Below are 57,423 nucleotides of genomic sequence, written 5' to 3' on the forward strand. Positions count from 1 at the left end.
ACGGTTTTCGGATGCCCTTCACCGCGAACTAAAGCCAGACGGTATCACCGTTACAGCTCTGTGCCCTGGCATGTCTGACACAGGGTTTGCTGAGACTGCTCAGCAAAAGCTCACCCCCATGCTCAAAAGCGCCATGATGAAGCCTGCACCCGTTGTTAAAGCCGGTATTCGTGCTCTTGAAGCCGGAAAGATGAGTGTCGTGCCGGGAATGGGTAATAAAGCAATCACCTTCTTAACCTGGGCAACGCCACGCTGGATACATCAGGGGATGATGGAGCGGGTGATGGGTGTATAAAATCTGAATTCAGAGCGTGTCATAGCGTAAGCGCGTAATTTATGGCCTGAGCATGTTAAAAATTATCTTGACATGAACCTTGAGGTAAACTCTGAGCTATACTGCAATATCTTTTTATAATTTAAATGTTCTCAATATACCTTCGCAATCTGATCAGAATACGGTTAATTCCATGCTGGTGGTCAGTATGACCACCTTAAACGGAATGAAAATTAACTTTAGTAATCTAAAGCAGGCTGGATTGTTCATCTCAGATATTTAATGAATTCTACAGAATTCAATGAAGTATAAAAACATGAATTCACGGCATTTAAATGGGTACTTACTTATATATTCAAAATAATGCAAGTTGAAAGATAAACGAGATATCTCCCCTCTTTTCAGACAAGGCTTTCCTTAAAATAAGCCGCCGACAGGCGGCCTGTCACTTTTTGCGAGATCAACCAGCGCCTTAACATTTATTGCGAAAAACCCATCATTATTCCAGCCATAAAAGGACAACTCCCCTTTTAGCTTCAGAAAAAAACCAAGTTAAAGATGCCACTCTCTGCCAGAATGTTTTTACTGAGAGAATGGCAAAAGTGCTGTCTAATATCTCAAAATATCGGCAATTCAGTTATGCTTGTCACATTGCATGTGCCTGATCAATTAAATCCGACTGTATGAATTGCGAGCTCTCAGGCTATCTCCTTTTAAACGCCTTCGGTTGAATTGTTGTTAAGATAAATAATACATGATTCAGGTTAATGAGTAAGCCTCTGGATGCTTCTTCCGGATAGTCTTCTTTCCGTGCGCCATCTTTCAGGATGTGATTTGTGAAGACCTCTCAGAAGGAGTGATGATAAAATCAACTTCTTCAACAAATGCAATTAATTTTTATCAGAGAATGCTTGATAGTTTTCAGGGGTAATAAGCTGGTAAGGTATCCAGTTAAGCGTCTGAACCTTTTGCTTGTCCAGCAGCGCCTTAGTCACCCTAACTGCCCCCGTGGCCTGTCCTCTTGCATCCTGGAAAATGGTCAGTGCCATTTTGCCGTTTTTGATAAATTGCTGACCATCAGGGGTTCCATCAATGCCAGCCACAAGAATCTTCTCGTTTTTCGCCTGGCTTAACGCCATGATCGCACCGATTGCCATCTCGTCGTTATTTGCCGCTATGGCGTCAATCGGTCGCTGGTTCAACAGCCAGCCTGAAACCACATCTACCGCTTCGTTGCGCTGCCATTTTGCCGTCTGCTTCTCAATGACTTTCATATCTTTATATTTGCCGATAACCGCCTCCACTGCGCGGGTGCGCTCACGGGCTTCCTCATTCGAAAGGGCCCCCATCAAAATAGCCACGTTGCCTTTGTAATTCATCTTCTTCGCCAACGCCTCCATCTGCATTTCACCGCCCAGTGCCGAATCGGACCCAACATAGGCCATATTGGCGGGCAGCTTAACTTCCGGCTTGCGGTTAACAAAAACCAGCGGAATGCCAGCGCTTTTGGCCGCGTTGATCATTGGTAAGACACCCTGCGTATCTACCGGATTTAAGATAATGGCGTCGACCCCTTGATTGATAAAATCATCTACCTGCTGCACCTGCAACGCGACATCGCCTTTAGCATCAACAAACTGCCCGTTGAGCTGGCTCGCGTTAAGTTCCTGCTGCATCTGAGTGCGCAGGATTGAAACAAAGTTGAGATCAAAGTTAGCGAGCGCCACGCCAACGGTAAAGGTTTTCGCGCTGACACTCACGCTGATTACTAGCGAGCAGAGACAGAGAAAAAGGTTTCTGATGTTCATAATGTATTCCTGTAGGGTTGAGATCGTTCTTGTTTTCAGTGAAGTTGTTTAGCGTCGGGTAACAGGCAAATACCCGACGGAAAAGGTTTACACCGTAAAGTGCTCGCGGAACTGCTGCAGCGCGATAGCACTGTCGCCGCTGGCCCAGCCCTCCATCGCGACCGTGCCGCAATAGTTCATCTCCTGCAGCGTCCGTGCAATGGCGCGATAGTTGATTTCACCGGTGCCCGGCTGCTGGCGGCCCGGCACATCAGCAACCTGGATCTCGCCAATCGCCGCACCGCAGCGGCGCAGCAGTTCAATCAGATTGCCTTCGCCAATTTGCGCATGATAGAGGTCCAGATTCATCTTCAGCGCCGGGCTGTTAACCGCTTCAACCAGCGCCAGTGTATCGGCTGCGAGTGCAAATGGCGTTCCGGGATGATCGACTGGGAGATTAAGGTTTTCGAGGGTGAACACCCGCCCGGCCCGTTCGCCGAGCTGTGCCACCCGCCGCAGTGTATCCGCCGCTTTCAGCCACATGGCACCGGTCACCGTGCTGACGGGTTTGACCGGCAAACCGCGTTCGTCCAGGCCAGTGCCATGCAGATTAAGTACCGGACAGTTCAGCCGTGCCGCTACCGCCAGTGAAGTTTCCGCGCTCTGCAGCAGCGCCTGAATTTCCGCCTCGTCGGTCAGATTACCGCTCAGATAACCGGTCATAGAGGTAAAGCGCGCGCCGGTTGCCGCCAGCGCATCAATATCTTTGTTGGCCCAACCCCAGATTTCGACGCCAAAACCGAGTGCGTGAATACGTTGCACGCGCTCAATAAACGGCAAATCGGTAAACACCATTTCCGCGCAGACAGAGAGTTGATAACCGGCCATCAGCGACCTCCCAGCTTAACGGGCTGATTGCGCTGCACGGATTTAATACAGGCCAGCGCGATCTCCAGCGCATTACGCGCGTCTTCGCCGGTGGCGCGGGGCGTTTCACTGTTGTGGATGCAGCGGGCAAATTCGGTCATTTCCGCGACATAGGCTTCGCGCAGCAAATCTGAATCCAGCCGTGATGTCTCAACCGCAATACCGCTGGCGGTATAACGCATGCAATTATTGACGTTGATATGTCCCGCCTGCAGCATGCCTTTGCTGCCAAATACCTCACCACGCACGTCATAGCCATACACTGCCTGAAAGTTCGCCTCAGCAATGGCGATAGCGCCGTTATCAAAGCGGATCGTTACCACCGAGGTATCCAGTAGCCCTTTATCTTTATAGTCCGGACGTACCAGCGCGTCGGCCAGTGCGTACACCTCAACCGGCTTCGCGCCGTGGTTAAAGTGCAGCAGGGTATCGAAATCATGGATCAGCGTTTCAAGAAAGATGGTCCATTGCGGAATTTTTGCCGGATCGTGCAGGCCAGGATCGCGCGTCACCGAACGGCTGAGTTGCGTGGTGCCGTTATCGCCGTTTTTAACCGAGGCGATAGCTGCGGCAAAACCGGAATCAAAGCGGCGATTAAAGCCCACCTGTAACACTACGCCTGCCTGTTTTGCTGCCGCGATTGCGCGATCGGCCTCCTCCAGCGTGACCGCCATTGGTTTTTCACAGAACACGTGTTTACCGGCATTAGCTGCAGCAATCACCCACTCAGCATGCGTGCGCGCCGGTGCAGCAATCGCGATGGCATCAATTTCCTCATCCTGCAGCAGCGCATGCAAATCGCTGTACGCTTTGCTGATGCCCAGCCGGGCAGCGAGCTTTTCCGCTGCGCCTGGGAAGGGGTCGGCCACCGCCGCCAGCGTGGCACCGGGCACGCGACAGGCAAGATTTTCAGCATGGAAGCTGCCCATACGGCCGGCGCCGATTAAACCTACACGCACTGTTTTCTGGTTCATAAAAACTCCTTGTTATTTCACTTTCGCCCATACGGACGAGGAAGGGTGTTGATCAGATCGCTGCGCCTCAGCGGCGAAACGACGGGATTTGGAGAGCATCAGCGGCTCAATATGTTCAAGCGAAACGCCCCGGGTTTCCGGCAGAAAGCGGCGCACAAACCAGAACGCGACCAAGCAGCCCAACGCACACAGCATCAGCGGGAAGGCACCGTGAAAGTGTTCTATCAGCACGCGGCTACGGTTCATCATCGGGAAGCTCTGAGTAACGATAAAATTGGCCAGGTACATCGAGGCAAAAGCGAAGCCCATGGCGACGGCACGTATACGGTTGGGAAAGATTTCAGAAATCAGCAGCCATGCGCCGAGGCTCCACGACAGTCCGAAGATCAGCACGAATGCCACCAGTCCGATGACCGGCAGCACACCATCTGTCTGAGCGATAAAGGCCCATGCAGTAAACACCAGGCAGAGCGCACAACCCAGCGCTCCCCAGCGCAGCAGCGGCGTGCGACCGAGGCGATCAATCGTGCTCAGGCAGACCGCCACACCTGCCAGCAGCGCAAGGCCGAGGAAAATACTCTGAAACAACGAAGCCTGAGTACTGCCGGTGATGTTTTGCAGCAGCGACGGCGCGTAATAGAGCAGGATGTTGATTCCGGAGATTTGCTGCAACACGGCAATAGCACAACCGATTAACAGGATATAGCGGGCCCGTGCATCGCGCAGAATACCGCGCTGTTGGGTATGAGAACCGCCAGGCTCTGTGGAACTCAGAATCTCATGCAGCAGGCGTTCGGCATGCTGCGCATTCGACAGGCGAGTCAGGACCTGGCGGGCGCGCTCGGTTTTGCCGTTCAGCGCCAGCCAGCGCGGTGATTCCGGCATAAACGGCACCAGCAGCAGGAACAGAGCGCACGGCACCACGCCAGATGCCAGCATCCAGCGCCAGCCTTCGCTGACAATCCACTGGTGGGACATACCACGCGCGATCAGGTAGTTGACGATATACACCGCCACCTGTCCACCGACCATCAGTATCTGCTGCAGTCCCAGCATGCGCCCGCGCCAGTCTTTTGGTGAGACTTCAGCGATATACAACGGTGTAATCGCCGATGCCATACCCACCGCCAGCCCGCCCACTAAACGCCAGATGACAAAGTCTGTCAGGGTATTAGCCAGCGCAGAGCCTAAGGCAGAAATAACAAACAGCCCGGCAGTAATAATCAGTGTTGATTTCCGGCCAATCCGATCGGAGATATAGCCCACGCCCCAGGCACCCGCGATGCAGCCAAGAATCACATTTGAAACGGCCCAGCCGTTTTCCCACGGGGTGAGTGACAGATGTTCCGTCAGCGGATCGATCACTCCGGATATGACAGACGCATCATAGCCAAGGATGACGCCGCTCAGAGAGGCAATGGCGCAGACAAACAGGATCAGGCGTAAATTATGTTTCCGCATAACAACTTATTTCCCTTTTATAAGAGGTTCATAAAGCTGTTTTGCTTATTGCAAAGGAGATGCCAACTCAAATAAGGCAAAATTTGTGATCGCTAACACGGCGAGCGATCACAAAGCGGCAACAAAATTTACATGTCAACTTGGCATGTCCATAAAATGGACATTTCAATTTTGCCTGAGTAATTGATGATGCGGACAGTGCCATTAAAAGAAGAGAGTGATGCGATTTTCAGCCTGCCGAAGAGGGACGAAGTAGTCAGCTGGGATGCTTTACTGTGGCAGTGTTGGTACCACTTCCAGCAGGGTGAACAACCACACTCGCTGCGCCGAAGCATTTTGCAGTCGTGGCAGCGCTCGAAGCAACGTGGAATTGATCCTCAACGTTTCGTGTACACGTCGCCGCCAGAAGAGGAACTGCTCGCCATTCTTGAACACAATGCCGAATTGATTCAGGTTGCGCGGAGCATCATGGAAAATTTGCTCGCCTATAATCCTGACGGTCATATCAACCTCACCGATGCTCAGGGTGTGACACTGCATTTTTGCGGCGCGGATTTAACGCCGGTCGGCAGCATCCTGCGTGAGGATGTGCTGGGAACGAACTGCACCGCGCGCTGCCTGATTGAACAGCGGCTGGTGTTTGTGCTGAGTGGTGAAAACTGGAAAATCGATCTGCGCAGGCGCGATCGCCAATGTGCAGCCGCGCCGGTTCGCGATGCCAGTGGCCAGTTGATTGGCGTGCTGACCCTGACCGCCACGCCTGATAATTTCAACGCACATACGCTTGGGACAGTACAGGCAGCAGCGGAAGCGGTAGGGCAGCAATTAACACTGCGGCGTTTGCTGGCTGAACAGCAGTCCATTCTTGAGACGCTGAATGAAGGGGTCATCGTCTGTGATAAACAGGGTCGCATCAAAACGATTAACCGCTACGCGCGTCAAATTTTCAGTGGACTTGATCCACAGGATACGCAGATTGACGAGCTACTGCGACCGCAGGGCGCATCACTGATGATGATGCCGTTTTGTAATGACCGCGAATTGCAGTTTACGCCGGAAGGTTTTACTCCGCTCTCATGTTTAATCTCAATCATGCCGGCACCAGATGGCGGACGTGTTCTGTCGCTGCGTGAAAATCAGCGAATTCGCGCTATAACACGGCGGGTGATGGGCGTAAGCGCCAGCTATACCTTTGAAATGATTCACGGCAACGCACCGCCGATGCAACTGGCAATTCAGAAAGCGCGCGCCAGCAGTCGCAGCGATAGTACAGTACTGTTGAACGGCGAAAGCGGGACCGGTAAAGAACTTTTTGCTCAAGCCATTCACAATGCCAGTCCGCGTAAGCAGGAAGCATTCATTGCCCTCAACTGTGGTGCCCTGCCGCGTGATCTGGTTCAAAGCGAGTTGTTTGGTTATGCAGATGGCGCATTCACCGGTTCACGGCGCGGCGGATCGGCGGGCAAATTTGAGCTGGCAGATGGTGGAACACTGTTTCTGGATGAGATTGGCGAAATGCCACTTGAAGCGCAGACCAGTCTGCTGCGCGTACTGCAGGAGAGTGAAGTGTTGCGCATCGGCGCGGCCCTCCCGGTGAAAGTGAATGTGCGCATTATCGCCGCTACCCATTGTGACCTGCTTGACGCTGTGGAAAAAGGGGCGTTTCGTCGCGATCTTTACTACCGGTTAAATGTCATTTCTCTGGAGATCCCACCGCTGCGTGATCGTCGTGAAGACATTCCTGAGCTGGTCAATACCTTCATACAGGCGCTCTGCACGCGCCTGAAGCGTATTCCGCCTGTGGTCACGCCAGACGCGATGGCGTGTTTGCAAGCCTGGGAATGGCCGGGTAACGTACGTGAGCTGGAAAATGTGATTGAGCGTGTTATTAACCTGACCGAAGGATTAAATGTCGGGCTTGTCGATTTGCCAGAATCGCTTCAGGAAGACCTGTCCAGCGAAGTGTCAAGGGATATTCGGAACTCACTTCAGGATCTTGAAAGAATGCATATCTTACAGGTTTTGAGTGCACAGCACGGGAATTTGCGTCAGTCGGCACAGCTACTGGGGATTTCTAGAACGGCTTTATACAATAAGCTTAATGCATGGAAAATCGATTATCGCGCTTTAAGAAAAAATTCTTCCTGACTGTTACGGTTGACCGCCCCACCCAAAGCGAGGATGGACGTGATAAACAATAGCTTACGACTTTGTGACTGATTTAAGAGTCGGCCGGTTCTCAAACGGAGCCCCGTATTTAATGTAAGGACGCGGCAGGTTAAAGTGGCCCCAGCAATAAATCAGGATGCTATTTATTCATCAATCAACCTGACTGCGCTCTCTTCATAAAGTGGACAAAGTGACGGCGAATGCAAAATCAATGACTTAAGTTCCAGTTGAGCATTAGCAAAATGAGAGGCAATCCCGCTGCCTGGGGTTTTACACTTTTTGGGTAAAACCTTATTCAGACAAAACTATCGACTTCTGAGCAGTTAACCGGCCCGATGCTGGCTGAGCGCCGGGGAAGTATCGGACATCTACAATCGTCATAAAGACGAATTTACCGAAAGCATGACTATGATGACCAAAGTGAGGATGGATGGGATAAACAACAGCTTACGTGAAGTCGAAGTGCGTTTGTTCTCACCTCGTGGTGCTCATCTTGTTGGAATGGTGGCACGTACGAAAATCGCTAAGGATTTACGTATCTGGCTGCTAAACCTGGCAGAAAAAGAGTCCGGTATTGAGTTAGGGCAACTCCCTGTTAACGAACTTGCCAGCCTCACGGGGCAGAAACTTCACGATGCGATAGTAGTGTTTAACCAGAAATCGTTCACCTTACGGGGGCAGCGCGGCAGTGGACTCATGGCGCAGCGTAAGCGCGATATCAAATGAGTGAAAGAAGCGACGCGTTTGGCTCTTAGTCTTACACAGATGGTCATTCCGGATCTGGGCGAGTTTTCTCCGGAGGAGACATCATGAATCTGACGCCAGCTCAGTTTCTAGAGAAACACATCATCTCAGAGCTCACCAGGCAGGGCTTCGCCAGTAACGTCGCAAATATCGGCGCACGTGGGCGCTGAAATTTTACCGTCGCGCTGGCTCGTGCGGAGGAAAAAATAAGATGTTCGACGAATGTCTGAGCGTGGCGAAAGCGTGGGCGGTTAAAAGTCAGGGCAAAAAGAAAAATGATCCCCCGCTGCGCGCTGAACCTGCGGGTCCTCCCGACGGGGTGCCCTGTCCACGAGGCGGCGGCCCCGCGGAAAACGGCTGATTTTTGCATTTTCATGGTGGCGGCGGCAGGTCAATTAAATTATTGATAATTAAGGTTAATATTCAAAATCACCTGTACACTTTTTTCCTGGGGGTGTCATTAGACCAGTTCTTAAAGTCATGAAATTAATGAATAAAAATGGTTTCCACCTGCCAGACTGAGCTAACTGGTCAAATTAAAACCACTTGTGGTGCCTTTCTCTGATGCATTTTTTTAAATCGCCGAGGACATGGGGATTTTATAACACCACCATAAGTTGACAGGTGAAGTCGAAGAATTACAGGGCGTCAGCGCCCTTGGGCTGCTCCGGACGCAGAGTTTCAGGTGAAGCGCGAGGATGAGAACATCTCCCTGATACTGACCTGCACCAAGATGAAGGATGCCGAGGAGCCGAAGCGCCGAAGCGCCGGGCGTACGACCTGCAGCCGGTCAGGCTGTTTAAGGACGAAGAGGGCGAGGAAATCCATTCGCTGGCCGTGCGGGATGTCGCCCGGGAGGCTGGTGAGCGCGAACCAGAAACTGGCCGGCGTGCCAAACATTACAGGAAATCATATGGCTCTCTGGCAGGCTATTCGCAGTCGTATTGCCAGCCAGGAGGAATGTACAAAAATGATTGTACGCGACGACCTTAAAGCAATGGGAATTAATACCAAACACTTTACCCGCTGGTTGCAGAAGCTGACTGATGAAGATCTGGTTATCCAGAACGGTGATCACCTTACGCTCCATTCACATCATAAAAGTGGGTAAAAAAATGGGGAGGTGGTGGGAAAGGTGGGGAGCGTGCCCCGGATTCCCCACCTTTTCCCTGTATATATCCGGAAAGTGGGGAGAGCCCCTGAAACCCGCACCAGTACTGGTGTTGAGCAGGGTTTTGAAAAAAACAGGTGGGGAGCAAGTGGGGAACTGTAAAAGGGGGTAGCAAGTGGGGAGAAGCAAGAGAGGTTTAAATGGCCGTGTTTACACACTGCTGGCCTGACGTTAAGGCTCATTCAGGAAAGCTCAGTAAGAATGTCCTGCTTCGTGCCAGAAGCGGATCTGTTTGAATAGCCCAGTAGGATATACCCGTAGGTCTGTAAACTTCTCAGCCTGATTTGTTGTCATTGTCATACCGCACGAATTACTTATTCATCGCTCTTTAGCCAACAAAAAGTTTACTATATGCTTTTATCTAGTGCACTAGATAATCAACAACCAGATAACGAGTTGGCATATGAATAAGCAGTCACGGCAGGAAATAGGGACACAACTTTCTTTTGCGTTATATGGTGCGGCAAGCCGAATGAATCGGTTACATAAGCCGTTCCTGGACCCGCTGGGACTTACCTTCCCACAATATCTGGTCATGCTGGAGTTGTTTAATGGCACCCCATGCACCGTGGGTGATATCGGGAATAAGCTCGGCATGGATACCGGCACCATTACCCCTCTTCTCAAACGGCTTGAAGCTGCCGGACGCATAGTTCGCATGCGGGATCGCGCTGACGAAAGGCGAGTTCTCATTACCCTTACGGATGACGGGCTCGCTTTGCAAAGCGAACTGTGGAGCGTGACCGAAAAAATCAAATCAGCCTGTCAGTTATCGGATGCGAAGCTCGAGGAGTTACGAGATACCCTCAATAACTTTGCTCATCCCGCTGATAACTGATCATCCTCCACTCAGACAAAAGGTACTGGTATGAAAATAGGCATTATTGGCGCTGGAAACATTGGTGCGACCCTGGCACATAAGCTCTCTGTGCAGGGCCATGAGGTAAAACTGGCGAACTCAAGGGGACCGGAAACAATTGCAGAGTTGGCGCGAAGAGTCGGGGCACTGGCGGTTGAGCGTCAGGAAGCCGTACGAGATGTGGATGTCATTATCCTCTCTACGCCCTTTAACAAGCATGCTGAACTGGCTGAACTCTTGCGTGATGTTCCGGAAAGCGTGATCGCCATTGATACGTCTAATTATTATCCCTTCCGCGACGGGGACATTGAAGCGATCCGTGAAGGCAAACCTGAAAGCGTGTACGCCAGTGAAATAGTCAAACGACCTCTTGTCAAAGCCTAGAACGCTGTTCTGGCCGAGACGCTTAAAGAGAAAGGGCTGATTGCCGGTTCACCCTCCCGTATTGCTATTCCGGTTGCCGGCGACAGTACTGTAGCTAAATCTGTTGCACTTGAACTGGTCAGTCAAACCGGTTTCGATGCAGTTGATGCCGGTACGCTTAGCGAATCATGGCGGCAACAGCCCGGCACTCCAGCCTACTGTACTGAGCTAAAAACCGGGGAGCTTGAAGCAGCCCTCAAGGCAGCGGATAAAACTCGCGCTCCACTAAACAGAGATGCGTTGATCAAGGAGTTTATGTCTGCAGGCGAACAACTCACTCATGATGCCATCGTTAAACGTAACCGTACAGTAACGGCCTGAGTCAAAGAGGGGAAGTTATGATTAATGAGGAAAAGTACCGGATTGCTGTTCTGGGAACCGGTCATATCGGTAAAACGCTTGCTCGCAGTCTCGCCTCTGCCGGCCATTCCGTTAAGGTCGCAAATTCTCGTGGGCCTGAAACGATAGCCCCCGAAGTGCTTGAAACGGGCGCTGAAGCAGCCGATACAGCCAGTGCAACACAGGATGCACAGGTTGTCATCCTGTCCATACCTATGAAAAAGGTTGCGAATATCGCGCCTCTGATCCGGACATTACCCAGGCATGTCATCGTTGCTGATACGTCGAACTATTATCCACATCGTGACGGCAACATCGAAGGGTTCTCAGATGGTCAGGTCGAAAGCGCGTGGGTAGCTCACCTCCTGAACCGTCCAATGGTGAAAGCCTGGAATGCAATAGGTTCCGATTCTCTTGCTACAAAAGGTAAAGCAGAGGGTACGGCAGGACGTATTTCAATTCCGGTGGCAGGAAATATCGAAGAGCACAAGAAAATGGTTATGCGTCTTGTCAGTGATACGGGGTTCGACGCCTTCGATGCAGGTAAAGTTGAGGAATCATGGCGTCAACAGCCGGGTGCACCTTGCTACTGTACTGACCTCACATTTGATGAAATAAAGTCAGCGATCGCCGCAACGGAAAAAACACGGCTGCCTGCGCGTCGGGATATTGCTGTTCAGGCAATTCAGGAGCGAATGGGTGATAAGCAATCCAATCCGACTGCAGATTATATTGTTCGATTACACCGGGCTCTTTTTATGTAATCCGTAAGCCATATTTCATTTATCGATGCATGAGCCAAAATGCATACGTCTGCTCTTCGCTCATAGCGGACAGCAGATATTGCTGCTCCAAAAGGTGACAGCTGTGCAGGCAAGCTGGTGGCTCACCACTCAGGGAAAGACGAGGTTAAAGAGGCGCGGGACCCCAGTTCGTTCCGCGCGACACTGGACGCTGAGTTTCAGGTGAAGCGCGAGAATGAGAACATCGCCTTAATACTGACCTGCACCAAAATGAAGGATGCTGAGGAGCCGAAGCGCCGGGCATACGACTTGCCGACGGTCGGGCTGTTTACGGACGAAGAGGGAGAGGAAATCCACTCGCTAACCATACGGAATGTGGCCCGTGAGGCTGAGGAAAGCGATCCGGATTTAACTGCCGTGCCAAATCTCAGTGATAATCATCTGGTAATATGGCATTCAGTAAGAAGCCGCAATGAGCGGGGTGAGGCCTGCACGAAGGCCATCATTATTGATGATTTGAAGGCTATGGGCATCGATACTCGCAAGCATTTTTCCCGCTGACCGAGCAAGCTGACAAAGGCAGGGCTCGTTTCTCTAGATGGCGAAAATATTGTCATTCACTCTCAGAGGAATGTGGGGGAATGAGTGGGGGCCAGGTGGGGGCGACACCCCTTTCGTCCCCACTTTCCCCTGTATACACGCGGAAAGTGGGGGCCGGAAAAGGAAATGGTTGTCAGGAGAACCTGAATGTGGCCAGGTTAAAGCCTTCGAAGTGAAAGGACTACTATGCTGGTTCGTTGTGTGAAAACTAAGGGTATGGTGTGAAAAATTTGCTGTCTGACTACTGCAAAATCGCAAATCAAACGTCTGACCCGATAGCGCTGGGACTATTACAGTCAGTCGTGATGGCTGCGGTTCTGAGGCAACGGGAACTAAAAGGTGCAGACTGGCATCCGATCATATTCTGGAGTCTTTTAGTGGCTTCTACACTGGGCATGGTGTTGACAGCATTCAGCACAGGTAATGCCATCCTGTCACATCCAGGCCTGGGAAAGTTTGAAAGGCTACTGCTGCTGGTAGTTTTCGAGCTGGTCTTAATCGGTGTCCTTCTTTCCGCTGTTAACACCGTAAAATCTTTATAGCCTGGTCCATTATTACGGTCAGAGATGCTCTTTTATTATCTTATTAACGTGCGATCAGTCTCAGCCGTATGCCGCCGTACTCCACGCCTGTTCTGGCTGTCAACAATAACGCCATGACCTTCAGCGATCGCAGCGGGGGCATATCGCGGCGCCGGGTCATTTTTAACTTTTCACGGGTCATCCCGGAAGACGCGTGAAGGAGCATCCGCTGACTATCTCTGAGCTAGTCAGTTATTGGCATTCAAGCATGTTAAAGAGGGTGTATGGATGACGATGAGCACGAAGAAGCAGGTTAACCAGTACTTTAACGGCGCGCCCACAAGCCGCCTGATAGTCACCGTAGAGAATGAGCTGGTGGATAAAGTGGATAGCATGATTAAACGCCGTGGTGGCGATTACAGTCATCCCTGTTATGGGAACCGGGCAGAGTTTCGTGCGTCAGGCCATAGCTGAGAAACTGGCTCGTGATATCGCCTGAGTTCGCGCTGAGGTTCGCGGCTATAGTTCGCATTGCCTGCCCTACCCCATGGATACCTGACAAAAGTTAACTTTGAGATGAGTTAGATGGACAACAGAGCTTCACTACTCCACCAGCTGAGAGCTCACCACCAGCGCCAAAGAGAACGCTTTGACCGCTGGCGGGCGTCAGGGTACCGACATGATTTAAAGCCCATTCATGAGCCGATGCCCGAAGAATTACGGCATATCCCATGCGCAGCCAAAACCCGAGCCGGAATGCCATGCAAGCGGACAGACATCAGTAGTAATGGACGCTGCAAATATCACGGCGGTCATAGTACGGGCGCATTGACGGCAGAGGGTAAAGCACGCCAGATGGAAGGCTACCGGCGCTGGCAAAGGGAGCAGGAAAAAGCGGCATAAGCTTTGGGCGCTTTGCGTCCAGCATATTCGTATTAAATAGATATCATCTTTTTAGCTGAGGCAGCCCGGAATAACTGACCAAATAAGGCAGGCTCGATAGTTCTATCACGGTAGAAATCGTATTGCGGCTCGTTATCAATGGAACAAAACGAGAACTTACCTTCGGTGGACAGATAGCATTTGAGGATGGAAATTTCTTGTTCATCTTTGACGGTAAAAAACTCAATTTCCGCAACCAAATCTTTACCTGCAAAAGCCAACCTATTGCGACTTAAGCAATCAAATTTCAGGCTGGGGATGGCTATAGCCACTCTGTTGTCATCCAGTTTGACAGAGATATGTTCATGCATCCCGCGCTCTCTCTCATAATAACTTAAAAGCGATTGGTGAAGATCTCCAGCGCGCCCTTCGAGCAAGGCAGCGTAGGTTCTCAGAGGGGCCGTAACATCAGCGATTGTTTCAATACTCATTTTTCACCTCGTTGGTGTGCGCGTTACTAAAGCCAATTAGATCAAGAGCATTTTTCAACATGGGATTCACTGTAGATAGCGTCTAACCACTCCAGAATCACCCAACTTCACTAAGAAGGCAACGCCTTGTGGAAGGTTGACGCCGCCAGCCGCATTAAGCATAAAAGAACGACTGAACGTTCACTATAAACAGGCTGGTGCGAAATGATTGACCGACAGACGATCGAGATGACGCTGCTACAGATTGCCCGCCAGAACGGTGAGCCACTGGACAGGCACACGCTCTAGACCATCCGAAACGGAGTGGCTCAGGCTCTACAGGCAGAGGATGACTGCCAAGGATTATCAATGGAAGAAGCCTGCAGCAAAGAGATAACGTCACACACCCATTAAATATACATGTGTATATTTAGCCTTTATGTGACGATACGCCATCACCCTCTATCTTCACGTGAACCGGTGGTAAATCCCCTATGGAAAAACTAACTCTGACCAGAAAAGAAGCCGCAGCAATCTTGGGCATCTCAACAGGCACTGTTACTCAATGGGTCAAAAGCGGAAGACTGCGAGCCGTTAAGATAAGCAAGGAGGTAGGAGAACCAGACTATGCCACATCCATATGTTTTTTAGAGGTTTTTCTCTAAGCGTCAAGCAACCATCAAGCAAATATTAAAGCAGACGCAAACTGCAACCACATGATTAAACTAATAAAAATCATCTTAAGTGGTTGCAAGGTTTCTTTCTCAATCGAAGAAAATCAAGCAACCATCAAGCAAATGGTTTTAAGCCCATATAGGTATATAACGCATCGCCTTTGAGCCCACACTTGGATCATAAGGTTTGATTCGGTTGTCCTGAACTGCTTGTTTGATGATACGGCTAATCATGGCGCTATTTTTTTCATCAATACCAAACCTCTCACGAAGCGTTGTGTTGTTCATTGGACTCTTATCGAGATACTTAAGGACGCAATGGAGGTAAGCAGCACGCACTTTTTCTTCACTATCCATATCCTTAAAATCCCGATGTGCGAACAAAGTAACCTTTGTATGGTCTTGGTAGACTTCAAAGTGAGGTGCCGGCAACTGATATATTTCAGTTTCGATTACAACCTTATCAATACCGCTTCCTCTTTCCTCGCATATTTTCATCCTACGCATAAGGGACGCGATGCCTTCATTTCGGCTGCGGGGAGGCGAGTCCAAGAGACGATCAATATCCACCAATGGCAAGCCTGGGTTACAGATTTCCATACGGCCATCAAATAGCTCAAGCATAGGGCTAGTACCACTGATGTTGAAATCCTGATGTATCAGGGCATTGGCGACCAACTCTCGAATAGACAGTTTCAGGGTACATGCGCACTTCACTTCTAAACGCTTTACCTATGACTTCATTGGTAGGCAGAAGGTTATTTATATAATCTATAAGTCCTTCAAAACCCACAGCATAACCTTTATGACCAACCTGCTCTTTGATAGTTTTGTAGCGATTGTTCCCATTGTATTGGATCAGCCTGATGGCTTTTCTTGATAAGTGACGAAACGCGTCAAGCTCTCGCGCAAAAAGTATTGCTCCTAGATTAGTAATGTTCCAGCTGCCAGCGTCATTCTTCTCTACAACTCTCTCTTTTGTAAGATATTCTAAGATTGCCATCCTGCCATCGGGAAGAGGCTGAGAAAGCAGAGAGAAAACGGAGGGGTAATCAATAAGGCTTAAAACCTCATCAGCACCGCATCTTTCCTTAGCTATGCGAAACTCCCATGGCTTCCTATCAAAAACACGCCAAAGAGAGCGCTCCTTTTCGGCATGTTTCCCCAAGGGTTTTTTATAAGAACCAATTCGAATATATTCAATACCGAGAAATCTCACAGGGGTGTGCTGTGCTGCCGGTATTTCAAGGATGACAACAGGTTTGTTCTCGATAGATAAGAATTCGTTGAAAGTGAAGTCAATCTTAGGCTCAAGATTTTGCAGCAACCAGCTTTCAAGTTCTTGCTGCTTATGTCTCTCTAAAGAAGGCTTAAAATCGGTACCACTGATTAAGTGAGTCTCATCATCAACACCCCATACCATATATGCCTTCGTCTTACCTTCAAGGGCTGCCGAGTTAGCAAGAGCAGAAATGTACTCTCCCAAGTCCTCAGCTCTAATCGAGTTGCTTTTGAACTCCGCCCATTCGGTTTCTTTAGGCAGAGATGTAAGCTCTCTAAGTAAGGACTGAAAATAAGGATCATCAATTGACTTAGACATGTCGCACCGGAATAAAAAAAGGGTTATCAAACCAAGCAAAGATTACCAGTCTAATAATTTAAGCGCTATTTTTCATCTAACCTCAAGGTTGAACCGCCTCTTCCAAGCACTATAAATGTCCTTATCCCACGCCTTGCCTGCATTAGTCTGATAGCCAGCCTCATTAAGCCGTTCTGCAATGATACGGCCATTATCAAATCCCTGCGCCATAGACTCTTCGACGATGCGAATCACTGCTGGCTCATCGTATGGCAAAGGAGGGATGCCCTGCTCACCGCCAGTCAAAGCCGCCGCCGCAATCTCCATCCGTTCTACCAACGCCATCATGCGCGCGTAAGCATTACGGTCTGGCAGGTTCAGCTTCTGACGTATGGCATCGACAAGCCATGCTGTTTTATCAACACCAGCGGCGCTAACTGCATCGGTAAAGGTCTCGCTTAACTCAGCAGGCACTCGGAATGTCACAGACAGGGATTTGCTCATAGGCTACCAGCATCAGGAGAGAAGCGAGCATTTTAGCACCGTAAGACAGTGTAAGAGATGAAAAATTGTTGGTTCAGATTGCCTGGTTGTTGGTTCAATTCGGGGTTGTGCTGGTCCACTTTTTTGAAATTAACCATTTTAAAACAATAGTATTTGCAAAATGAACCAACTGAACGACATGTATTTGGTTATACATAAAGTGCGTGCGGAACGGTAACCAATCGTGGTAAGTGGTAACCACTATCAGCGAGGTGATGTCTACAGCGTCACATCGTCAAAACAGTACGGTTAGAAAACCCCACATCTCAGAGCTGAGCCTCAAGCCGGGTAACTGGCACGACTAGATTACGGCAAGGTATCCAGCCTGGTATCCACCAGAATGCATGGTTTCCAAAGGGTTTTTTTTCCATTTGGGCCATTATGAGCACCGCCCGCGATGTGAGCTGAAACCTAATTTACCTTTATCCGCCTTTACACATTTGGAGCATGAGCGGGCCAAAAACTAGCGGCAGCATGCCAAGCCGATAAGTCTCATGAGAGACTTGTTAAAGTACGCAGCATGGAGTACGCATGCTGGTAAGCACCTTTGGCACGCATATTTCTATTTGAAAAGGCGGCGATCAGATTATGGTCAAAACATCCATGCCCCTCTTTTAGGGTGTACACAGGCGTGTACCCCTTAAGAAATTTCCACTCAAGTAATTCATAAAAAGAAGGAGCTTGAGCCACTTACTCAATAATCAGATTCAGAACATCGAGTGACAGACGACGCCTGCTGAACGAAAGGCTCGCCTCCCGGCGAGCTTTTCGTTGTTTTCTCTGTCCGCTAGCGTAAATTCTGCGTAAATAAACATAAGCATTCATTTCCAGACCACTCTTAATGTTAGAGCGTTTGCTATAAGCTACCGCTTAGATTTTTTCTTAACCTTCTGTTTATAAAATAAATTTTATCGCGATTATTCCCTCTCTCTACGATAATCACCCGTTCAATGAAACATTCATCTCCATATGATTCCGCAGTTTCACTTTCTTTCGCGGCACTTTTTGCTAATGTGCCGGTCCGATTGACTACAAGCTGTAGCGCCTGGGGAACTTAGGGAAGTGCTTCTTTATGCGATACATACACTCATCACATAAAGGTGCGCTATGAAAAAGACCGGAGCTTTTTGCCGTTCAATGCTGCATCCGCGTTACTGGTTAACCTGGTTAGGTCTGGGCATCCTGTGGCTGCTGGTTCAGCTTCCTTATCCTGTTCTGATGCGTCTCGGCGCCAACGCCGGCACGCTTTCTCGTCATTTCCTTAAGCGTCGGGAGCGCATTACGCGGCGCAACATCGAACTCTGCTTTCCCGGCATTGCCGAACACGATATAGAGCGCATGATCGCGGGCAACTTCGCTTCGCTGGGCATGGCGCTGATGGAAACCGGCATCGCATGGTTCTGGTCCGATCGCGCAGTGAAAAAACTGTTTGAGGTGTCAGGCATGCACCATCTGCGGTCCGCCATGGAGCAGAAGCGCGGCGTAATGGTTATTGGCGTGCATTTTATGTCGCTGGAGCTGGGCGGCCGCATCAGCGGTTTGTGTCAGCCGATGATGGCGATGTATCGCCCGCACAACAACCGGGCGATGGAGTGGGCGCAGACCAAAGGCCGTATGCGCTCCAACAAGGCGATGATCGATCGGCGCGATCTGCGCGGCATGGTGCATGCGCTGAAGAAAGGCGAATCGGTATGGTTTGCGCCGGATCAGGATTACGGCCCGAAAGGCAGCGTCTTTGCTCCGCTGTTCGCCGTTGAAAAAGCTGCCACCACCAACGGCACCTTCGTTCTGTCGCGCCTGGCTAATCCGGCGATGCTGACCATCTCGCTGATCCGCAATCCCGATAACTACGGCTATCAGCTGATTATCGATCCCGAGCTGGAAAACTACCCGCATACCGATGAAGCCGCCGCCGCCGCCTATATGAATAAGGTGATCGAAAGCCAGATTCTGCGCGCGCCGGAGCAGTATCTGTGGCTGCACCGCCGCTTCAAAACCCGCCCGCCAGGTGAAGCCTCGCTCTACGTTTAATTTGCTCTGCATCATGACCAGAGTGGTTGTGATGCGGTTTTCAGCTGCCGCGGCTGGCATCCCGCGGCAAATTGCTGAATGATGAGGTTCTCTCTGTTTCTGCAGGAACCTCGTATGGATATGAACCAACGCTGGCAACGTCCTCTGCCTGACGATCGCCTCACCCCCTATATTGAAATCGACGCCGACAGGCTGGAAACCAATCTGCAGAGCATGCAGGAAAAAGCCAGCCGCGCTGGCGTCGCGCTTCGTCCCCATATCAAAACGCATAAAAGCCTCTATATCGCCCGCCGCCAGCGCTCGCTGGGCGCCTGCGGCATCACCGTCTCCAAACCAGGGGAAGGCGAAGTTTTTATTCGCGGCGGCGAGCGCGATATCCTGCTGGCCTACCCGGTGATTCGCGCCGACAGCATTGCGCCGCTGCTGAAGCTGGCGGCGCAGCATCAGGCGAAGGTGACGCTGATTGTCGATGCGCCGCATGGCGTAGCCGCTATCGCCGAGGCGCTGCGCCAGCAGCCTGACGCCGACGTTGGGGTGGCGATTAAGGTAGATGTCGGACTCCACCGTATCGGCGTCGATCCACATCGCGACGACGCGGTAAAGCTGGCGCAGGCAATGCAGGCAGCGCAGCTTCGTTTTGCCGGTCTGGTCTCGCACGCAGGGCACGCCTACGGCGCGGGGAACCGCGACGCCATTGCGGAGATCGCCCTGGAAGAGGCGCGGCTGATGCAGCAGGTACAAGGCCAGCTGCGCGCAGCGGGTTTCGCCCACTGCCCGGTTTCCGTCGGCGCGACGCCCACGGCGCTCGCCGCGCCGGTGGCCGACGGAACCGACGAGATCCGTCCGGGAAACTACGCCCTGCTCGATCTGACCGCCTGCCGCCTCGGCCTGAGCCGCGTTGATGACCTGGCGCTGAGCGTTATCGCCCGCGTGGTCGCGGTAAACCGCCATTTCGCTATTATCGATGCCGGTTCTAAAATGTTGAGTTCGGATAAAGGGCCGCACGGCACCAGCGCCAGCGGCTTCGGCGTCGCCGTCGATGAGAGCGGCACCTGCTATGAGATTAGCAAGCTGTCGGAGGAGCATGGCTTTATCGCCTGGCAGGATAGCGCGCCAGACGTCGGCGCCCTGCTGCGTATCTACCCCAATCACAGCTGTGCGGTGATGGCGCAGTCGGATAGCTATGTGCTGCGTCACGCCGACGGTCGCGCAGAGATCCAGCTGATTGACGCGCGCGGACGTTTCCTGTGACCGCTCCCGGCAGGCCGCCCGGCCTGCTGGATGAAATCCTGTCTGCGCCACACTTCTGGTTGCGCGCGATTCTCCCCCTGCACCCAACATGTTTTAATGCCTTTTTAACCCGGTTCCGGAGGTAGCATGTTGTCGTCTCAGGTTGTCAGTCAGACCATTGCGCGTAACTGGTTAGATTTATATGAAACTATCTGGAAGCCGGAATACTTCGCCAAATGGGCTTCGGGGCTGAGCAGCAGCACGCTGGAGCAGGAAGGCAGTTACTGGCGCGCTCGCGGGCCGGAAGGTTCAGTAAAGCTTCGCTTTACCCCACATAATCCCTTTGGCGTAATGGATCACTGGATTGACAGCGGCTTTGGTAAAGAGATTTATATGCCGATGCGCGTGGTCGCCAATGAACAAGGCGCGGAGGTGGTGATGGTGATTTATCGCCAGCCGCTTATGTCTGACGGGAAGTTTTCTCAGGATATTGAATGGGTAAGAAGCGATCTTGCTCGTCTCAACCGCCTGCTCACCCAATAAAACCGGCGAAGAAGCCGCCAGTCTTTAGTCATGGCTGGGCCTTACGGCTCAGAAAAGTGAAAAAAGTTCAGTAAAAACGCATAAGCGCTTTCACCTTTTTCATAAGCCCTCCTCTCGATTCACAACAGTTTCATTAAAGCCCGCTATCCGGGAAAAGTCCTGGGTAGCGAACGCCGCCGTTTCGCTGTAACGCCTGAAATACATGCATTCTCCGCGTGTGCGCATTTTTTATCCCCGCGGATTACCCTTTTTACTGCACAACGATTAATAAACCTTTAGAACGGAAGTTAAAAAAATTTCATGCAAAGAGTGAATCCATTTATTTCTGCAGCGACGTTATCGGACTTTTCTGATGGTGTGGAATTAAAAAAAACGAGGTATAAATTAGCCACACACAGCAACACTTAAAAATAACAACACCAGGAAATAAAAAATGGATTGCTCAACTACGGCTCTGCTGTCAGAAGAAGAACTTGTTGAGATCGCCGGTAGGATGCTGGCTGGAGAATATAAAAATATAAAAGGATTTGCCCAGGACCTGGCCGCTTTTCTGCTAACCACAGAAAAGACGGCCCTGTCCCGGGATAATAGTAATAATGGGGAAATTATTTACGTTTCAGAAATCCATCGCATTGAATCAATAATAACAGGTGAGGCCTGGCGTACTGCGTCTGGACTTCGCGCAGGCGAATGGCATTAATTATTAGTGTGAAATAGCCTGCTATTTCATACGTCACATTTTACTCGGTACCTGTACCTAACGAGCATATCATGGCGATACGTGAACGAAGCTTTACCGGCGCAAAGTGGTCGATTCTTTCATCGATTAAAATCATCGGCATTGGGGTGCTTCAGCTCTCTTTACTGGCGCAAATACTGCAGGCTAACGAGCTGAATCTGCTGGCGATCGCCATCATCGGGCTGCTGGTCATCGATACGCTGGCTGACCGCAGCTTTTCCAACGCGCTGATCCGCAGCGGCACGCTGTCGGTACGCGATCAGTCGATGCTTTACTGGGGCAATATGCTGCTGAGCCTGGTTATTTTCGCCGTGCTGTTTACCGGCAGCGATCTTATCGGCAACTACCTGCAGCAGCCCGAACTGGCTATTATGCTGGAAATGGTCTCTGTTATTTTTATTATTATTCCGCAGGGACAACATTACCGCGCCGTTTTACAGCGCGAAAAGCAATATACTCGCATCGCCTTTACAGAAACGCTGTCTGTGCTTTTTGGACTCGGCGTGACGTTATTTACTGTCTGGCTGACGCCGTCGGTACTGTGCGCCATCTGGGGTTATCTGGCAATGGCCTCTATTCGCATGCTGATCTACTGCTATTATGGCCGCTCGAGCTTTCAGCCGGAATATCGTTTTAATCTCAAAGATTACAGTCGCATTCGCGCAAGAATCGCATAATAAAAACAAGTCTGTATGGTGGGCTCTGGGCATCTGACAAGATGCATTCGCGTGCTGGTGACAGCACGCTTTTTTCTTTTTGTTGGCGCTATATTTTATTTTTTTCCCGGACATTCCTCACTGACTAAGCGACCTCTTTCGCGCTTTTCTCGATAACCCCGCCTTAATAGCGCTTCGCTTCATCGCCTGCCGTATCAATAATTCGTTTTTCTTATCCGGCCGCCGCAGCGCTGCCCTCGCTTTGCCGCTACGTCGGCGTTTTTCCGCAGGCCGTCATAAGTTAAACTGATGCGAAGCGATCGCCTGAGAAATTCTCAGTTGCTGATATTTTACTCACCCCGTAGCCTTGCCGCCCACCTTCTGGAGCCAGCTATGTTATTAACCGTCCTCTATATTATCGGCATTACGGCCGAAGCCATGACAGGCGCGCTTGCCGCCGGACGACGCAAAATGGATCTGTTCGGCGTGATTATCATTGCGTCGGTAACGGCGATTGGCGGCGGATCGGTGCGGGATATTTTACTGGGTCATTACCCGCTCGGCTGGGTGAAGCATCCGGAATATATCATGATCGTAGCGGCCGCCGCCGTGCTGACGACCTGGCTTGCGCCGCTGATGACCCACCTGCGCAAAGTTTTCCTGGTGCTGGATGCGCTGGGCCTGGTGGTCTTCTCGATTATCGGCGCGCAGGTCGCGCTGGACAGCGGCCATGCGATGATTATCGCCGCCATCGCCGCGGTGATTACCGGCGTATTCGGCGGCGTGCTGCGCGATATGTTCTGTAATCGTATTCCGCTGGTGTTTCAGAAAGAGCTCTATGCCGGTATCGCCTTCGCCTCCGGCTGGATCTATATCCTGCTGCTGAAAACCTCGCTGGCGCATGAGGCCGTGGTGATTATTACCCTGCTGTTCGGCTTTCTGGCGCGCCTGCTGGCGCTGCGCTTCCGGCTTGGCCTGCCGGTGTTCAACTATCCCCACCCGGAGCACTGACCTCGCCCGGAATGCCCTGCTGTCGCAGAAACGCGATCAGTTTTTGTATGCGCGCATCCTGCAGCATGGCGTGAATACGCTGCGCCAGGATCGCGCCTACGCCCGGCAGCGCCTGCCACTGCTGCACGCCGCGCTGCTGCACCTCATCCCAGGTCCTGTCTGGCAAAGCGTTTAGCGCGCGCCGCGGCAGCGGTATGCCGAGCGCGCCGATCCAGCGCCGCAGCGGCTGCTGACGCGTCAGGTTGAACCGATGCCAGAGCTGCTGCGCGCGCGCTGGAGTGATGCCTGAGCTTTGCGCGATTTGCTCCGGCGTCAGCGTCAGCCAGGAGAAAAGATGGGACATGGCGCGGTTCTCCAGCAGCCGCAGCCAGGTGCTGCGCTGCACGCCGGCGATATCCAGCATCGGCTTCTGGCTTAGCCAGCTTAGCCGCGCCAGCAGCTGCTGACGGCAGGCGGGCGTCACGCTCAGGCAGCTGAGCGGCGTAAAGCTTTCCGCATCCGGCGGCTGCGGGTAAGCGCGTTCTGCGACTCGCCATATCACTCTTTCCAGACGAGGAATGCCCTGTCCCGCCAGGCTAATGGCCACCTGATCGCCGGCGATAACGTCCCATGTTCGCCAGCGCCGCAGCGAGCCGATGTTCACGCGCCGGACGATTTTGTCGTCGAGCGCGACCGGCTGAAGAGTGAGCACCACGGTAATATTGCCGGTGCGGCCGGTAGTGAAATCTACCGAACGCACTTCGCTAGTGACGTCCGGCGGCTCAAATTTCCACGCCACCGCCCAGTCGCCTTCGCCTGGCATCCAGCTTTGTCCGGCGGGACGCGTCGCCTGATGCACCACTACGCCGTCCGTTGCGAAAGGCAGCGGCGCGTTGAACCAGCGGTCGCGCCAGACCGCGACCTCCTCCTCGTCGCGTACGGGCTGGCTCCACGTTTGCGCCAGACCCAGTCCCCAGTCGGCAAGCTGCCGCAGACGATCCGTCATCGCGGCGGGCCCATCCGGCCATCCCCAGATAAACAGACCGATATCGGCCAGCAGGGGTCCAGGGCTCTGACTCATCAGCGCGCCCGCTACCTGCGCCCGCGCGTTTTTGCCGCCGTCGCGCGACTGGCGATGATCGGTCATCTTCAGAAAGAGTTCGCCCTGCAGCACCACCCGCGGCGCGTCGCTCTCGATCTTCAGCGGGATGGCGGGAATAAAGGACGCTTTCGCTAACCAGGACTCGCCATGCAGGCCATCGCCGCGGCTAATTAACGCCGCCAGCTTTCCCGCCTCGTAGACCAGCGTGACCGCGACGCCGTCGATTTTCGGCTGCACCCACAGGTCGCGCCGATCCTGCATCCAGTACGCCAGCGCCAGCTTATCGCGCACTTTTTTTACGCCGGTATGCGCCACCGGATGCGCGACCCTGCCGCTGGCGGGCAGCTGAGAGGCATAGGTCGGTTGAGCGGGCGTGAAGCAGCGCTGCCAGCTTTTTAGCCGCTGCAGCAGCGTATCGTAGTCCGCATCGCTGACCAGGCTCTTGCCGTCGCGATAGTAGGCGTCGTCCCAGTGTTCCAGCTGCCGCTGCAGACGGGCGATCTCCTCTCCGGCGCGCGCAGGCGTCCAGACCGGACAAAGCGCATGTGCCGAACCGGCAGCCAGCAACAACAGGCACAGCAGCAGGCGTAGCGTCTCTTTCATAATGAGCCTCCTCAACGTTTCGCCTATTGAAGCGGCACGGACGCGACAGGGCGACAGCTAAAACAGCAGAACGGAAGGGAACAGGCAGAAAACAGAGGCGTTTGCAGGCTGGAAAAGGCGGTTTTACGCGCCGCGCCGCAAAAGATTTAGCGCCGCGCCATGCGCAAACGCTGCGTGACGGCCCTAAGCCGTGTATACTTTGCAGGAAATCGACTCCGCTCTTTACTCAATTCAAGAAGACCATGGCTCAAGGCACGCTTTTTATTGTTTCCGCCCCCAGCGGCGCGGGTAAATCCAGCCTGATTCAGGCGTTACTGAAGACACAACCGCTGTACGATACGCAGGTGTCTGTTTCTCACACCACCCGCGGCATGCGTCCCGGTGAAGCCCATGGCGAACACTATTACTTCGTCTCAAAAGATGAATTTGAAGCGATGATCGCGGAAGACGCCTTCCTCGAGCATGCGAAAGTCTTCGACAACTATTACGGCACGTCGCGTAAAGCGATCGAGCAGGTGCTCTCCACCGGCGTCGATGTGTTCCTTGATATCGACTGGCAGGGCGCGCAGCAGATCCGCGCGAAAATGCCCGCCGCGCGCAGCATCTTCGTGCTGCCGCCTTCGCAGGACGAGCTGGACCGCCGTCTGCGCGGTCGCGGTCAGGACAGCGAAGAGGTGATTGCCCGCCGCATGGCGCAGGCGGTCTCCGAGATGAGCCACTACGCCGAATACGACTATTTAATTATCAATGATGATTTCGATCTGGCGCTGTCCGATCTGAAGACCATCATCCGCGCTGAACGCCTGCGCATGGGGCGCCAGAAGGCGCGTCATGATGCTTTAATCAGCAAACTATTGGCAGTCTGAAGACAGTTTCAGTATTATGCCCAGTCATTTCTTCATCTGTGGAGTAGCACACCTATGGCACGCGTAACCGTTCAGGACGCAGTAGAAAAAATTGGTAACCGTTTTGACCTGGTGTTGGTCGCTGCACGTCGTGCACGTCAGATGCAGGTAGGCGGTAAAGATCCGCTGGTTCCGGAAGAGAACGATAAAGCCACCGTTATCGCCCTGCGCGAGATCGAAGAAGGCCTGATCACCAACCAGATCCTCGACGTGCGCGATCGTCAGGAGCAGCAAGAGCAGGAAGCCGCTGAATTACAAGCCGTTACCGCTATCGCTGAAGGCCGTCGTTAACAGCAACCTGCAGGCCAACCTTGTATCTGTTTGAAAGCCTCAATCAGCTGATTGAAAAATACCTGCCGGAGGAGCAAATCAAGCGCCTCCAGCAAGCGTATCTTGTCGCACGTGATGCTCACGAGGGACAGACACGCTCCAGCGGCGAGCCCTACATTACCCATCCTGTTGCCGTCGCCTGCATTCTGGCGGAGATGAAGCTCGACCATGAAACGCTGATGGCCGCGCTGCTGCACGACGTAATCGAAGACACGCCGGCAACCTATCAGGATATGGAGCAGCTGTTCGGCAAAAGCGTGGCGGAGCTGGTGGAAGGCGTATCCAAGCTGGATAAGCTGACCTTCCGCGACAAGAAAGAGGCGCAGGCTGAGAACTTCCGTAAGATGATCATGGCGATGGTGCAGGATATCCGCGTCATTCTCATCAAGCTGGCCGACCGCACGCACAATATGCGTACGCTGGGCTCGCTGCGTCCAGACAAGCGTCGTCGCATCGCGCTGGAAACTCTGGAGATCTACAGTCCGCTGGCGCATCGCCTGGGTATCCATCACCTGAAGATCGAGCTGGAAGAGCTGGGCTTCGAGGCGCTCTACCCTAATCGCTATCGCGTGATTAAAGAGGTCGTCAAAGCGGCGCGCGGCAACCGCAAAGAGATGATTCAGAAGATCCTGTCGGAAATCGACGGGCGTCTGCAGGAAGCGGGCATTCCCTGCCGCGTCAGCGGCCGTGAAAAACATCTCTACTCTATCTACCGCAAAATGACGCTGAAAGAGCAGCGTTTTCACTCCATCATGGATATCTACGCTTTCCGCGTGATCGTGAAGGACGTGGACACCTGCTATCGCGTGCTCGGTCAGATGCACAGCCTGTACAAACCGCGTCCAGGCCGAATGAAAGATTACATCGCTATCCCTAAAGCCAACGGCTATCAGTCGCTGCATACCTCGATGATCGGCCCGCACGGCGTGCCGGTCGAGGTGCAGATCCGTACCGAAGATATGGATCAGATGGCAGAAATGGGGGTCGCCGCGCACTGGGCTTATAAACAGGCGGGCGAAAGCGGCACTACCGCGCAGATTCGCGCCCAGCGCTGGCTGCAAAGCCTGCTGGAGCTGCAGCAGAGCGCGGGCAGTTCTTTTGAATTTATCGAGAGCGTTAAATCCGATCTCTTCCCTGACGAGATTTACGTTTTTACGCCGGAAGGCCGCATCGTCGAGCTGCCGGCCGGCGCGACGCCGGTCGATTTCGCCTATGCGGTGCATACCGATATCGGCCATGCCTGCGTCGGCGCGCGCGTCGATCGCCAGCCCTATCCGCTCTCGCAGCCGCTGACCAGTGGCCAGACGGTTGAGATCATTACGGCGCCGGGCGCGCGTCCCAACGCCGCCTGGCTCAATTTCGTCGTTAGCTCCAAAGCGCGCGCCAAAATTCGTCAGCTGCTGAAAAACCTCAAGCGCGAAGACTCCGTCAACCTTGGCCGTCGCCTGCTGAGCCACGCGCTCGGCGGCAGCCGCAAGCTGGCGGAGATCTCGCCCGCGAACATCAAGCAAGAGCTGGATCGCATGAAGCTGACGTCGCTGGACGACCTGCTGGCGGAGATCGGCCTCGGCAACGCCATGAGCGTGGTGGTGGCGAAGAACCTGCTGCAGTCGAGCAATGCGACGCCGCCGAGCAGCAGCAAACGCGGCAAGCTGCCGATCAAAGGCGCGGACGGCGTCCTGATTACCTTCGCCAAATGCTGCCGTCCGATTCCCGGCGATCCCATCGTGGCCCACGTCAGCCCCGGCAAGGGACTGGTGGTGCATCACGAATCCTGTCGCAATATTCGCGGCTACCAGAAAGAGCCGGAAAAATTCATGCCGGTGGAGTGGGATAAGGTCACCGAGCAGGAGTTCGTGGCGGAGATTAAAGTCGACATGTTCAACCATCAGGGCGCGCTGGCGAACCTGACGGCGGCGATTAATACCGCAGGCTCGAATATCCAGAGTCTCAACACCGAAGAGCGCGACGGCCGCGTTTACAGCGCCTTTATCCGCCTGACCGCGCGCGATCGCGTCCATCTGGCGAATATTATGCGTAAAATTCGCGTGATGCCGGACGTGATCAAAGTCCACCGTAACCGTAACTAGCGCATGAACGCTCAACGCTTCGCTCGTATTCAGGAGATGCTGGCGCTTCGCCAGCACGACCTCACCGTCTGTATGGAACAGGTGCACAAGCCGCACAACGTATCGGCGGTGATCCGCACGGCGGATGCGGTGGGCATTCACGAAGTGCACGCCGTCTGGCCCAGCGAACGCATGCGCACTATGGTCTCCGCTTCCGCCGGCAGCAACAGCTGGGTGAAGGTCAAAACCCATCGCAATATCGCCCAGGCGGTTACCCACCTGAAAGATCGCGGCATGCAGGTGCTGGCGACCAACCTGTCGGACAGAGCGGTCGATTTTCGCGAAATAGATTACACCCGCCCGACCTGCATTCTGATGGGTCAGGAAAAAACCGGCATCACCGCCGAGGCGCTGGCGCTGGCCGATTGCGACATCATTATTCCCATGGTAGGCATGGTGCAGTCGCTGAACGTCTCCGTGGCCTCTGCGCTGATCCTCTACGAAGCGCAGCGCCAGCGGCAGAACGCCGGACTCTATCAGCGTCGGCACAGCCTGCTGGACGAAGAGGAGCAGCAGCGCCTGCTGTTCGAAGGCGGCTATCCGGTGCTGGCGCGCGTGGCGAAGCAGAAAGGTCTGCCCTATCCGCATATCAACGCCCAGGGCGAAGTGGAAGCTGACGCCGACTGGTGGGCCAGCATGCAGGCCACGGGGAAAAAGAAATGAAAGGCCGCCTGCTGGATGCCATTCCGCTCAGTACCCTGACCGGCGTCGGCGCCAGTCAGGCGGCGAAGCTGGCTAAGCTCGGCCTGCATACCATTCAGGATCTGCTGCTCCATCTCCCGCTACGCTACGAAGACCGCACTCAGCTCTACGCCATTAACGATCTGCTGCCCGGCATCTGGGCCACGGTAGAGGGCGAGGTGTTGCAGTCCGATATCTCCTTTGGCCGACGCCGCATGCTAGTATGTCAGATCAGCGACGGCAGCGGCGTGCTCACCATGCGTTTCTTCAACTTTAATGCCGGGATGAAGAACAGCCTGGCGCCGGGGCGTCGCGTGACCGCCTATGGCGAGATCAAGCGTGGCCAGCGCGGCGCGGAAATGATTCACCCCGAGTACCGCGTTCAGGGCGAGCAGAGCCCGGTTACGCTGGAAGAGACCCTGACGCCGGTCTATCCCACCACCGAAGGCATTCGTCAGGCTACGCTGCGCAGCCTGACCGATCAGGCGCTGACGCTGCTGGAAAGCGTGCCGATCGCCGAACTGCTGCCGCAGGAGCTGGCGCAGGGACTGATTAGCCTGCCGGAGGCGCTGCGCACGTTGCACCGTCCGCCGCCGGATCTGCGCCTGAGCGAGCTGGAGCACGGCCGCCATCCGGCGCAGCGTCGTCTGATCCTTGAAGAGCTGCTGGCGCACAACCTCAGCATGCTGGCGGTGCGCGCCGGCGCGCAGCGCTATTACGCCCTGCCGATGGCGCCGCGCCATACGCTGAGCGACAAACTGCTGGCGGCGCTGCCCTTCTCCCCGACCAACGCGCAAAAACGCGTGGTGCAGGAGATTGAACGCGATCTGGCCAACGATTTCCCGATGATGCGCCTGGTGCAGGGCGACGTCGGATCCGGTAAAACCCTGGTCGCGGCGCTGGCGGCGCTCGACGTGATCGCGCACGGCAAGCAGGTGGCGCTGATGGCGCCCACCGAGCTGCTGGCAGAGCAGCACGCCAACAACTTCCGCAGCTGGTTCGCGCCGCTGGGCATCGAAGTCGGCTGGCTGGCCGGCAAGCAGAAAGGCAAAGCGCGACAGGCGCAGCAGGAGGCGATCGCCAGCGGACAAGTGGCGATGGTGGTCGGCACGCATGCGCTGTTCCAGGAGCAGGTGCAATTCAACGGGCTGGCGCTGGTGATTATCGACGAGCAGCATCGTTTCGGCGTGCATCAGCGGCTGGCGCTGTGGGAGAAAGGCGAAGAGCAGGGCTTCCATCCGCATCAGCTGATTATGACCGCGACGCCGATTCCGCGCACCCTGGCGATGACCGCCTACGCCGATCTCGATACCTCGACCATTGACGAGCTGCCGCCAGGCCGTACGCCGGTCACCACCGTCGCCATCCCTGACAGCCGCCGCGACGACATCATCGCCCGCGTGCGCCACGCCTGCCAGGAGGGCCGCCAGGCTTACTGGGTCTGCACGCTGATCGAAGAGTCCGATCTGCTGGAAGCGCAGGCGGCGGAAGCGAGCTGGGAAGCCCTGAAAGTCGCGCTGCCCGACCTGAATATCGGTCTGGTGCACGGCCGCATGAAGCCGGCGGAAAAACAGGCGGTAATGGCGGCGTTTAAAGCCAATGAGATGCAGCTGCTGGTGGCGACCACGGTGATTGAAGTCGGGGTCGACGTGCCTAACGCCAGCCTGATGATTATCGAAAATCCGGAACGCCTGGGTCTGGCTCAGCTGCATCAGCTGCGCGGGCGCGTCGGACGCGGCGCGGTGGCGTCGCACTGCGTGCTGCTCTACAAGGCGCCGCTGAGCAAAACCGCGCAGCGTCGTTTGCAGGTGCTGCGCGACAGCAACGACGGCTTCGTCATCGCCCAGCACGATCTGGAGATCCGCGGTCCGGGCGAGCTGCTGGGCACGCGCCAGACCGGCAACGCCGAATTCAAGGTAGCGGATCTGCTGCGCGATCAGGCGATGGTGCCGGAAGTACAGCGCGTGGCGCGCCATATCCACCAGCACTATCCGGAGCAGGCGAAGGCGCTGATCGAGCGCTGGCTGCCGGAAACCGCGCGCTATACCAACGTCTAATTTCCTCTCTCCTTTGATCTGACCGCGCTTGCGCCCGGATGCGCATAAGATAAAGGCTGGCAAACGATTGCTTTCAGCCATCAGCGGTTTAAAATCCCCCTCTTCACAGATTGGGAAGCCACTTTATGTCCGTTAATCAACCAGACGCCACACACCCTAAAGCGACAACGCCGCGCCAGAGCGAGCTGATTTACCGCCTTGAAGATCGTCCGCCGCTGCCGCAAACGCTGTTTGCCGCCTGTCAGCATCTGCTGGCGATGTTCGTGGCGGTCATCACGCCCGCGCTGCTGATTTGTCAGGCGCTGGGCCTGCCTGCGCAGGATACGCAGCACATTATCAGCATGTCGCTGTTCGCCTCCGGCGTCGCCTCGGTGCTGCAGATTAAAACCTGGGGTCCGGTCGGCTCAGGCCTGCTGTCGATTCAGGGCACCAGCTTCAACTTTGTGACGCCTCTGATTATGGGCGGCATGGCGCTGAAAAACGGCGGCGCCGACGTGCCGACCATGATGGCGGCGCTGTTCGGCACCCTGATGGTGGCCTCCTGTACCGAGATGGTGCTGTCGCGCGTTCTGCACCTGGCGCGCCGCATTATCACCCCGCTGGTCTCCGGCATCGTGGTGATGATTATCGGCCTGTCGCTGATTCAGGTCGGTCTGACCTCGATTGGCGGCGGCTTCGCCGCGATGAACGATCACAGCTTCGGCGCGCCGAAAAACCTGCTGCTGGCGGGCGTGGTGCTGGCGGTGATCATCGTGCTCAACCGCCAGCGTAATCCCTATTTGCGCGTCGCGTCGCTGGTGATCGCCATGGCGATCGGCTATCTCGCCGCCTGGCTGATGGATATGCTGCCGCAAACCGCCGCGCCGGCCAGCCAGCCGCTGATCGCGGTGCCGACGCCGCTCTACTATGGGCTGGGCTTTGACTGGAACCTGCTGGTTCCGCTGATGCTGGTGTTTATGGTCACTTCGCTGGAGACGATCGGCGATATTACCGCAACCTCAGACGTTTCAGAGCAGCCGGTTAGCGGTCCGCTCTATATGCAGCGCCTGAAAGGCGGCGTGCTGGCGAACGGGCTGAACTCCTTTGTCTCCGCGCTGTTCAATACCTTTCCCAACTCCTGCTTTGGCCAGAACAACGGCGTTATCCAGCTTACCGGCGTCGCCAGCCGCTACGTCGGTTTTGTCGTGGCGCTGATGCTGATCGTGCTGGGTCTGTTTCCGGCGGTGAGCGGTTTTGTGCAGCATATTCCGGAACCGGTGCTGGGCGGCGCGACCATCGTCATGTTCGGCACCATCGCCGCCTCCGGCGTGCGCATCGTGTCGCGCGAACCGCTCAACCGCCGCGCGATTATGATTATCGCGCTGTCGCTGGCGGTCGGGCTGGGCGTATCGCAGCAGCCGCTGATCCTGCAGTTCGCGCCAGACTGGCTGAAGACCCTGCTCTCTTCCGGCATCGCCGCAGGCGGGATCACCGCCATCGTGCTGAACCTGATCTTCCCGCAGGAAAAGTAACCTCTCCGGCGGGCGATCGGCCCGCCTCCTCTATTTATTCGTATTTACATCCAGGCTGTTGAGCTACAAAGGTAATTCAGGCATAACAAGCACTGACCGGAAAGATGGCGGGATGGATACAATGAAATTTCTTGGAAAATTTTTTCTTACGGTACTGCTGCTACTGGTGCTAAGCCTGGTGGTGATCTACGTTCTGTTGCAGACGCAATGGGGCGCAGGCTGGTTCAGCCGCTACGTGAGCGACAAAACCGCCTGGCATCTCTCGCTCAGCAAGATTGAGCATAACTTCTCCTCGCCTTCGCACATCATTCTCGACGACTTCACCTTTGGTCATGACGGCCAGCCGGCCGCAGTGGTGGCGAAGCGCGTCGATCTCGGACTCGCGCTGCTGCAGTTCAGCGATCCGCTGAATTTTGGCAGCATCGCGCTGCGCGACGGCGTGGTGAATCTGGCGAACCTGACGCCTGGCGACACCCTGCCTTTCCAGGCGGGACGCCTGCAGCTGAACAATATGCGCATTGACAGTCCAGACACGCCGCTGCCGCTTGCGGCTCAGCAGGTAAACGGCGGCGTTATGCCGTGGAAACCCACGACGAAGAGCATGCTGGGCAGCGACGCGCAGTTTCAGATGAGCGCAGGCGACCTGACGCTGAACAAGGTGTCAGGCGCTAACGTCCTGATTCAGGGCAGCGTATCGCAGGGCCGCATGCTGTTCAGCAACGTCGGCGCCGATCTGGCGCGCGGTTCAATGACCGGCAGCGCCGAGCGCGATGCGCAGGGCAACTGGCTGATCCGCCAGCTTCGCCTCAACGATATTCGCCTGCAAACCGCCCAAAGCCTGACGGACTTTCTGCGGCCGATTCAGGCGCTGCCTTCCGTCACCATTAACCGTCTGGATATGACCGACGCGCGCCTTCAGGGCCCGGACTGGGCAGTCACCGATCTCGATCTGACGCTGAAAAACCTGACCTGGCAAGGCGACGACTGGCGCAGCGACGACGGTTCGCTCTCGCTGAACGCCAGCAACTTTATCAATGGACGCTTCGAGCTTAACGATCCGATCCTCAATCTCGATCTGTCGTCGCAGGGCATCGCCCTGACCCAGTTCAGCTCGCGCTGGGCCAACGGCGTAATCCGCGCCGACGGCAGCTGGAGCCGCAGCGACCAGCGTCTGACGCTGAATAATCTGGCGGTCGCCGGGCTGGAATATACCCTGCCGGAAAACTGGCGCGATCGCTGGCAGGCAGCGCTGCCGACCTGGCTCGATTCGCTGGAGGTGCGACGTTTCACCTCTAATCGCAACCTGATCATCGATATCAATCCGGCGTTTCCGTTTCAGATGACCTCGCTGGAGGGCAGCGGCGAGAATCTGCTGCTGGCGCGTCAGCATCAGTGGGGGATCTGGTCAGGCAAGCTGAGTCTCAACGCCGCCGAAGCGACGTTTAACCGCGTTGATCTGCGTCATCCGTCGCTGTCGCTTATCGCCGACGATCGGCAGATTCAGGTCACGGAGATGAGCGCCTTTAGCGGCAATGGACTGCTGGAAGGCTCGGCCAGCGTCGGCCAGCAGCCCGATCGCCCGGTAGCGCTGACGCTGAAAGGCCAGGCAGTGCCCGCTGGAATACTGCAAAACTGGGGCTGGCCTGCGCTGCCGGCGAGCGGCCCGAGCAATTTCCAGCTTCAGCTCAACGCCTCGCTCAAGGCGGACACGCCGCTGAAATCTTCGGCCAACGGCTCGCTCTCGCTGCGCACCGATACGCAGCAGGTTCAGCAGCAGATGCAGGCGGGCGAAGTGAGATAAAGAGAGCATCAGGGCCGCATTATCGGCCCTGATGCTTTAGTTGATGCGCGCGCCGGAGCCGCCCTCTTCTAACGGCTCGTCGGGATCGGCGGGCAGTACGATATAGACCCCTTCAAACACCGCGCCCGGCTCCTCATTGCCGTACAGCTCGACTTCAAGGCGCACGCGCGCTTTGCGACCGCGCGCCAGGCGATCCAGATCGCCGCTCATCGAACCGATATCGGCAATCGCGCCGGGACGTCCGGCGATCGGTTTGCTGTAGCGAATATGGGCGTCCGCCAGGATGATGGTGCCGCCAAGATGGCGCTCGCGTAGCAGCAGCCAGATCAACCCCCAGCCGGTCAGGGTCGCCAGCGAGAAGAGGCTGCCGGCAAACAGGGTATGGTGCGGGTTCTGGTTGCCGGTTTCCGGCATGGTGGTGATAAATTTCTGGCCGGTGAACTGCAAAATGCGCACGCCCATCTTCTCGCTGAGCGGAATATTGTCGTACCAGGCCTGCTGCAGCTGACCGCACCAGTCGGCGCGATGCAGAATATCGTCCAGCGTCACCACCGGTTTAATCATCAGGAAGTGACGCACCGGCGTGGTCTGCGGCGCGGTAATCTCTCCCTGATTGAGGTAGCCCAGCTTGGCGAAGAACTCCACCGCGTCTTCGCGCGCGGCGCAGGTCACGCGCTTGACGCCTTCCTGCCGCGCCACCGATTCCAGCGTCATCGCCACCAGCGTGCCCAGCCCTTTCCCCTGCACTGAGGGATGGACGGCGAGGAAGCGAATCGACGCTTCGTTGTCGGCGTTGATATAGAGACGTCCGGCGGCCACCGGCTGGCCGTGCTCGTCCACCACCATCTGATGATGCGCCAGCGCGTCCCAGCCGTCCCGCTCCGAGCCCTGCGGCTGGCGCAGCGGCTTGCGTAGCATTTCCCAGCGGAACTGGTAGTACATATCCAGCTCTTCCGCCGTTTGCGGTACCCGAAGATGATACATAAAGTGGTTCTCTCGTTCTGAGCTTGCGTGGCCGATCCCGTGCCGCTCGGCTGCCAGACTCACACCTGCAACCAGAAGGTGACAGGACCATCGTTGACCAGCGAAACCTGCATATCAGCGGCGAAGCGTCCGTTGGCGGTGGTTACGCCCTGGCGACGACAGCAGTCGCTGAAATATTCATACAGGCGATTCGCCTCAGCGGGCGCCGCGCCGCCGGAGAAAGAGGGGCGCATGCCTTTTTGCGTATCCGCCGCCAGCGTAAACTGCGACACCACCAGCACGCTGCCGCCCGCCTGCTGGACATTAAGGTTCATTTTTCCCTGCTCATCGCCGAAGATGCGGTAGCCCAGCACTTTTTCCGCCAGCCGCTCGGCGCGCTTCTCATCGTCCTCTTTTTCCACCCCTAACAGCACCAGCAGGCCAGGACCGATTTCGCCCACCACCGCGCGATCCACGCTGACGCTGGCGCTGAGTACTCGTTGAATCAACGCAATCATGCAACCTCTCGTTCTTTTTCGCCTTCCTGTTGTTTTAGCTGGCGATAATCGCCCAGCGTCGCGGTAATTTCCGCGCCTAACAACACAATACACCAGGTCCAGTAGACCCAGAGAAACAGGATTGGAATAACCGCCAACACGCCGTAAATCAGCTGGTATGAAGGAAACATCGTAACATAGAGCGCAAAGCCCTTTTTACCCAGCTCAAACAGCGCGCCCGCCACCAGCGCGCCGATTAAGGCGTCGCGCGACGGCACGTTGCGCGTCGGCACAATGCTGTAAAGCAGCCAAAACGCGAGCCAGGAGAGCAGCAAGGGAAACACCCGCAGCACCTGATCGATAACGCCGTACACCCCGCTGGCGCTTATCCAGCGCAGCGAGAGCAGGTAGGAGCTGATCGCCAGGCTGGCGCCGGCCAGCAGCGGCCCCAGCGTCAGGATCATCCAGTAGACGGCGAAAGAGTAAACCAGCGGGCGCTTCTTATGGCTGCGCCAGATGGTGTTGAGCGCGGTATCCACCGAATGCATCAGCAGCAGCGCGGTGACAATCAGCCCTATCGCGCCCAGCGCCGTCATACGGTGCACGTTGGCCACGAACTGATCCAGATAGCGCTCCACCACGTTGCCGGTCGCCGGCACAAAATTGGCGAAGATAAAATTTTTCAGCTGAACGCTGACTTCAGAGAAGACCGGAAACGCGGAGAAAAGCGCAAACACCACAGCGATCAGCGGCACCAGCGCCAGCAGCGAGACAAAGGCCAGATTGCCGGCCTGCGTCGTCATGTTGTCGTCGTCGATGCGTTTCCACAGCAGCCTGAGCCACAGCCAGAGCGCGTGGCAGGTCGAAATAAAAGGGCGCGACGTCATCATTCAACGATGGCTTGCCAGCCAGGTCGGCACGGTTTTGCTGTCGGTGACCAGTACGCTTCTGATGCCCAGCGCCTCCGCCCCTGCGATGTTATCCGCATTATCGTCAAAGAAGATCGCCTGATCGGCGCGATAGCCCTCTTGCTGCAGCACGTGCTCGAAGATACGCGCTTCAGGCTTGCGCATTCCCAGCTCCTGCGACAGATAGATGGCGTCCGCCGCTGCGCGCACTTCCGGATACTGCGTCGGCCAGAATTCCGTATGCAGCTTATTGGTGTTGGAGAGGATCACTACGCGATGCCCGTCGGCGCGAAGCTGGTTCATCAGCGCCAGCGTATCAGCGCGCGCGCCCATAAATACCGCCTGCCAGCCCGCCACGAACTGCTCGTAGCTCAGCGCAATGTCGAGCCGCTCGCACAGCTCCGCGGCGAAATGTTCGTCGCTGATCTCGCCGCGCTCGTGCTGCTCAAACGCCTCATCCATCTGGAAGCGGCTTTGCAGCAGCGCCAGCGGTACGCGGCCGAGGTCACTCCAGACGCCCAGCACGCGATTGAAATCGATATCAACAATCACATTGCCTAAATCAAAAATGTACAACATGTCGTTACTCCTCTGGTTCCCTGGATCATTCACTCTAGCGGCAAAACCAGGGGCTGAACAGGTAACAGGCAGGAGAAAATCCGTTATGGTAGCTGACGCAGGCGGGCGGTGCCGCTGCGGCGGGACAATGCGCGTCAGAAAGGCGGCAGGAATAAAAAAAGCCCCGCTGAGCGGGGCTTTTTATCAGAGCGAAACGTCTTACTCTTTCGGACCGCGCGACGCGCGTTTGCGGTCGTTTTCGGTCAGGTGACGTTTACGGATACGCACCGACTGCGGCGTGACTTCAACCAGCTCGTCGTCATCGATGAATTCGATGGCCTGTTCAAGGGTCATCTTCACCGGCGGCACCAGCGTGGTCGCTTCATCCGTACCGGAAGCACGCATGTTGGTCAGCTTCTTACCGGTCAGGCAGTTAACGGTCAGGTCGTTGGAGCGGCTGTGAATACCGATGATCTGGCCTTCATAGACTTCCGCGCCGTGGCCCAGGAACAGCTTGCCGCGATCCTGCAGACCGAACAGGGCGAAGGCAACCGCTTTACCCTGGCCGTTAGAGATCAGCACGCCGTTCTGACGCTGGCCCACTTCGCCCGGACGAATGTCGTCATAGTGGCTGAAGGTGGAATAGAGCAGACCGGTACCTGAAGTCATGGTCATGAATTCGTTACGGAAGCCGATCAGACCACGGCTCGGAATAACGTAGTCAAGACGCACGCGGCCTTTGCCATCCGGATCCATGTTTTTCAGATCGCCTTTACGCTCGCCCATGGCTTGCATAACCGCGCCCTGGTTGTTCTCTTCGATATCCAGCGTGACGTTCTCGAACGGCTCTTGTTTACGGCCGTCGATTTCACGGAAGATAACTTTCGGACGGGAAACCGCCAGTTCGAAGCCTTCGCGACGCATGTTTTCGATCAGCACCGACAGGTGCAGTTCGCCACGGCCCGATACGCGGAACGCGTCCGCATCTTCGGTTTCTTCTACGCGCAGCGCAACGTTGTGCACCAGCTCTTTGTTCAGGCGCTCAAGGATCTGACGTGAAGTCACATACTTGCCTTCCTGACCGCAGAACGGCGAGGTGTTGACGTTGAAGAACATGGTCACGGTCGGTTCGTCGACGCTCAACGCCGGCAGCGCCTCTACATTCTGCGGATCGCAGATGGTATCGGAGATGTTCAGCTCGCCCAGGCCGGTGATCGCGATGATGTCGCCCGCTTCCGCCAGGTCGGTGTCGATACGCTCCAGGCCCAGGTGGCCCAGCACTTTACCGACTTTACCGTTGCGCGTTTTGCCTTCGCTGTCGACAACGGTCACCTGCTGGTTCGGCTTAACTTTACCGCGCTTGATGCGGCCGATGCCGATCACGCCCAGGTAGTTGTTGTAGTCCAGCTGCGAAATCTGCATCTGCAGCGGCGCGTCAACTTCCACCTGCGGCGGAGAAACGTGCTCGACGATCGCCTGGTACAGCGGGGTCATATCTTCAGCCATGTCGGTGTGATCCAGACCGGCGATGCCCTGCAGCGCAGATGCGTAAATGATCGGGAAATCAAGCTGCTCGTCGGTCGCGTCCAGGTTGACGAACAGGTCGAATACCTGGTCAACAACCCAGTCAGGACGCGCGCCCGGACGGTCAATTTTGTTGATTACAACGATCGGCTTCAAACCATGGGCAAAGGCTTTTTTGGTCACGAAGCGAGTTTGCGGCATAGGGCCATCCATCGCATCGACAACCAGCAGCACCGAATCAACCATGGACATGACGCGCTCTACCTCACCGCCAAAGTCGGCGTGTCCTGGGGTATCAACGATGTTGATACGGTAGTCATTCCATTTGATAGCGGTGTTTTTAGCGAGGATGGTAATTCCACGCTCTTTCTCCAAATCGTTGGAGTCCATCACACGCTCAGTCGCTTCGGTACGCGCGTCAAAGGTACCGGACTGTTGCAGCAGCTTATCAACCAGGGTGGTTTTACCATGGTCTACGTGCGCGATGATGGCGATGTTACGCAAATTTTCGATCACAACTTTGCCTCAGGCATTAGAAATAGCGCGCTATTGTACACGGATTAAGCGGGATACTGAACACGATCACACTTTTCACCTGAAGTTTATTGCACTGGCGGAAATTTGCGCTGGATGCGGTGCACTTAATGCACTAAGTTGGATGCTCGCACCATTTTGGTGCTACAAAAAGGCGGCAAAGCACAATTTTGGTGCAAATTCGCCAGCCTGGTGCAGCGCGCTGGCAACAAAAGGGTGCGCACAGGCGGGATTTAGCCGCAAAAAAGAAAGTTGGCACAGAATTCGCTTTATCTCTTTCAAGCGAAAACAGCAGTTGCACGACGGTTGCAGAGCTTGCCGAGATCGGTTGGTTGGGAATGGCGGTCAGACACTTCAGGTTTCAGACGACGCAGCCACTCACCACGATGACAATGACCATTTCCAGGAGAGTTGAGTATGTCCGCTGAACACGTTCTCTCGATGATGAACGAGCACGAAGTTAAGTTTGTTGACCTGCGTTTTACCGATACCAAAGGTAAAGAACAGCACGTTACTATCCCTGCTCACCAGGTTAACGCTGACTTCTTCGAAGAAGGCAAAATGTTTGACGGCTCCTCTATCGGCGGCTGGAAAGGCATTAACGAATCAGACATGGTGCTGATGCCGGACGCGACCACCGCCGTTCTGGATCCGTTCTTCGAAGACCCGACGCTGATCATCCGTTGTGACATCCTCGAGCCAGGCACCATGCAGGGCTACGATCGCGACCCGCGCTCTATCGCCAAACGCGCTGAAGAGTATCTGCGCTCGTCCGGCATCGCCGACACCGTGCTGTTTGGACCGGAGCCGGAATTCTTCCTGTTCGACGACATCCGTTTCGGCTCTTCAACTTCCGGTTCGCACGTCGCTATCGACGATATCGAAGCGGCCTGGAACACCGGCAAAGAGTACGAAGGCGGCAACAAAGGCCACCGTCCTGGCCTGAAAGGCGGCTATTTCCCGGTTCCGCCGGTCGACTCCGCGCAGGATATCCGTTCTGCCATGTGTCTGACCATGGAGCAGATGGGCCTGGTGGTTGAAGCGCACCACCACGAAGTGGCGACCGCTGGCCAGAACGAAGTGGCGACCCGCTTCAACACCATGACCAAGAAAGCGGACGAAATTCAGATCTACAAATATGTGGTGCACAACGTCGCGCACGCCTACGGCAAAACCGCGACCTTTATGCCGAAGCCGATGTTCGGCGACAACGGTTCAGGCATGCACTGCCATATGTCGCTCTCTAAAGGCGGCGTGAACCTGTTCGCAGGCGACAAATACGGCGGCCTGTCTGAAACCGCTCTGTTCTACATCGGCGGCATCATCAAGCACGCGAAAGCGATCAACGCGCTGGCGAACCCGACCACCAACTCCTACAAGCGTCTGGTGCCTGGCTACGAAGCGCCGGTTATGCTGGCTTACTCTGCCCGTAACCGCTCCGCCTCTATCCGTATTCCGGTTGTCGCCAGCCCGAAAGCACGCCGTATCGAAGCGCGCTTCCCGGATCCGGCCGCTAACCCGTACCTGGCGTTCACCGCGCTGCTGATGGCTGGCCTGGACGGCGTGATCAATAAGATCCACCCGGGCGATGCGATGGACAAAAACCTGTACGATCTGCCGCCGGAAGAAGAAGCGGAGATTCCAAAAGTTGCGGGTTCGCTGGAAGAAGCGCTGAACGCACTGAACGAAGATCGCGAGTTCCTGACCCGCGGCGGCGTGTTCACCGACGACGCCATCGATGCCTACATCGAACTGCGTAAAGTTGAAAACGACCGTATCCGCATGACGCCGCATCCGGTTGAGTTCGAACTTTACTACAGCGTTTAATCTTTATTCTGCACCGGTCGCGTTGCCGCCCAGGCGGCAACAGGATAGATCCCGAGGCTGCTAACGCAGCGGCGACGCGCAAGGCGCAGAAGATTTTTGTTGCCGTGGAAACTTTAGCCCATCTCCGGATGGGCTTTTTTCGCCGCGAAATCATCGTTCAGCCGTCTGGAAACAGGCGCGGAAGAGTATAATGCACTAAATTAGTGCAGAGGAACGCTGTATGGCAACTGGCTCCCTGCCCGACGCGGGGCAAATTCTCAACTCCCTGATAAACAGTATTCTGCTGGTGGACGACGATCTGGTCATCCACTACGCCAACCCGGCGGCGCAGCAGTTACTGGCGCAAAGCTCACGCAAATTGTTCGGCACGCCGCTGCCCGATCTGACCGGCTACTTTTCGCTGAATATCGAGGTGATGCGCGAGAGTCTGGAGGCTGGCCAGGGCTTTACCGACAGCGAAGTGACGCTGGTGGTCGACGGCCGCGCGCACGTGATGGCGCTGACGGCGCAACGGCTGCCGGACGGTTTTATTCTGCTGGAGATGGCGCCGATGGATAACCAGCGCCGTCTCAGCCAGGAGCAGCTTCAGCATGCGCAGCAGGTGGCGGCGCGCGATCTGGTGCGAGGACTCGCACACGAAATTAAAAATCCGCTGGGCGGGCTTCGCGGCGCGGCGCAGCTGCTGTCGCGCGCGCTGCCCGATCCGTCGCTGAACGAATATACCAAAGTCATTATCGAGCAGGCGGACCGCCTGCGTAATCTGGTGGATCGTCTGCTCGGTCCGCAGCAGCCTGGCATGCATATCACGCAGAGCATTCATCAGGTTGCGGAACGGGTGGTGAATCTGGTGTCGATGGAGCTGCCGGAGAATGTCGCGCTGGTGCGCGATTACGATCCCAGCCTGCCGGAGCTGCCGCACGATCCCGATCAGATTGAGCAGGTGCTGCTGAACGTGGTGCGCAACGCGCTGCAGGCGCTAGGCGATGAGGGCGGTACCATTATTCTACGCACCCGCACCGCCTTCCAGCTTACGCTGCACGGCACGCGCTATCGTCTGGTGGCGCGCATCGACGTTGAGGATGACGGCCCGGGCATTCCGGCGCAGCTGCAGGATACGCTGTTCTATCCGATGGTGAGCGGTCGCGAAGGCGGCACCGGCCTGGGTCTCTCTATCGCCCGTAGCCTGATTGATCAGCATTCAGGAAAAATTGAGTTCAACAGTTGGCCTGGACACACCGAATTTTCGGTTTATCTGCCTATTCGCCAGTGAGGTTTCTATGCAACGAGGGATAGTCTGGATCGTCGATGACGATAGCTCCATCCGCTGGGTGCTTGAACGCGCGCTTACTGGAGCCGGGTTAAGCTGCGCCACTTTCGACAGCGGCAATGAGGTGCTGGATGCGCTCTCGAGCAAAACCCCAGACGTTTTACTGTCAGATATTCGCATGCCGGGCATGGATGGGCTGGCGCTGCTGAAACAGATTAAGCAGCGTCATCCGATGCTGCCGGTCATCATTATGACGGCGCACTCCGATCTCGACGCGGCCGTCAGCGCTTATCAGCAAGGGGCGTTCGACTATCTGCCGAAGCCCTTTGATATTGATGAGGCGGTAGCGCTGGTCGAGCGCGCCATTAGTCACTATCAGGAGCAGCAGCAGCCGCGCAATCAGCCGGTCAGCGGCCCCACCACCGATATCATCGGCGAAGCGCCGGCGATGCAGGATGTCTTCCGCATTATCGGCCGCCTGTCGCGCTCGTCGATCAGCGTGCTGATCAATGGCGAATCGGGAACCGGAAAAGAGCTGGTCGCGCATGCGCTGCATCGTCACAGCCCGCGCGCCAAAGCGCCTTTTATCGCCCTCAATATGGCGGCTATCCCAAAAGATTTGATCGAGTCAGAGCTGTTCGGTCATGAAAAAGGGGCGTTTACCGGCGCGAATCAGATTCGTCAGGGCCGTTTCGAGCAGGCCGACGGCGGCACGCTGTTTCTGGATGAGATCGGCGATATGCCGCTCGACGTGCAGACGCGCCTGCTGCGCGTGCTGGCCGACGGGCAGTTTTACCGCGTCGGCGGCTATGCGCCGGTCAAAGTCGACGTGCGCATTATTGCGGCCACGCACCAGAATCTTGAGCTGCGGGTGCAGGAAGGCAAATTCCGCGAAGACCTGTTCCACCGGCTGAACGTGATCCGCGTGCATCTGCCGCCGCTGCGCGAGCGCCGTGAGGATATTCCTCGCCTGGCGCGCTATTTCCTGCAGGTGGCGGCCCGCGAGCTGGGCGTCGAGGCGAAAATTCTTCATCCAGAAACCGAAGCGGCGCTGACGCGTCTGCACTGGTCCGGCAACGTGCGTCAGCTGGAGAACACCTGCCGCTGGCTGACGGTAATGGCGGCCGGTCAGGAAGTGCTGATTCAGGATCTGCCTCCTGAGCTGTTCGAGTCCAGCACGCCGGACAATCCGGTGCAGTCGCTGCCGGACAGCTGGGCGACCCTGCTGGCGCAGTGGGCCGACCGCGCGCTGCGTTCCGGTCATCAAAACCTGCTCTCGGAAGCGCAGCCGGAGATGGAGCGCACCCTGCTGACCACTGCCCTGCGCCATACGCAGGGACATAAACAGGAAGCGGCAAGGCTGCTGGGCTGGGGGCGTAACACCCTCACGCGTAAGCTGAAAGAGCTGGGCATGGAGTAACGAGCGCGCGGCAAGGCGATTTTTTACACAAAACGTCGCCTTGCCCCGCTTTACATGCCGATGCCGTTCAGTATCATACCGGCGGCTATCGGGAGATGAACGATGTTAGATTCTTTTCTTCACATGATTTCGCACAATGTCGCCGTTATCGGCAGCGCCTTCGGTCACTCGCCGCAGGCGGCCTTCGCCACCGTACTGTGCGCCATCATGGTCAACCTGTTTAACTAAACTCCGCGCCAGCGCATTTTCGCCTTAAATCACGCGCGAAAACTGCTGCTGGCGCGCCTTCTGGCGTAGATAAACGTCAAAGCACATGCAGATGTTGCGGATCAGCAAACGGCCTGCGCCAGTGACCTGCAAACCGCCCGCCCGGCGCTCCACCAGCCCATCGTCGATCAGCGGCTGTAACAGCGCTAAATCCTCCGCGAAATAGTCGCAGAAGCGAATTGCGTGCTGCGCTTCAATGGCGCTGAAATCGAGCGAGAAGTTGCAAATTAGCTGCTTAATGACGTCGCGACGCAGACAATCGTCCGCGCTAAGCGCTACGCCGCGCCACAGCGCCTCGCCGCGCGTTGCTACCGCGTCGTACCAGCGATTCAGCTCTTTCTCGTTCTGCGCGTAGCTGTCGCCAGTCATGCTGATGGCGGACACGCCGAGCCCCAGCAGATCGCTGTCGCCCTGAGTGGTATAGCCCTGGAAGTTGCGATGCAGCAATCCGGCGCGCTGCGCCTGCGCCAGCTCGTCCTGCGGTTTCGCAAAGTGATCCATGCCGATAAAGTCATAGCCCTGCTGCGTCAGCGTCGCGATGGTCTGCTGCAGGATTTGCAGTTTCTGCTGCGCCGACGGCAGCTCCTGCTCTTTGATTTTACGCTGCGCCGCAAACAGCGCCGGCAGATGCGCGTAGTTGAACACGCTCATGCGGTCCGGATTAAGCGCAATCACGCGCTGCAGGGTATAGGCGAAGCTCTCCGGCGTTTGCAGCGGCAAGCCGTAGATAAGATCGATGCTGGTAGAGTGAAAGCCCTGCTCGCGCGCCCGCGCCATCAGCGCAAAGATCGCCTCTTCGTCCTGAACGCGATTGACGCGCTCCTGCACCGCTTTATTGAAATCCTGCACGCCCATGCTCAGCCGGTTAAAGCCGAGCTGGCGCAGGTGCGAAATGGTATCGGGATCGATTTCGCGCGGATCGACCTCGATCGACATCTCCAGATCGTCCGCCAGGCTGAAGTGATCCCTCAGCAAAGCCACCAGCCGTGAAAGCTGGTCATGATTAAGAAAGGTCGGTGTGCCGCCGCCCCAGTGCAGCTGCGTGACGCGCCGGTCGCGGAACAGCGGCGCGCGCTGGCGGATCTCCTGCGCCAGCGCCTCCAGATAGCGGTCTGCCTTATGCAGCTGGCGCGTTACGACCTTATTGCAGCCGCAGAAATAGCAGAGCTTATGGCAGAACGGGATATGAACGTAGAGCGACAGCGGGCGCTCCGGATAGCGCGCCACGGCACGCAGAAAATCCGCCTCGCCGTAGCTGTCGCTGAATTCAAGCGCAGTAGGGTATGAGGTATAGCGCGGACCGGCATAATTGTATTTTTCAATAAGCCGCTGGTCCCAGGAGACAGGTTGCAAAGACATGCTTACTCCTTCCGGTGACGTCTGAGAGAAGGTCGCGATGCAGAAGAGAGGAAAGGTGGGCGGGACTGAACCCGACGTAAACGTGACTTCAGACGCGACAGGCGGCGTAGTTTAGCCAATAACCCGATGAGATAACACGTCAGCAGCAGCGCTAAAATTGATCCAGGCCAAAACATAACGATTTACCTGTCTGGCGCGGCATGCGCCGGAGCGCATGCCGATCAAAAAACTCAGTTGCCTTTCAGCAGGCGATACATATCTTCTTCGGCCTGCTCATCTTCCGCTTCATCATCCATGTCGATGCCGAGCTGTTCCATCAGTTCATCGATGCGGTCCAGGGTTTCATCCAGCCAGGCCTGCTCTTCCGCCGACAGCGTGTCGCCGTTCTCCATGCGATCCAGCAGCGCGTCGAGACGCTCGCTGTTCTCCAGCTGCGCCAGCTCCTCTTCCGGGCTGAGACGCACTTTTTTCGCGACGGGTTTCGCCGCTTTTTTTACCGGCGCGCTCGCGGTTGCGCCATCCGCCACCAGCGGGATCGGCTTTTTGCTGCCGATGCGCGGATCTTTGGCTTTATTGCCCTGAGCAGATTTTCCCGCGCTGGCAGCAGGATTGGCGCGGCTGCCGGATGCGTTGCCGCGATGCTTTTTATCACGCTTGCGATCGCGTGCGGCCTCGTTAAGTTCTTCGCGCGATTTGCGCTTTGTTTTGCTTGCCGATTTAGCGTGCGCGCCGCGTACAGGTTGCTTCATGATGTCAGGTCTCACTGTTTTTAATCAGTATCAGTATAACCCTCTCACTCCTGACGCTGCTTTTTTGTCGGCGATGCGCACCTTAACGTACGTATCCTCTTCTCAAGCTCGTCTGACAACAGAGGGGACAGAATTGCGGCGAAATCTAGCAGAAAGCGGACAAAGAAAAAAGGCGACAGCCTGTGCTGTCGCCTTATTTCGCACCTTCCGTAGAAGGAATCATATTTTTAATCCCTTTTGGCTCGCAACGTCCCGGTCGATCCCGCGCCTGCTCAACTCCTGAGCGAATCCTTGTCCTTATCCGGCCTGTTATCCCTGACCGTCTCCTTTCCTTTGCTCGCGGTCGTCCCGACGCTCCTGAGCACATCATCCTGATGGGTGCTGCCTTGCACTGCCCAATAATGTAGACCAACCTGCGGAACCCACAACCTGACATCAGGCGTTTTTGCGCATTTAAACGCCTCACAACCTTCAAATACATGATTATAAAGGTTTTAAATTTTCAAATTTTTTAGTAAAAACAGTAATCGCTGGCAGCTTTAATGGCTAATATCTTACAAAAGCCAGCCGATCGATGCCGTCGGGCACTTTTGCGCCATAACGCGTATAATCAGCGCCAATGCCCGCATTCGTCTCTGGAGTTAAACTTTGTCTGCACTGAATTATCACGTTACCCATTTCATCCTCAGCGCCCCGGATATCCGCCATCTGCCAGCCGACACCGGTATTGAGGTCGCCTTCGCCGGGCGTTCCAACGCGGGTAAATCCAGCGCGCTGAATACGCTGACCAATCAAAAAAGCCTGGCGCGCACCAGTAAAACACCCGGACGCACGCAGCTGATCAACCTGTTTGAGGTCACTGAAGGCAAACGCCTGGTGGATTTGCCCGGCTACGGCTATGCCGAGGTGCCGGAAGAGATGAAGCGCAAATGGCAGCGCGCGCTGGGCGAATATCTGCAAAAGCGCGAAGCGCTGAAAGGCCTGGTGGTATTGATGGATATTCGTCATCCGTTAAAAGATCTCGACCAGCAGATGATTCAGTGGGCGGTAGAGAGCGGGATCCCGGTGATGGTGCTGTTGACCAAGGCGGATAAACTCGCTTCCGGCGCGCGCAAAGCGCAGCTCAATATGGTGCGCGAAGCGGCGCTGGCCTTTATGGGCGATGTGCAGGTGGAGATGTTCTCCTCCCTGAAAAAGATGGGCGTCGACAAGCTGCGTCAAAAACTGGACGTCTGGTTTAATGAACTGGCGCCTGCGCAGGACGACTCCGCTGAGGCGTAACAGGCTCGCGAAGTTTAGCAAAAACCCAATAAAAAACGCCCCAGTCATAAAATGACTGGGGCGGCTAATATTCAGCCAAATCCGATTACGTGAAGTAAAAGGTCTGAAAGATAGAACATCTTACCTCTGTACCCTACGCCTCGAACTTTACCTGATTTTTTCTGACGGACAAAGGGTTTTTTGTAGTTAGCTTTCATCAAACGACATGATTTTTCATGTGTTCGTCACAAAAATCGCCTCTGACTGTAGTTTAATTACTAAAAAAATGCTTAACCGAGAAGCAGTTAGAAACCGCCTGCTTTTGTCTTGCGCTGAATCGGTTAAACAGACTTTTTTCTTATATCCTGAGCAGGCTGGCAACAAAGCGTCGTCGCCAGCCTGAGCAATCTCAATCAGTGCGCCTCATCCCAGTTTTCGCCGACGCCGACCTCAACCTGCAGCGGCACGTCCAGCTTCATGCTGCCTTCCATTAGCGCGCGGATCTGCTGGCTGGCGGACTCAACCTCATCGCCCTGCACTTCAAACACCAGTTCATCGTGGACCTGCATGATCATTCTGATGGCGCCGTCGTTGCGCTGTTGCAGCCAGTCGTCCACCGCAATCATTGCACGCTTGATGATATCCGCCGCCGTGCCCTGCATCGGCGCGTTGATAGCCGCACGTTCAGCCGCTTTACGGCGAATAGCGTTGCTGGAGTTGATGTCCGGCAGCCACAGGCGACGTCCGTCCAGGGTTTCGACATAGCCCTTGCTGGCCGCCAGCTGGCGCGTGTTTTCCATATAACGCAACACGCCGGGATAGCGTTCAAAGTAGAGATCCATATAGCGCTTCGCTTCGCCCGCGCCGATATTGAGCTGACGCGACAGACCAAACGCGCTCATGCCGTAAATCAGGCCGAAGTTAATCGCTTTTGCGCTGCGGCGCTGTTCGCCGCTCACTTTGTCCAGCGCGACGCCGAAGACTTCCGCCGCGGTGGCGCGGTGGATATCTTCGCCCTGCGCGAAGGCGTCCAGCAGGCCTTTATCCTGCGACAGGTGCGCCATAATGCGCAGTTCGATCTGCGAGTAGTCCGCCGCGACGATGCGGTTGCCTTTCCCGGCGATAAAGGCCTGACGGATGCGGCGGCCCTCGTCATTGCGCACCGGAATGTTCTGCAGATTAGGATCGGTAGAGGAGAGACGCCCTGTCGCGGTTACCGCCTGGTGATAGGAGGTATGGACGCGGCCGGTGAGCGGATTGATCATCTGCGGCAGCTTGTCGGTGTAGGTGGACTTGAGCTTCGACAGGCCGCGATGCTCCAGAATAACTTTCGGCAGCGGATAATCGAGCGCCAGCTCCGCCAGCACCTCTTCGCTGGTAGAAGGCGCGCCGCCCGGCGTTTTCTTGGTCGGCTTGATGCCCTGTTTTTCAAACAGAATGGTCTGCAGCTGCTTGGTAGACGAGAGATTAAAAGGCTCGCCCGCCAGCTCATGCGCCTTTTGCTCCAGCTCCGCCAGCCTGAGCGTCAGCTCTTTGGAGTGCTGCGCCAGAATGGTCTGATCGATCAGCACGCCGTTACGCTCGATGCGCGAGATCACCGTGACCAGCGGCATTTCGATTTCTTCGAAGACGTGCTTCGGGCCCGCCTCTTTTTCCAGCTCCGCCCACATTTTCAGATGCAGCTGGAGCGTGACGTCGGCATCTTCCGCCGCGTAGTGCGCCGCCTGCTCCAGCGCGATTTGGTTGAACGTCAGCTGGTTTTTCCCTTTGCCGGCGATCTCTTCGAAAGTCACGGTCTTATGGTTCAGCCAGCGCGCCGACAGGCTGTCCATATCGTGTTTGCCCACCACGCTGTTAAGGATGTAGGACTCCAGCATGGTATCGAACTTAATGCCGCCCAGCTCAATATCGTAGTTCTTCAGGACGCCCCGGTCATACTTCAGGTTCTGACCCACCTTCAGCGCATTGTCATCTTCAAGAATCGGCTTAAGCTGCGCCAGCACTTCGCTTCGATCGAGCTGATCCGGCGCATCAAGATAGTCATGGCCGACAGGCAGATAGGCAGCCTCGCCCGGCGCGACGGCCAGCGCGATGCCGACAATATTGGCGCTGAGCGTATCAAGCGAGTCGGTTTCGAGATCAAACGCAAACAGATCGCTCTGTTTCAGCTTCTCCAGCCATTCGTCTAGCGTCGCCTGATCGAGAATGGTGACGTAACCGTCAGAGGCGAGCACGCTGGTCGCCTCCGGCTTAGCCGGCGCTTCATCCGGCAGCGCCTGCTGCGCTTTCAGATTGCTCTTTTTGCCCTGCAGCCATTTTCCGTCCTGCAGATCGGCCAGCCAGCGTTTGAATTCGTAACGGCTGAATAACGCCTGCAGAGCGGCGACGTCCGGCTCGGCGACCGTCAGTTCACTGCAGCTGAGTTCAAGCTCAACGTCGGTTTTGATGGTGGCCAGCTGATAAGAGAGAAAGGCGACGTCGCGATTCTGCTCCAGTTTGGCCGCCATGGTTTTCGCGCCACGGAAAGAGAGCTCCGCGACCTTGTCCAGATTTTCATAAATCGACCGCATGCCGCCTAATCCCTGCAGCAGCGCCTGCGCAGTTTTTTCGCCCACGCCCGGCACGCCTGGAATGTTATCCGAGCTGTCGCCCATCATCGCCAGAAAGTCGATGATCAGCGCTGGCGGCACGCCATACTTTTGCTCGACCTCTTCAGGGCCGAGGATGGTATTGGTCATGGTGTTGATCAGGGTGATATTGGGCGTTACCAGCTGCGCCATATCTTTATCGCCGGTGCTGATCAGCACGGGACGGCCCTCTTTCTCCGCCTGCAGCGCCAGCGTACCGATCACGTCGTCCGCCTCGACCCCGCTTACCGCCAGCAGCGGCAGGCCCATCGCCTTCACCATCTCGTGCAACGGGGCGGTTTGCGCGCGCAGATCGTCCGGCATCGGCGGGCGATGCGACTTGTAGTGCTCGAACAGCTCATCCCTGAAGGTTTTGCCCTTGGCGTCAAATACCACGGCAACGTGGCTTGGATTATATTGCGCCAGCAGACTTTTCAACATGTTGAGCACGCCATACATGGCGCCAGTAGGCTCGCCTGCGCTGTTGGTGAGCGGCGGAAACGCATGATAAGCGCGGTAAAGGTAGGATGAGCCATCAACCAGAATCAGGGGATTTTCTGCAATTTGCGCCATAAGTCGGTGTAATCTTCGTTGCCATGGATTGGACTATAAGGATGCCACAGCTTGAGCAGAATGTTGAACGCAGGCCGCCCATGCTACGATTTTTTCGCGTTTTTACGGTGCGGATCGCAAGGATCTTTCTGTGGATAACTTTGTGCGCAAAAATCATAACGTATTACGGCTAGCGGTATAAAATGCCGCATTGATTTATAAATTCATTTAAAATCAATTTTTTATGTTATTACCGTGACATGGTGTGCCTTTCTGCACAGGCAGTGGCTTATGTGGATATTAAATTGGAATGGATGCAAATGAACTATTTTGCTAAATAATTTTAATCATAAAAAAACGCCGACACTGTCGGCGTTTTCAGACGTAATACGCGTTTGTTATTTCTGGCTAACCAGGAATTTCACCACGTTGGCATATTCCGCGACGAAGTTATCCATGGAGCTGGTGTCGAGACCGCCATTGTTAACCATATATTTGCCGTTGACGAACATCGCCGGCACGCCGCGCAGATCGACATCCGAAGCGGCTTTTTGCTGCTGCGCAACCAGCGCTTTCACGGCAAAGCTGTTCCAGGCGGCGTCATATTCCTGAGATGAGATGCCCGCCGCGTTAATAAAGGCGGCTTTCAGGCTGTCGGCATCGGTAATAGTCTGGGTTTTCTGAATGCCGTCAAAGATCGGCGCCGTGACTTTATCCTCGACGCCCAGCGCCATTGCCACCGCCCACGCATGCGTCACCACCGGACCGAAATCCCCGCCCAAAAAGTCGACGTGATATTTAACCACTTTGGTGTCAGCAGGCAGATTCTTTCTCACGGCCTCGCCGACGTGGTAAATACGCTCGAACTGATAGCAGTGCGGGCAAAAGAAGGAGAAGAACTCCAGCACCTGCGGTTCGCCAGCGACGGGTTTCGGCAGGCTGACGTATTGCTGACCATCGGTAAACTGGGCAGCAGAGGCGCTGAACGCCAGCACTAAACCAACCAGTGCAAACCAAATTTTCTTCATTGTGAAAAATTCTCCTGACTTCTCTATTTAAAATTGCGGGGTCAGCTGCAGCGGCGGTTCCTGCAACAGCTTCTCCTGCTCGGTAAATTGCGAAATCTGTCTGCGCCAGAAATCCTCGTCCGTCATCCATGGAAACGCACGGGGAAAGGCCGGATCCTGCCAGCGGCGCGCAACCCAGGCCAGATAATAAACCATGCGCATGGCGCGTAAAGGCTCAATCAGTGACAATTCATTAATATCAAAATCGCTGAACTCAGTATAAGCCTCGAGCAGGATATCCCACTGGATGCGCTGCTCCTGCCGATCGCCGTTGATCAGCATCCAGAGATCCTGCACCGCCGGCCCGTTACGCGCATCGTCGAGATCGACGAAGAACGGCCCATCGCGCCACAGAATATTGCCAGGATGACAATCGCCATGGAGACGCAGCGGCTGCCAGCTATGATGCCAGCGCTGCTGTAAGGCGACGCCAAGCTTATCTACGGCCTGCAGCAGCGCTGGCTTCAGGGAAGCGGGCACCAGGGCATTGCTCGCCAGTTCGGCGCGCGGCTGATGCAGATACTCCTCTAGGTCCATGGTGGGACGGTGTTCAAAGCGCTGCTTGCGCCCGGTCTGGTGTATGCGCCCGAGAAAGCGGCCGACCCACTCCAGATGCTCATCATTGTCGGTTTCATACTGACGACCGCCAAGGCTGGGAAACACGGTAAACATGAAGCCAGCATGGGTATGCAGCGTTTTTCCCTGCAGGATCAGAGGCGCGGCAACCGGCACCTCATCCATCTGCAGATCGCGCGTGAAGCTATGTTCTTCTTCAATCTGCGCCGCGCTCCAGCGCTGCGGCCGATAAAACTTCACCACGTAGCGATGACGGTCTTCATCACTGAACTGATAGACGCGGTTTTCATAGCTGTTAAGCGCGGTTAATCCAGACTCAACCCGAAGTCCGGTTTCCCATAGCGCATCGAGGATGGCGTCAGGATCAAGCGTCTGGAAATTAAAAGCGGCATCCATAGGATTATCCGTTACAGTCTTTACTCGAAGCCGCCAAGCATAGCATTAGTTATCATCCTTAATCACACCGCGCGCGCGCAGCAGCGCAGTTTTAAAATCCGTTTCATAATCTTTTTGTCGGCCGGGAATTTCCGCATACTTATCGGCATTGCGCATTTTTAGATGGTAAATCAATACGTCATCGGTTAATTCACTTAATGGGCCACTGAAACCCGATTCCTGCGCCAGTTTTTGTAAAAACTGCGTCAGATTAAGGTCAGGCTCCTGTTGCCACGCAGGACGCAGCAGCTCAAGCAATTCATTCAGGCGATGGTATTTCATCTATTTGTCCTCATCACAGCTTTGTTATAAGCCTTCAAACAGGAGTATCGGCATGACAGCATTAACCGGCGTTATTCTGGCCGGCGGACAGGGTCGTCGCATGGGCGGTCAGGATAAAGGGCTGGTGCTGTTTCGCGGCATCCCGCTTTATCAGCATGTTCTTCAACGGCTCAGGCCGCAAGTCGACATTGTCATGATAAGCGCCAACCGGAACCTTGATCGCTATCAGTCGAGCGGCTGTAGGGTGATCTCTGATACCTTGCCTGACTATCCGGGGCCGCTGGCGGGCATGTTGAGCGGCCTGCAAGCCGCGCAAACGGAATGGGTCGCCTTTTGTTCCTGCGACACGCCCTTCGTACCCGCGGATTACGTAGAGCAGCTGGAACGACACAGAGCAGAGGCGCCGGCCGTGTGGGCGCGCTCGGCCGAGCGCGATCATCCCGCGCTGGCGCTGTTGCATCGCAGCCTGGCGGAGCCGCTGGCTGATTATCTGCAGCGCGGGGAGCGACGCCTGATGCAGTTTTTACGCGAACAGGGCGGCCATGCGGTGACGATAAGTCAGGATGACGCCGCGTTTCGCAATGTGAATACGCCTGAGGATCTTGAGGATAACGCGCTATGACGCTGCCGTTACTGGCTATCGCCGCCTGGAGCGGCACCGGGAAAACCACGCTTTTGCAACAGGTGATCCCGCTGCTGAAAGCACAGGGTATTCGGCCTGGATTGATCAAGCATACGCATCATCAGATGGAGATCGATACGCCGGGAAAAGACAGTTATCTGCTGCGAAAAGCGGGTGCTGATCAGGTTATTGTCGCCAGTTCGCAGCGCTGGGCGCTGATGTGCGAGACGCCGGACGCCAGGCTCGATCTGCGCTATCTGGTCAGCCGTATGGATGCGACGCTGCTGGATATGGTGCTGGTGGAAGGGTTCAAAGATGAGCCGGTGCCGAAAATTATTCTGTGGCGCGCCGGCGTAAAAGGCGAGGATTTGCCGCTGCTGGACGAGCACGTTATCGCTGTCGCCAGCGATAGCCGCTTTGACACAGATGTGCCCTTGCTGGATCTCAATCGTCCCGACGAGATTACCGCCTTTATCGCCAGGTGGTTAGGCAGAGCGTAATGCTATCCGACGTGCTGAAGGAGAGATCTTTCAGCGCGTTTTTCTGGTCTTAAAATGCAAAAAACCCTGACCGTGAGGTCAGGGTTATCGCAGTTGGATGCCTGGCAGTTCCCTACTCTCGCATGGGGAGACCCCACACTACCATCGGCGCTACGGCGTTTCACTTCTGAGTTCGGCATGGGGTCAGGTGGGACCGCCGCGCTAAGGCCGCCAGGCAAATTCTGTCTCTGCGCCGCCCGCAGGCCGCGCAGAATTATCCGGTACAAGCTGAAAATCTTCGCGTCTCGCAAAACGCCTCTGGCGTTGTAAGGTTAAGCCTCACGGGTCATTAGTACCGGTTAGCTCAACGCATCGCTGCGCTTACACACCCGGCCTATCAACGTCGTCGTCTTCAACGTCCCTTCAGGAGCATCAAGTGCTCAGGGAAAACTCATCTCGGGGCAAGTTTCGTGCTTAGATGCTTTCAGCACTTATCTCTTCCGCACTTAGCTACCGGGCAGTGCCATTGGCATGACAACCCGAACACCAGCGGTGCGTTCACTCCGGTCCTCTCGTACTAGGAGCAACCCCCCTCAGTTTTCCAGCGCCCACGGCAGATAGGGACCGAACTGTCTCACGACGTTCTAAACCCAGCTCGCGTACCACTTTAAACGGCGAACAGCCGTACCCTTGGGACCTACTTCAGCCCCAGGATGTGATGAGCCGACATCGAGGTGCCAAACACCGCCGTCGATATGAACTCTTGGGCGGTATCAGCCTGTTATCCCCGGAGTACCTTTTATCCGTTGAGCGATGGCCCTTCCATTCAGAACCACCGGATCACTATGACCTGCTTTCGCACCTGCTCGAGCCGTCACTCTCGCAGTCAAGCTGGCTTATGCCATTGCACTAACCTCCTGATGTCCGACCAGGATTAGCCAACCTTCGTGCTCCTCCGTTACGCTTTGGGAGGAGACCGCCCCAGTCAAACTACCCACCAGACACTGTCCGCAGCCCGGGTAACGGGCCTACGTTAGAACACCAGCCATTAAAGGGTGGTATTTCAAGGGCGGCTCCACGCAGACTGGCGTCCACGCTTCAAAGCCTCCCACCTATCCTACACATCAAGGACCAGTGTTCAGTGTCAAGCTGTAGTAAAGGTTCACGGGGTCTTTCCGTCTTGCCGCGGGTACACTGCATCTTCACAGCGATTTCAATTTCACTGAGTCTCGGGTGGAGACAGCCTGGCCATCATTACGCCATTCGTGCAGGTCGGAACTTACCCGACAAGGAATTTCGCTACCTTAGGACCGTTATAGTTACGGCCGCCGTTTACCGGGGCTTCGATCAAGAGCTTCTCCTTGCGGATAACCCCATCAATTAACCTTCCGGCACCGGGCAGGCGTCACACCGTATACGTCCACTTTCGTGTTTGCACAGTGCTGTGTTTTTAATAAACAGTTGCAGCCAGCTGGTATCTTCGACTGGCCTCGGCTCCGGGAGCAAGTCCCTTCACCTACGCGCCAGCGTGCCTTCTCCCGAAGTTACGGCACCATTTTGCCTAGTTCCTTCACCCGAGTTCTCTCAAGCGCCTTGGTATTCTCTACCTGACCACCTGTGTCGGTTTGGGGTACGATTTCGTGTTGCCTGGAGCTTAGAGGCTTTTCCTGGAAGCAGGGCATTTGTTGCTTCAGCACCGTAGTGCCTCGTCGTCACGCCTCAGCCTTAAGCATCCGGATTTGCCTGGATGCTCAGCCTACACGCTTAAACCGGGACAACCGTCGCCCGGCCAACATAGCCTTCTCCGTCCCCCCTTCGCAGCAACACCAAGTACAGGAATATTAACCTGTTTCCCATCGACTACGCCTTTCGGCCTCGCCTTAGGGGTCGACTCACCCTGCCCCGATTAACGTTGGACAGGAACCCTTGGTCTTCCGGCGAGCGGGCTTTTCACCCGCTTTATCGTTACTTATGTCAGCATTCGCACTTCTGATACCTCCAGCATGCCTCACAGCACACCTTCGACGGCTTACAGAACGCTCCCCTACCCAACAACGCTTGCGCGTCGCTGCCGCAGCTTCGGTGCATGGTTTAGCCCCGTTACATCTTCCGCGCAGGCCGACTCGACCAGTGAGCTATTACGCTTTCTTTAAATGATGGCTGCTTCTAAGCCAACATCCTGGCTGTCTGGGCCTTCCCACATCGTTTCCCACTTAACCATGACTTTGGGACCTTAGCTGGCGGTCTGGGTTGTTTCCCTCTTCACGACGGACGTTAGCACCCGCCGTGTGTCTCCCGTGATAACATTCTCCGGTATTCGCAGTTTGCATCGGGTTGGTAAGCCGGGATGGCCCCCTAGCCGAAACAGTGCTCTACCCCCGGAGATGAGTTCACGAGGCGCTACCTAAATAGCTTTCGGGGAGAACCAGCTATCTCCCGGTTTGATTGGCCTTTCACCCCCAGCCACAGGTCATCCGCTAATTTTTCAACATTAGTCGGTTCGGTCCTCCAGTTAGTGTTACCCAACCTTCAACCTGCCCATGGCTAGATCACCGGGTTTCGGGTCTATACCCTGCAACTTAACGCCCAGTTAAGACTCGGTTTCCCTGCGGCTCCCCTATACGGTTAACCTTGCTACACAATATAAGTCGCTGACCCATTATACAAAAGGTACGCAGTCACCCCATAAAAGAGGCTCCCACTGCTTGTACGTACACGGTTTCAGGTTCTGTTTCACTCCCCTCGCCGGGGTTCTTTTCGCCTTTCCCTCACGGTACTGGTTCACTATCGGTCAGTCAGGAGTATTTAGCCTTGGAGGATGGTCCCCCCATATTCAGACAGGATACCACGTGTCCCGCCCTACTCATCGAGCTCACAGCCTGTGTGTTTTCGTGTACGGGAGTGTCACCCTGTACCCTGCGACTTTCCAGACGCTTCCACTAACACACAAGCTGATTCAGGCTCTGGGCTGCTCCCCGTTCGCTCGCCGCTACTGGGGGAATCTCGGTTGATTTCTTTTCCTCGGGGTACTTAGATGTTTCAGTTCCCCCGGTTCGCCTCGCAACACTATGTATTCATGTTGCGATAGTGTGTCGAAACACACTGGGTTTCCCCATTCGGACATCGCCGGCTGTTGCGGTTCATATCACCTTGCCGGCGCTTTTCGCAGATTAGCACGTCCTTCATCGCCTCTGACTGCCAG

Annotated in this window: 52 protein-coding genes, 2 rRNA genes and 2 pseudogenes (2 of these 56 cut by a window edge); 32 read left to right on the plus strand and 24 right to left on the minus strand. The window is 55.4% G+C overall.

The features are described 5' to 3' along the window. Positions 1-295, plus strand: the 3' end of a protein-coding gene (locus tag AC6I7Z_RS19045) for an SDR family NAD(P)-dependent oxidoreductase (protein WP_497815326.1). It extends 440 nt beyond the left edge of the window; 295 of the gene's 735 nt are visible here — the last part of the coding sequence; the start codon falls outside the window, past its left edge; the stop codon is at positions 293-295. Positions 296-1,164: 869 nt separating this feature from the next. Here the strand turns inward: AC6I7Z_RS19045 and AC6I7Z_RS19050 are convergent. From AC6I7Z_RS19050 to AC6I7Z_RS19065, 4 genes are all read right to left on the minus strand, one after another. Then, positions 1,165-2,082 carry a substrate-binding domain-containing protein gene (locus tag AC6I7Z_RS19050; protein WP_264249963.1) on the minus strand — a complete coding sequence of 306 codons (918 nt, stop codon included), beginning with the start codon at positions 2,080-2,082 and terminating at the stop codon, positions 1,165-1,167. A gap of 87 nt (positions 2,083-2,169) precedes the next feature. After that, positions 2,170-2,949, minus strand: a complete 780-nt coding sequence (locus tag AC6I7Z_RS19055) for a TIM barrel protein (protein WP_238561325.1) — start codon at positions 2,947-2,949, stop codon at positions 2,170-2,172. Continuing rightward, positions 2,949-3,962 carry a Gfo/Idh/MocA family oxidoreductase gene (locus AC6I7Z_RS19060; RefSeq protein WP_497815327.1) on the minus strand — a complete coding sequence of 338 codons (1,014 nt, stop codon included), beginning with the start codon at positions 3,960-3,962 and terminating at the stop codon, positions 2,949-2,951. Before AC6I7Z_RS19060 ends, AC6I7Z_RS19055 begins: the two co-directional genes overlap by 1 nt. A 12-nt stretch (positions 3,963-3,974) precedes the next feature. After that, positions 3,975-5,423 (minus strand): sugar porter family MFS transporter, encoded by a 1,449-nt coding sequence (locus tag AC6I7Z_RS19065; protein ID WP_497815328.1) that lies wholly within the window; start codon positions 5,421-5,423, stop codon positions 3,975-3,977. A gap of 186 nt (positions 5,424-5,609) precedes the next feature. On the opposite strand from AC6I7Z_RS19065, the gene AC6I7Z_RS19070 reads away from it, so the two are divergent. Both AC6I7Z_RS19070 and AC6I7Z_RS19075 read left to right on the plus strand, forming a co-directional pair. Beyond that, positions 5,610-7,571: a sigma-54-dependent Fis family transcriptional regulator gene (locus AC6I7Z_RS19070; protein WP_497815329.1), complete on the plus strand. Its 1,962-nt coding sequence runs from the start codon at positions 5,610-5,612 to the stop codon at positions 7,569-7,571. A 429-nt stretch (positions 7,572-8,000) separates the two neighbouring features. After that, entirely contained in the window at positions 8,001-8,318 is a 318-nt protein-coding gene (locus tag AC6I7Z_RS19075; RefSeq protein ID WP_497815330.1) for a hypothetical protein, read from the plus strand. Between the two features lie 699 nt (positions 8,319-9,017). On the opposite strand, the gene AC6I7Z_RS19080 is transcribed toward AC6I7Z_RS19075, so the two are convergent. Then, positions 9,018-9,236 carry a hypothetical protein gene (locus AC6I7Z_RS19080; protein WP_497815331.1) on the minus strand — a complete coding sequence of 73 codons (219 nt, stop codon included), beginning with the start codon at positions 9,234-9,236 and terminating at the stop codon, positions 9,018-9,020. A gap of 13 nt (positions 9,237-9,249) precedes the next feature. Between AC6I7Z_RS19080 and AC6I7Z_RS19085 the strand changes: the two genes are divergently transcribed. From AC6I7Z_RS19085 to AC6I7Z_RS19120, 8 genes and pseudogenes are all read left to right on the plus strand, one after another. Continuing rightward, a complete protein-coding gene (locus AC6I7Z_RS19085) occupies positions 9,250-9,447 on the plus strand; it encodes a hypothetical protein (RefSeq protein ID WP_497815332.1) in 198 nt (65 codons plus the stop codon). Positions 9,448-9,910: 463 nt separating this feature from the next. Further along, complete coding sequence (locus AC6I7Z_RS19090) at positions 9,911-10,345, plus strand: MarR family winged helix-turn-helix transcriptional regulator (RefSeq protein ID WP_497815333.1); 435 nt, start codon at positions 9,911-9,913, stop codon at positions 10,343-10,345. Between the two features lie 24 nt (positions 10,346-10,369). Continuing rightward, positions 10,370-10,750, plus strand: a pseudogene (locus tag AC6I7Z_RS19095) (NADPH-dependent F420 reductase); the annotation flags it as partial. Between the two features lie 377 nt (positions 10,751-11,127). Continuing rightward, a complete protein-coding gene (locus AC6I7Z_RS19100) occupies positions 11,128-11,892 on the plus strand; it encodes an NADPH-dependent F420 reductase (protein WP_497815334.1) in 765 nt (254 codons plus the stop codon). A 117-nt stretch (positions 11,893-12,009) separates the two neighbouring features. After that, positions 12,010-12,432, plus strand: a complete 423-nt coding sequence (locus tag AC6I7Z_RS19105) for a hypothetical protein (RefSeq protein ID WP_497815335.1) — start codon at positions 12,010-12,012, stop codon at positions 12,430-12,432. 260 nt (positions 12,433-12,692) lie between these two features. After that, positions 12,693-13,013: a hypothetical protein gene (locus AC6I7Z_RS19110; RefSeq protein ID WP_497815336.1), complete on the plus strand. Its 321-nt coding sequence runs from the start codon at positions 12,693-12,695 to the stop codon at positions 13,011-13,013. Between the two features lie 273 nt (positions 13,014-13,286). Then, positions 13,287-13,466 carry a ribbon-helix-helix domain-containing protein gene (locus tag AC6I7Z_RS19115; protein WP_497815337.1) on the plus strand — a complete coding sequence of 60 codons (180 nt, stop codon included), beginning with the start codon at positions 13,287-13,289 and terminating at the stop codon, positions 13,464-13,466. A 231-nt stretch (positions 13,467-13,697) separates the two neighbouring features. Continuing rightward, the gene (locus tag AC6I7Z_RS19120) at positions 13,698-13,895 is read left to right on the plus strand and encodes an HGGxSTG domain-containing protein (protein WP_497815338.1); all 198 of its coding nucleotides are present in this window, start codon (positions 13,698-13,700) and stop codon (positions 13,893-13,895) included. A 32-nt stretch (positions 13,896-13,927) separates the two neighbouring features. Here the strand turns inward: AC6I7Z_RS19120 and AC6I7Z_RS19125 are convergent, their stop codons facing one another. Beyond that, positions 13,928-14,365: a hypothetical protein gene (locus AC6I7Z_RS19125; protein WP_497815339.1), complete on the minus strand. Its 438-nt coding sequence runs from the start codon at positions 14,363-14,365 to the stop codon at positions 13,928-13,930. Positions 14,366-14,838: 473 nt separating this feature from the next. Between AC6I7Z_RS19125 and AC6I7Z_RS19130 the strand changes: the two genes are divergently transcribed. Further along, positions 14,839-15,009, plus strand: coding sequence for a helix-turn-helix domain-containing protein (locus AC6I7Z_RS19130; RefSeq protein WP_497815340.1), 171 nt, complete (start codon positions 14,839-14,841; stop codon positions 15,007-15,009). A gap of 138 nt (positions 15,010-15,147) precedes the next feature. Here AC6I7Z_RS19130 and AC6I7Z_RS19135 read toward each other — a convergent pair whose 3' ends face one another. The 3 genes from AC6I7Z_RS19135 to AC6I7Z_RS19145 form a co-directional block, all read right to left on the minus strand. Beyond that, positions 15,148-15,642, minus strand: coding sequence for an ATP-binding protein (locus AC6I7Z_RS19135; protein ID WP_497815341.1), 495 nt, complete (start codon positions 15,640-15,642; stop codon positions 15,148-15,150). 4 nt (positions 15,643-15,646) lie between these two features. Beyond that, positions 15,647-16,618, minus strand: a complete 972-nt coding sequence (locus AC6I7Z_RS19140; protein ID WP_497815342.1) for an AlbA family DNA-binding domain-containing protein — start codon at positions 16,616-16,618, stop codon at positions 15,647-15,649. A 72-nt stretch (positions 16,619-16,690) separates the two neighbouring features. Then, positions 16,691-17,101, minus strand: a complete 411-nt coding sequence (locus AC6I7Z_RS19145; RefSeq protein WP_497815343.1) for a hypothetical protein — start codon at positions 17,099-17,101, stop codon at positions 16,691-16,693. Positions 17,102-18,247: 1,146 nt separating this feature from the next. Here AC6I7Z_RS19145 and lpxP point away from each other — a divergent pair. The 6 genes from lpxP (at position 18,248) to AC6I7Z_RS19175 (ending at position 23,350) form a co-directional block, all read left to right on the plus strand. Beyond that, on the plus strand, positions 18,248-19,171 hold the full coding sequence (gene lpxP, locus AC6I7Z_RS19150) for a kdo(2)-lipid IV(A) palmitoleoyltransferase (RefSeq protein WP_497815344.1): 924 nt from the start codon (positions 18,248-18,250) through the stop codon (positions 19,169-19,171). Between the two features lie 114 nt (positions 19,172-19,285). Beyond that, complete coding sequence (locus AC6I7Z_RS19155; RefSeq protein WP_497815345.1) at positions 19,286-20,422, plus strand: alanine racemase; 1,137 nt, start codon at positions 19,286-19,288, stop codon at positions 20,420-20,422. A gap of 126 nt (positions 20,423-20,548) precedes the next feature. After that, positions 20,549-20,944 carry a polyketide cyclase gene (locus AC6I7Z_RS19160; protein WP_497815346.1) on the plus strand — a complete coding sequence of 132 codons (396 nt, stop codon included), beginning with the start codon at positions 20,549-20,551 and terminating at the stop codon, positions 20,942-20,944. Between the two features lie 433 nt (positions 20,945-21,377). After that, the gene (locus AC6I7Z_RS19165; protein ID WP_497815347.1) at positions 21,378-21,644 is read left to right on the plus strand and encodes a hypothetical protein; all 267 of its coding nucleotides are present in this window, start codon (positions 21,378-21,380) and stop codon (positions 21,642-21,644) included. Between the two features lie 71 nt (positions 21,645-21,715). Beyond that, positions 21,716-22,360, plus strand: a complete 645-nt coding sequence (locus AC6I7Z_RS19170; protein WP_033754275.1) for an oligosaccharide flippase family protein — start codon at positions 21,716-21,718, stop codon at positions 22,358-22,360. Between the two features lie 372 nt (positions 22,361-22,732). Beyond that, positions 22,733-23,350 carry a trimeric intracellular cation channel family protein gene (locus AC6I7Z_RS19175; protein ID WP_033754272.1) on the plus strand — a complete coding sequence of 206 codons (618 nt, stop codon included), beginning with the start codon at positions 22,733-22,735 and terminating at the stop codon, positions 23,348-23,350. On the opposite strand, the pseudogene ligB reads toward AC6I7Z_RS19175, so the two are convergent. Beyond that, positions 23,291-25,034: pseudogene (gene ligB, locus AC6I7Z_RS19180) on the minus strand (NAD-dependent DNA ligase LigB); the annotation flags it as partial. The gene AC6I7Z_RS19175 and the pseudogene ligB sit on opposite strands and share 60 nt — an antisense overlap. 242 nt (positions 25,035-25,276) lie before the next feature. On the opposite strand from ligB, the gene gmk reads away from it, so the two are divergent. The 7 genes from gmk (at position 25,277) to AC6I7Z_RS19215 (ending at position 34,448) form a co-directional block, all read left to right on the plus strand. Continuing rightward, a complete protein-coding gene (gene gmk, locus AC6I7Z_RS19185) occupies positions 25,277-25,900 on the plus strand; it encodes a guanylate kinase (RefSeq protein ID WP_033754269.1) in 624 nt (207 codons plus the stop codon). Between the two features lie 54 nt (positions 25,901-25,954). Then, complete coding sequence (gene rpoZ / locus AC6I7Z_RS19190) at positions 25,955-26,230, plus strand: DNA-directed RNA polymerase subunit omega (RefSeq protein WP_013511051.1); 276 nt, start codon at positions 25,955-25,957, stop codon at positions 26,228-26,230. A 20-nt stretch (positions 26,231-26,250) separates the two neighbouring features. Continuing rightward, entirely contained in the window at positions 26,251-28,359 is a 2,109-nt protein-coding gene (spoT, locus tag AC6I7Z_RS19195) for a bifunctional GTP diphosphokinase/guanosine-3',5'-bis pyrophosphate 3'-pyrophosphohydrolase (RefSeq protein ID WP_497815348.1), read from the plus strand. A gap of 3 nt (positions 28,360-28,362) precedes the next feature. Further along, positions 28,363-29,061: a tRNA (guanosine(18)-2'-O)-methyltransferase TrmH gene (gene trmH, locus AC6I7Z_RS19200; protein ID WP_497815349.1), complete on the plus strand. Its 699-nt coding sequence runs from the start codon at positions 28,363-28,365 to the stop codon at positions 29,059-29,061. Then, positions 29,058-31,136 carry an ATP-dependent DNA helicase RecG gene (recG, locus tag AC6I7Z_RS19205; RefSeq protein ID WP_497815350.1) on the plus strand — a complete coding sequence of 693 codons (2,079 nt, stop codon included), beginning with the start codon at positions 29,058-29,060 and terminating at the stop codon, positions 31,134-31,136. The genes trmH and recG overlap by 4 nt, the downstream gene beginning before the upstream one ends. 125 nt (positions 31,137-31,261) lie before the next feature. After that, a complete protein-coding gene (locus AC6I7Z_RS19210; RefSeq protein WP_497815351.1) occupies positions 31,262-32,647 on the plus strand; it encodes a nucleobase:cation symporter-2 family protein in 1,386 nt (461 codons plus the stop codon). Positions 32,648-32,768: 121 nt separating this feature from the next. Further along, the gene (locus tag AC6I7Z_RS19215) at positions 32,769-34,448 is read left to right on the plus strand and encodes an AsmA family protein (protein ID WP_497815352.1); all 1,680 of its coding nucleotides are present in this window, start codon (positions 32,769-32,771) and stop codon (positions 34,446-34,448) included. 36 nt (positions 34,449-34,484) lie between these two features. On the opposite strand, the gene fabY is transcribed toward AC6I7Z_RS19215, so the two are convergent. The 5 genes from fabY to typA all read right to left on the minus strand — a co-directional run bounded on the left by fabY (position 34,485) and on the right by typA (position 39,414). Next, positions 34,485-35,432, minus strand: a complete 948-nt coding sequence (gene fabY / locus AC6I7Z_RS19220; RefSeq protein ID WP_033754253.1) for a fatty acid biosynthesis protein FabY — start codon at positions 35,430-35,432, stop codon at positions 34,485-34,487. A gap of 59 nt (positions 35,433-35,491) precedes the next feature. Next, complete coding sequence (gene dtd, locus AC6I7Z_RS19225) at positions 35,492-35,929, minus strand: D-aminoacyl-tRNA deacylase (protein ID WP_497815353.1); 438 nt, start codon at positions 35,927-35,929, stop codon at positions 35,492-35,494. Then, complete coding sequence (locus tag AC6I7Z_RS19230; protein WP_497815475.1) at positions 35,926-36,795, minus strand: virulence factor BrkB family protein; 870 nt, start codon at positions 36,793-36,795, stop codon at positions 35,926-35,928. The genes dtd and AC6I7Z_RS19230 overlap by 4 nt, the downstream gene beginning before the upstream one ends. Positions 36,796-36,798: 3 nt before the next feature. After that, the gene (gene yihX, locus AC6I7Z_RS19235; protein WP_033754247.1) at positions 36,799-37,395 is read right to left on the minus strand and encodes a glucose-1-phosphatase; all 597 of its coding nucleotides are present in this window, start codon (positions 37,393-37,395) and stop codon (positions 36,799-36,801) included. Positions 37,396-37,593: 198 nt separating this feature from the next. After that, positions 37,594-39,414 (minus strand): ribosome-dependent GTPase TypA, encoded by a 1,821-nt coding sequence (gene typA / locus AC6I7Z_RS19240; RefSeq protein WP_033754244.1) that lies wholly within the window; start codon positions 39,412-39,414, stop codon positions 37,594-37,596. Positions 39,415-39,849: 435 nt separating this feature from the next. On the opposite strand from typA, the gene glnA reads away from it, so the two are divergent. The 4 genes from glnA (at position 39,850) to AC6I7Z_RS19260 (ending at position 44,174) form a co-directional block, all read left to right on the plus strand. Next, positions 39,850-41,259, plus strand: a complete 1,410-nt coding sequence (gene glnA, locus AC6I7Z_RS19245) for a glutamate--ammonia ligase (RefSeq protein ID WP_434126487.1) — start codon at positions 39,850-39,852, stop codon at positions 41,257-41,259. A 220-nt stretch (positions 41,260-41,479) separates the two neighbouring features. After that, a complete protein-coding gene (glnL, locus tag AC6I7Z_RS19250) occupies positions 41,480-42,529 on the plus strand; it encodes a nitrogen regulation protein NR(II) (RefSeq protein ID WP_033754238.1) in 1,050 nt (349 codons plus the stop codon). A 7-nt stretch (positions 42,530-42,536) separates the two neighbouring features. Continuing rightward, positions 42,537-43,946 carry a nitrogen regulation protein NR(I) gene (glnG, locus tag AC6I7Z_RS19255; protein ID WP_033792920.1) on the plus strand — a complete coding sequence of 470 codons (1,410 nt, stop codon included), beginning with the start codon at positions 42,537-42,539 and terminating at the stop codon, positions 43,944-43,946. Positions 43,947-44,048: 102 nt separating this feature from the next. After that, on the plus strand, positions 44,049-44,174 hold the full coding sequence (locus tag AC6I7Z_RS19260; protein WP_147632217.1) for a YshB family small membrane protein: 126 nt from the start codon (positions 44,049-44,051) through the stop codon (positions 44,172-44,174). Positions 44,175-44,198: 24 nt separating this feature from the next. Here AC6I7Z_RS19260 and hemN read toward each other — a convergent pair whose 3' ends face one another. Continuing rightward, a complete protein-coding gene (hemN, locus tag AC6I7Z_RS19265) occupies positions 44,199-45,572 on the minus strand; it encodes an oxygen-independent coproporphyrinogen III oxidase (RefSeq protein WP_497815354.1) in 1,374 nt (457 codons plus the stop codon). A 230-nt stretch (positions 45,573-45,802) separates the two neighbouring features. After that, on the minus strand, positions 45,803-46,321 hold the full coding sequence (gene yihI, locus AC6I7Z_RS19270) for a Der GTPase-activating protein YihI (RefSeq protein WP_497815355.1): 519 nt from the start codon (positions 46,319-46,321) through the stop codon (positions 45,803-45,805). A 648-nt stretch (positions 46,322-46,969) separates the two neighbouring features. On the opposite strand from yihI, the gene yihA reads away from it, so the two are divergent. After that, positions 46,970-47,602, plus strand: coding sequence for a ribosome biogenesis GTP-binding protein YihA/YsxC (yihA, locus tag AC6I7Z_RS19275; protein WP_033754226.1), 633 nt, complete (start codon positions 46,970-46,972; stop codon positions 47,600-47,602). A gap of 71 nt (positions 47,603-47,673) precedes the next feature. On the opposite strand, the gene spfP is transcribed toward yihA, so the two are convergent. The 5 genes from spfP to AC6I7Z_RS19300 all read right to left on the minus strand — a co-directional run bounded on the left by spfP (position 47,674) and on the right by AC6I7Z_RS19300 (position 53,120). Next, positions 47,674-47,721 (minus strand): small protein SpfP, encoded by a 48-nt coding sequence (spfP, locus tag AC6I7Z_RS19280; protein WP_071892919.1) that lies wholly within the window; start codon positions 47,719-47,721, stop codon positions 47,674-47,676. Positions 47,722-47,994: 273 nt separating this feature from the next. Then, positions 47,995-50,781, minus strand: coding sequence for a DNA polymerase I (gene polA, locus AC6I7Z_RS19285; RefSeq protein WP_497815356.1), 2,787 nt, complete (start codon positions 50,779-50,781; stop codon positions 47,995-47,997). 377 nt (positions 50,782-51,158) lie between these two features. Continuing rightward, a complete protein-coding gene (gene dsbA, locus AC6I7Z_RS19290; RefSeq protein ID WP_497815357.1) occupies positions 51,159-51,788 on the minus strand; it encodes a thiol:disulfide interchange protein DsbA in 630 nt (209 codons plus the stop codon). Positions 51,789-51,815: 27 nt separating this feature from the next. Beyond that, positions 51,816-52,799: a serine/threonine protein kinase gene (locus AC6I7Z_RS19295; RefSeq protein ID WP_497815358.1), complete on the minus strand. Its 984-nt coding sequence runs from the start codon at positions 52,797-52,799 to the stop codon at positions 51,816-51,818. A gap of 45 nt (positions 52,800-52,844) precedes the next feature. Then, a complete protein-coding gene (locus AC6I7Z_RS19300) occupies positions 52,845-53,120 on the minus strand; it encodes a YihD family protein (RefSeq protein ID WP_033754214.1) in 276 nt (91 codons plus the stop codon). A 52-nt stretch (positions 53,121-53,172) separates the two neighbouring features. Between AC6I7Z_RS19300 and mobA the strand changes: the two genes are divergently transcribed. Both mobA and mobB read left to right on the plus strand, forming a co-directional pair. Beyond that, positions 53,173-53,742, plus strand: a complete 570-nt coding sequence (gene mobA, locus AC6I7Z_RS19305) for a molybdenum cofactor guanylyltransferase MobA (RefSeq protein ID WP_497815359.1) — start codon at positions 53,173-53,175, stop codon at positions 53,740-53,742. Beyond that, a complete protein-coding gene (gene mobB, locus AC6I7Z_RS19310) occupies positions 53,739-54,242 on the plus strand; it encodes a molybdopterin-guanine dinucleotide biosynthesis protein MobB (protein ID WP_497815360.1) in 504 nt (167 codons plus the stop codon). Before mobA ends, mobB begins: the two co-directional genes overlap by 4 nt. A 99-nt stretch (positions 54,243-54,341) precedes the next feature. Here the strand turns inward: mobB and rrf are convergent. Next, a 5S ribosomal RNA gene (gene rrf / locus AC6I7Z_RS19315) occupies positions 54,342-54,457 on the minus strand. 92 nt (positions 54,458-54,549) lie between these two features. After that, positions 54,550-57,423, minus strand: a 23S ribosomal RNA gene (locus AC6I7Z_RS19320) (it continues 32 nt past the right edge of the window).

The organism is Pantoea sp. X-Soil-MYKO-1289, assembly GCF_059730625.1.

Coding starts and splice junctions, on each gene's coding strand:
- AC6I7Z_RS19050 (WP_264249963.1), bottom strand. CDS start 2,082: ATGAACATCAGAAACCTTTTTCTCTGTCTCTGCTCGCTAGTAATCAGC.
- AC6I7Z_RS19055 (WP_238561325.1), bottom strand. CDS start 2,949: ATGGCCGGTTATCAACTCTCTGTCTGCGCGGAAATGGTGTTTACCGAT.
- AC6I7Z_RS19060 (WP_497815327.1), bottom strand. CDS start 3,962: ATGAACCAGAAAACAGTGCGTGTAGGTTTAATCGGCGCCGGCCGTATG.
- AC6I7Z_RS19065 (WP_497815328.1), bottom strand. CDS start 5,423: ATGCGGAAACATAATTTACGCCTGATCCTGTTTGTCTGCGCCATTGCC.
- AC6I7Z_RS19070 (WP_497815329.1), top strand. CDS start 5,610: ATGATGCGGACAGTGCCATTAAAAGAAGAGAGTGATGCGATTTTCAGC.
- AC6I7Z_RS19075 (WP_497815330.1), top strand. CDS start 8,001: ATGATGACCAAAGTGAGGATGGATGGGATAAACAACAGCTTACGTGAA.
- AC6I7Z_RS19080 (WP_497815331.1), bottom strand. CDS start 9,236: ATGTTTGGCACGCCGGCCAGTTTCTGGTTCGCGCTCACCAGCCTCCCG.
- AC6I7Z_RS19085 (WP_497815332.1), top strand. CDS start 9,250: ATGGCTCTCTGGCAGGCTATTCGCAGTCGTATTGCCAGCCAGGAGGAA.
- AC6I7Z_RS19090 (WP_497815333.1), top strand. CDS start 9,911: ATGAATAAGCAGTCACGGCAGGAAATAGGGACACAACTTTCTTTTGCG.
- AC6I7Z_RS19100 (WP_497815334.1), top strand. CDS start 11,128: ATGATTAATGAGGAAAAGTACCGGATTGCTGTTCTGGGAACCGGTCAT.
- AC6I7Z_RS19115 (WP_497815337.1), top strand. CDS start 13,287: ATGAGCACGAAGAAGCAGGTTAACCAGTACTTTAACGGCGCGCCCACA.
- AC6I7Z_RS19120 (WP_497815338.1), top strand. CDS start 13,698: ATGCCCGAAGAATTACGGCATATCCCATGCGCAGCCAAAACCCGAGCC.
- AC6I7Z_RS19125 (WP_497815339.1), bottom strand. CDS start 14,365: ATGAGTATTGAAACAATCGCTGATGTTACGGCCCCTCTGAGAACCTAC.
- AC6I7Z_RS19130 (WP_497815340.1), top strand. CDS start 14,839: ATGGAAAAACTAACTCTGACCAGAAAAGAAGCCGCAGCAATCTTGGGC.
- AC6I7Z_RS19135 (WP_497815341.1), bottom strand. CDS start 15,642: ATGCTTGAGCTATTTGATGGCCGTATGGAAATCTGTAACCCAGGCTTG.
- AC6I7Z_RS19140 (WP_497815342.1), bottom strand. CDS start 16,618: ATGTCTAAGTCAATTGATGATCCTTATTTTCAGTCCTTACTTAGAGAG.
- AC6I7Z_RS19145 (WP_497815343.1), bottom strand. CDS start 17,101: ATGAGCAAATCCCTGTCTGTGACATTCCGAGTGCCTGCTGAGTTAAGC.
- lpxP (WP_497815344.1), top strand. CDS start 18,248: ATGAAAAAGACCGGAGCTTTTTGCCGTTCAATGCTGCATCCGCGTTAC.
- AC6I7Z_RS19155 (WP_497815345.1), top strand. CDS start 19,286: ATGGATATGAACCAACGCTGGCAACGTCCTCTGCCTGACGATCGCCTC.
- AC6I7Z_RS19160 (WP_497815346.1), top strand. CDS start 20,549: ATGTTGTCGTCTCAGGTTGTCAGTCAGACCATTGCGCGTAACTGGTTA.
- AC6I7Z_RS19165 (WP_497815347.1), top strand. CDS start 21,378: ATGGATTGCTCAACTACGGCTCTGCTGTCAGAAGAAGAACTTGTTGAG.
- AC6I7Z_RS19170 (WP_033754275.1), top strand. CDS start 21,716: ATGGCGATACGTGAACGAAGCTTTACCGGCGCAAAGTGGTCGATTCTT.
- AC6I7Z_RS19175 (WP_033754272.1), top strand. CDS start 22,733: ATGTTATTAACCGTCCTCTATATTATCGGCATTACGGCCGAAGCCATG.
- gmk (WP_033754269.1), top strand. CDS start 25,277: ATGGCTCAAGGCACGCTTTTTATTGTTTCCGCCCCCAGCGGCGCGGGT.
- rpoZ (WP_013511051.1), top strand. CDS start 25,955: ATGGCACGCGTAACCGTTCAGGACGCAGTAGAAAAAATTGGTAACCGT.
- trmH (WP_497815349.1), top strand. CDS start 28,363: ATGAACGCTCAACGCTTCGCTCGTATTCAGGAGATGCTGGCGCTTCGC.
- recG (WP_497815350.1), top strand. CDS start 29,058: ATGAAAGGCCGCCTGCTGGATGCCATTCCGCTCAGTACCCTGACCGGC.
- AC6I7Z_RS19210 (WP_497815351.1), top strand. CDS start 31,262: ATGTCCGTTAATCAACCAGACGCCACACACCCTAAAGCGACAACGCCG.
- AC6I7Z_RS19215 (WP_497815352.1), top strand. CDS start 32,769: ATGAAATTTCTTGGAAAATTTTTTCTTACGGTACTGCTGCTACTGGTG.
- fabY (WP_033754253.1), bottom strand. CDS start 35,432: ATGTATCATCTTCGGGTACCGCAAACGGCGGAAGAGCTGGATATGTAC.
- dtd (WP_497815353.1), bottom strand. CDS start 35,929: ATGATTGCGTTGATTCAACGAGTACTCAGCGCCAGCGTCAGCGTGGAT.
- AC6I7Z_RS19230 (WP_497815475.1), bottom strand. CDS start 36,795: ATGACGTCGCGCCCTTTTATTTCGACCTGCCACGCGCTCTGGCTGTGG.
- yihX (WP_033754247.1), bottom strand. CDS start 37,395: ATGTTGTACATTTTTGATTTAGGCAATGTGATTGTTGATATCGATTTC.
- glnA (WP_434126487.1), top strand. CDS start 39,850: ATGTCCGCTGAACACGTTCTCTCGATGATGAACGAGCACGAAGTTAAG.
- glnL (WP_033754238.1), top strand. CDS start 41,480: ATGGCAACTGGCTCCCTGCCCGACGCGGGGCAAATTCTCAACTCCCTG.
- glnG (WP_033792920.1), top strand. CDS start 42,537: ATGCAACGAGGGATAGTCTGGATCGTCGATGACGATAGCTCCATCCGC.
- AC6I7Z_RS19260 (WP_147632217.1), top strand. CDS start 44,049: ATGTTAGATTCTTTTCTTCACATGATTTCGCACAATGTCGCCGTTATC.
- hemN (WP_497815354.1), bottom strand. CDS start 45,572: ATGTCTTTGCAACCTGTCTCCTGGGACCAGCGGCTTATTGAAAAATAC.
- yihI (WP_497815355.1), bottom strand. CDS start 46,321: ATGAAGCAACCTGTACGCGGCGCGCACGCTAAATCGGCAAGCAAAACA.
- polA (WP_497815356.1), bottom strand. CDS start 50,781: ATGGCGCAAATTGCAGAAAATCCCCTGATTCTGGTTGATGGCTCATCC.
- dsbA (WP_497815357.1), bottom strand. CDS start 51,788: ATGAAGAAAATTTGGTTTGCACTGGTTGGTTTAGTGCTGGCGTTCAGC.
- AC6I7Z_RS19295 (WP_497815358.1), bottom strand. CDS start 52,799: ATGGATGCCGCTTTTAATTTCCAGACGCTTGATCCTGACGCCATCCTC.
- AC6I7Z_RS19300 (WP_033754214.1), bottom strand. CDS start 53,120: ATGAAATACCATCGCCTGAATGAATTGCTTGAGCTGCTGCGTCCTGCG.
- mobA (WP_497815359.1), top strand. CDS start 53,173: ATGACAGCATTAACCGGCGTTATTCTGGCCGGCGGACAGGGTCGTCGC.
- mobB (WP_497815360.1), top strand. CDS start 53,739: ATGACGCTGCCGTTACTGGCTATCGCCGCCTGGAGCGGCACCGGGAAA.